General features: G+C 68.8%; 41 protein-coding genes (2 of these 41 running past the window's edge). 19 read left to right on the forward strand and 22 right to left on the reverse strand.

Annotation, left to right across the window (positions count from 1 at the left end):
• Window positions 1-352: the start of an amino acid adenylation domain-containing protein gene (locus tag ACLARN_RS16315; RefSeq protein ID WP_409492244.1), read on the reverse strand. 5,372 nt of this gene lie to the left of the window's left edge; only the first 352 of its 5,724 coding nucleotides appear in the window; it begins with the start codon at window positions 350-352; its stop codon lies off the left edge, out of view.
• A 154-nt stretch (window positions 353-506) separates the two neighbouring features.
• On the opposite strand from ACLARN_RS16315, the gene ACLARN_RS16320 reads away from it, so the two are divergent.
• The gene (locus ACLARN_RS16320) at window positions 507-2,003 is read left to right on the forward strand and encodes an aldehyde dehydrogenase family protein (protein WP_409492245.1); all 1,497 of its coding nucleotides are present in this window, start codon (window positions 507-509) and stop codon (window positions 2,001-2,003) included.
• A gap of 41 nt (window positions 2,004-2,044) precedes the next feature.
• On the opposite strand, the gene ACLARN_RS16325 is transcribed toward ACLARN_RS16320, so the two are convergent.
• Window positions 2,045-4,705 (reverse strand): condensation domain-containing protein, encoded by a 2,661-nt coding sequence (locus ACLARN_RS16325; RefSeq protein ID WP_409492246.1) that lies wholly within the window; start codon window positions 4,703-4,705, stop codon window positions 2,045-2,047.
• Window positions 4,706-4,842: 137 nt separating this feature from the next.
• Here ACLARN_RS16325 and glyA point away from each other — a divergent pair, with 137 nt between their 5' ends.
• On the forward strand, window positions 4,843-6,207 hold the full coding sequence (gene glyA / locus ACLARN_RS16330; protein ID WP_409492247.1) for a serine hydroxymethyltransferase: 1,365 nt from the start codon (window positions 4,843-4,845) through the stop codon (window positions 6,205-6,207).
• The gene (locus tag ACLARN_RS16335) at window positions 6,204-7,109 is read left to right on the forward strand and encodes a TauD/TfdA family dioxygenase (protein WP_409492248.1); all 906 of its coding nucleotides are present in this window, start codon (window positions 6,204-6,206) and stop codon (window positions 7,107-7,109) included. Before glyA ends, ACLARN_RS16335 begins: the two co-directional genes overlap by 4 nt.
• A gap of 240 nt (window positions 7,110-7,349) precedes the next feature.
• Here ACLARN_RS16335 and ACLARN_RS16340 read toward each other — a convergent pair whose 3' ends face one another.
• From ACLARN_RS16340 to ACLARN_RS16365, 6 genes are read right to left on the reverse strand one after another with little or no spacing between them, the layout of a single operon-like run.
• Entirely contained in the window at window positions 7,350-10,385 is a 3,036-nt protein-coding gene (locus ACLARN_RS16340) for an amino acid adenylation domain-containing protein (RefSeq protein ID WP_409492249.1), read from the reverse strand.
• 10 nt (window positions 10,386-10,395) lie between these two features.
• Window positions 10,396-11,478: an acyl-CoA dehydrogenase family protein gene (locus tag ACLARN_RS16345; RefSeq protein WP_409492250.1), complete on the reverse strand. Its 1,083-nt coding sequence runs from the start codon at window positions 11,476-11,478 to the stop codon at window positions 10,396-10,398.
• On the reverse strand, window positions 11,469-12,635 hold the full coding sequence (locus ACLARN_RS16350; protein WP_409492251.1) for an acyl-CoA dehydrogenase family protein: 1,167 nt from the start codon (window positions 12,633-12,635) through the stop codon (window positions 11,469-11,471). Before ACLARN_RS16350 ends, ACLARN_RS16345 begins: the two co-directional genes overlap by 10 nt.
• A complete protein-coding gene (locus ACLARN_RS16355; protein ID WP_409492252.1) occupies window positions 12,635-15,937 on the reverse strand; it encodes a non-ribosomal peptide synthetase in 3,303 nt (1,100 codons plus the stop codon). Before ACLARN_RS16355 ends, ACLARN_RS16350 begins: the two co-directional genes overlap by 1 nt.
• Window positions 15,934-16,965, reverse strand: coding sequence for a BtrH N-terminal domain-containing protein (locus tag ACLARN_RS16360; RefSeq protein ID WP_409492253.1), 1,032 nt, complete (start codon window positions 16,963-16,965; stop codon window positions 15,934-15,936). The genes ACLARN_RS16355 and ACLARN_RS16360 overlap by 4 nt, the downstream gene beginning before the upstream one ends.
• Complete coding sequence (locus ACLARN_RS16365) at window positions 16,962-17,477, reverse strand: hypothetical protein (RefSeq protein ID WP_409492254.1); 516 nt, start codon at window positions 17,475-17,477, stop codon at window positions 16,962-16,964. Before ACLARN_RS16365 ends, ACLARN_RS16360 begins: the two co-directional genes overlap by 4 nt.
• Window positions 17,478-17,657: 180 nt before the next feature.
• On the opposite strand from ACLARN_RS16365, the gene ACLARN_RS16370 reads away from it, so the two are divergent.
• The 3 genes from ACLARN_RS16370 to ACLARN_RS16380 all read left to right on the forward strand — a co-directional run bounded on the left by ACLARN_RS16370 (window position 17,658) and on the right by ACLARN_RS16380 (window position 21,448).
• Window positions 17,658-18,974, forward strand: coding sequence for an acyl-CoA thioester hydrolase/BAAT C-terminal domain-containing protein (locus ACLARN_RS16370; protein WP_409492255.1), 1,317 nt, complete (start codon window positions 17,658-17,660; stop codon window positions 18,972-18,974).
• Between the two features lie 180 nt (window positions 18,975-19,154).
• A complete protein-coding gene (locus ACLARN_RS16375; RefSeq protein WP_409492256.1) occupies window positions 19,155-20,459 on the forward strand; it encodes a PLP-dependent aminotransferase family protein in 1,305 nt (434 codons plus the stop codon).
• Between the two features lie 5 nt (window positions 20,460-20,464).
• Window positions 20,465-21,448: an aldo/keto reductase gene (locus tag ACLARN_RS16380; RefSeq protein ID WP_409492257.1), complete on the forward strand. Its 984-nt coding sequence runs from the start codon at window positions 20,465-20,467 to the stop codon at window positions 21,446-21,448.
• 117 nt (window positions 21,449-21,565) lie between these two features.
• Here ACLARN_RS16380 and ACLARN_RS16385 read toward each other — a convergent pair whose 3' ends face one another.
• The 6 genes from ACLARN_RS16385 to dpgA all read right to left on the reverse strand — a co-directional run bounded on the left by ACLARN_RS16385 (window position 21,566) and on the right by dpgA (window position 29,648).
• Window positions 21,566-22,831, reverse strand: a complete 1,266-nt coding sequence (locus ACLARN_RS16385) for an MFS transporter (protein WP_409492258.1) — start codon at window positions 22,829-22,831, stop codon at window positions 21,566-21,568.
• A gap of 22 nt (window positions 22,832-22,853) precedes the next feature.
• Complete coding sequence (locus tag ACLARN_RS16390) at window positions 22,854-24,593, reverse strand: condensation domain-containing protein (RefSeq protein WP_409492259.1); 1,740 nt, start codon at window positions 24,591-24,593, stop codon at window positions 22,854-22,856.
• Between the two features lie 119 nt (window positions 24,594-24,712).
• Window positions 24,713-26,002 carry a helix-turn-helix domain-containing protein gene (locus ACLARN_RS16395; RefSeq protein WP_409492260.1) on the reverse strand — a complete coding sequence of 430 codons (1,290 nt, stop codon included), beginning with the start codon at window positions 26,000-26,002 and terminating at the stop codon, window positions 24,713-24,715.
• Between the two features lie 564 nt (window positions 26,003-26,566).
• Window positions 26,567-27,883 carry a (3,5-dihydroxyphenyl)acetyl-CoA 1,2-dioxygenase DpgC gene (gene dpgC / locus ACLARN_RS16400; protein WP_409492261.1) on the reverse strand — a complete coding sequence of 439 codons (1,317 nt, stop codon included), beginning with the start codon at window positions 27,881-27,883 and terminating at the stop codon, window positions 26,567-26,569.
• A 4-nt stretch (window positions 27,884-27,887) separates the two neighbouring features.
• Window positions 27,888-28,574 (reverse strand): enoyl-CoA-hydratase DpgB, encoded by a 687-nt coding sequence (dpgB, locus tag ACLARN_RS16405; protein WP_409492262.1) that lies wholly within the window; start codon window positions 28,572-28,574, stop codon window positions 27,888-27,890.
• Between the two features lie 18 nt (window positions 28,575-28,592).
• Window positions 28,593-29,648, reverse strand: a complete 1,056-nt coding sequence (gene dpgA, locus ACLARN_RS16410; RefSeq protein WP_409492263.1) for a 3,5-dihydroxyphenylacetyl-CoA synthase DpgA — start codon at window positions 29,646-29,648, stop codon at window positions 28,593-28,595.
• 274 nt (window positions 29,649-29,922) lie between these two features.
• On the opposite strand from dpgA, the gene ACLARN_RS16415 reads away from it, so the two are divergent.
• The 4 genes from ACLARN_RS16415 to ACLARN_RS16430 are packed head-to-tail and all read left to right on the forward strand — an operon-like array spanning window position 29,923 to window position 36,658.
• Window positions 29,923-33,573 (forward strand): non-ribosomal peptide synthetase, encoded by a 3,651-nt coding sequence (locus ACLARN_RS16415; RefSeq protein WP_409492264.1) that lies wholly within the window; start codon window positions 29,923-29,925, stop codon window positions 33,571-33,573.
• A gap of 13 nt (window positions 33,574-33,586) precedes the next feature.
• Entirely contained in the window at window positions 33,587-35,035 is a 1,449-nt protein-coding gene (locus tag ACLARN_RS16420; RefSeq protein WP_409492265.1) for a condensation domain-containing protein, read from the forward strand.
• A gap of 58 nt (window positions 35,036-35,093) precedes the next feature.
• Complete coding sequence (locus ACLARN_RS16425) at window positions 35,094-35,930, forward strand: BTAD domain-containing putative transcriptional regulator (protein ID WP_409492266.1); 837 nt, start codon at window positions 35,094-35,096, stop codon at window positions 35,928-35,930.
• Window positions 35,927-36,658 (forward strand): sulfotransferase family protein, encoded by a 732-nt coding sequence (locus ACLARN_RS16430; protein ID WP_409492267.1) that lies wholly within the window; start codon window positions 35,927-35,929, stop codon window positions 36,656-36,658. The genes ACLARN_RS16425 and ACLARN_RS16430 overlap by 4 nt, the downstream gene beginning before the upstream one ends.
• Before the next feature lie 64 nt (window positions 36,659-36,722).
• Here ACLARN_RS16430 and ACLARN_RS16435 read toward each other — a convergent pair whose 3' ends face one another.
• Together ACLARN_RS16435 and ACLARN_RS16440 are read right to left on the reverse strand one after the other, a co-directional pair.
• A complete protein-coding gene (locus ACLARN_RS16435) occupies window positions 36,723-37,241 on the reverse strand; it encodes an N-acetyltransferase family protein (protein ID WP_409492268.1) in 519 nt (172 codons plus the stop codon).
• A 95-nt stretch (window positions 37,242-37,336) separates the two neighbouring features.
• Complete coding sequence (locus tag ACLARN_RS16440; RefSeq protein WP_409492269.1) at window positions 37,337-41,269, reverse strand: amino acid adenylation domain-containing protein; 3,933 nt, start codon at window positions 41,267-41,269, stop codon at window positions 37,337-37,339.
• Between the two features lie 92 nt (window positions 41,270-41,361).
• Between ACLARN_RS16440 and ACLARN_RS16445 the strand changes: the two genes are divergently transcribed.
• The gene (locus ACLARN_RS16445) at window positions 41,362-42,783 is read left to right on the forward strand and encodes a condensation domain-containing protein (RefSeq protein ID WP_409492270.1); all 1,422 of its coding nucleotides are present in this window, start codon (window positions 41,362-41,364) and stop codon (window positions 42,781-42,783) included.
• A 412-nt stretch (window positions 42,784-43,195) separates the two neighbouring features.
• Here the strand turns inward: ACLARN_RS16445 and ACLARN_RS16450 are convergent, their stop codons facing one another.
• Complete coding sequence (locus ACLARN_RS16450) at window positions 43,196-46,021, reverse strand: condensation domain-containing protein (protein WP_409492271.1); 2,826 nt, start codon at window positions 46,019-46,021, stop codon at window positions 43,196-43,198.
• Between the two features lie 29 nt (window positions 46,022-46,050).
• Between ACLARN_RS16450 and cysD the strand changes: the two genes are divergently transcribed.
• Together cysD and cysC are read left to right on the forward strand one after the other, a co-directional pair.
• A complete protein-coding gene (gene cysD / locus ACLARN_RS16455; RefSeq protein ID WP_409492272.1) occupies window positions 46,051-47,142 on the forward strand; it encodes a sulfate adenylyltransferase subunit CysD in 1,092 nt (363 codons plus the stop codon).
• Complete coding sequence (cysC, locus tag ACLARN_RS16460; RefSeq protein ID WP_409492273.1) at window positions 47,142-48,983, forward strand: adenylyl-sulfate kinase; 1,842 nt, start codon at window positions 47,142-47,144, stop codon at window positions 48,981-48,983. Before cysD ends, cysC begins: the two co-directional genes overlap by 1 nt.
• Before the next feature lie 27 nt (window positions 48,984-49,010).
• On the opposite strand, the gene dpgD is transcribed toward cysC, so the two are convergent.
• On the reverse strand, window positions 49,011-49,814 hold the full coding sequence (gene dpgD / locus ACLARN_RS16465) for an enoyl-CoA-hydratase DpgD (protein WP_409492274.1): 804 nt from the start codon (window positions 49,812-49,814) through the stop codon (window positions 49,011-49,013).
• A gap of 37 nt (window positions 49,815-49,851) precedes the next feature.
• Window positions 49,852-50,166, reverse strand: coding sequence for a hypothetical protein (locus tag ACLARN_RS16470; protein WP_409492275.1), 315 nt, complete (start codon window positions 50,164-50,166; stop codon window positions 49,852-49,854).
• Between the two features lie 91 nt (window positions 50,167-50,257).
• Here ACLARN_RS16470 and ACLARN_RS16475 point away from each other — a divergent pair, with 91 nt between their 5' ends.
• From ACLARN_RS16475 to ACLARN_RS16485, 3 genes are all read left to right on the forward strand, one after another.
• On the forward strand, window positions 50,258-51,775 hold the full coding sequence (locus ACLARN_RS16475) for a nucleobase:cation symporter-2 family protein (RefSeq protein WP_409492276.1): 1,518 nt from the start codon (window positions 50,258-50,260) through the stop codon (window positions 51,773-51,775).
• A gap of 346 nt (window positions 51,776-52,121) precedes the next feature.
• Complete coding sequence (locus ACLARN_RS16480; RefSeq protein WP_409492277.1) at window positions 52,122-52,946, forward strand: L,D-transpeptidase family protein; 825 nt, start codon at window positions 52,122-52,124, stop codon at window positions 52,944-52,946.
• Window positions 52,947-52,970: 24 nt separating this feature from the next.
• Window positions 52,971-53,660, forward strand: coding sequence for a choice-of-anchor P family protein (locus ACLARN_RS16485; RefSeq protein ID WP_409492278.1), 690 nt, complete (start codon window positions 52,971-52,973; stop codon window positions 53,658-53,660).
• 61 nt (window positions 53,661-53,721) lie between these two features.
• On the opposite strand, the gene ACLARN_RS16490 is transcribed toward ACLARN_RS16485, so the two are convergent.
• The gene (locus ACLARN_RS16490; RefSeq protein WP_409492279.1) at window positions 53,722-54,252 is read right to left on the reverse strand and encodes a response regulator transcription factor; all 531 of its coding nucleotides are present in this window, start codon (window positions 54,250-54,252) and stop codon (window positions 53,722-53,724) included.
• Between the two features lie 63 nt (window positions 54,253-54,315).
• The gene (locus ACLARN_RS16495) at window positions 54,316-55,107 is read right to left on the reverse strand and encodes a BPL-N domain-containing protein (RefSeq protein WP_409492280.1); all 792 of its coding nucleotides are present in this window, start codon (window positions 55,105-55,107) and stop codon (window positions 54,316-54,318) included.
• A gap of 22 nt (window positions 55,108-55,129) precedes the next feature.
• Here ACLARN_RS16495 and ACLARN_RS16500 point away from each other — a divergent pair, with 22 nt between their 5' ends.
• Genes ACLARN_RS16500 through ACLARN_RS16510 form a run of 3 tightly spaced genes read left to right on the forward strand, consistent with a single transcriptional unit; the run spans window position 55,130 to window position 57,032 of the window.
• Complete coding sequence (locus tag ACLARN_RS16500; protein ID WP_409492281.1) at window positions 55,130-55,279, forward strand: hypothetical protein; 150 nt, start codon at window positions 55,130-55,132, stop codon at window positions 55,277-55,279.
• Window positions 55,280-55,284: 5 nt separating this feature from the next.
• Entirely contained in the window at window positions 55,285-55,935 is a 651-nt protein-coding gene (locus ACLARN_RS16505) for a response regulator (RefSeq protein WP_409492405.1), read from the forward strand.
• Window positions 55,932-57,032, forward strand: coding sequence for a sensor histidine kinase (locus ACLARN_RS16510; protein ID WP_409492282.1), 1,101 nt, complete (start codon window positions 55,932-55,934; stop codon window positions 57,030-57,032). Before ACLARN_RS16505 ends, ACLARN_RS16510 begins: the two co-directional genes overlap by 4 nt.
• Window positions 57,033-57,630: 598 nt before the next feature.
• Here ACLARN_RS16510 and ACLARN_RS16515 read toward each other — a convergent pair.
• Window positions 57,631-57,671, reverse strand: partial view of a hypothetical protein gene (locus ACLARN_RS16515; protein WP_409492283.1) — the 3' portion only. 1,729 nt of this gene lie beyond the right edge of the window; the window shows 41 of its 1,770 coding nt (coding positions 1,730-1,770); its start codon lies beyond the right edge, outside the window — the gene reads right to left on this strand; it ends in the stop codon at window positions 57,631-57,633.

The raw sequence follows: 57,671 nt of genomic DNA on the forward strand, positions 1-57,671 counted from the left end.
GCCCGGCCAGCGCATCGGAAGTCCTGGCGATCAGGCCTGCCATCGATTCGTCCGGTCGCACGGTGAAAACACCGATCCTGGGTCCCGGCGTGGCGACGACCAGTTCGGTCGCCCCGGTGTACCGGTGCAGGAACGTGAGGAAGTACGCGGCCCACTCGGCTTCCTCGCCGGTTCCCGCCACCGGGCAGGTCACCGGACGCGGCGACCGGGTGGGAAGACGGAGCCGGTCCACTGGCAGGTCGAGCACCAGCGGCGCGTCGTTCACCCCGTCGGGCAGCCGTCCGCCGTCGACCTTCGGCCGGGTCCGCGGTGGAACCGGAACTCGCTGGGCGAGACGCTGTTCCTGATTCATGTGACACCCTTCCAACGCGCGGGCAAGACTCCCGGCGAGGTTAGAAACCCTTGGTTAGCAACCAGTTACGCGACAATCGGCAGGTAACCGCGCGCTAACCGCCGCCACCTATGTTCTCCCCCGGATACCCCAACGGCCCGGACAAGGAGCCGCCATGACCGCGTACGAACTGGGCACCGACCATCCGCTGCCCGCCCACTGTCACCGAACCCCGCCAGGTCACTGGATCGACGGTGCCTGGTCGACACCCAGGTCCGAGCGCGTCACCACGGTGCTCGATCCGGCGACCGAACGCGCGCTGACGACCGTCCCACTGGCGGGCGAGTCCGATGTGGACCTGGCGGTGGCCGCCGCGGCACGCGCGTTCCCCGCCTGGGCGGCCACTCCGTTGCGACGCCGCCTGGAATACGTGCGGGAGTTCGGCGAACGGCTGACGAGCCGGGTGGACGAACTCGCCGACGTGCTCACCGCCGAGACCGGCATGCCCAGGACCGTGGCCCGCAACGTACAGGTCGAGGTGGGACTGGGCGTACTGCACGCTTCCCTGGCGCAGGCGGAGTCCTACCCGTGGCAGGTCACCGTGGGGGATTCGTTGGTACGACAGGAACCCATCGGCGTGGTCGGCTGCATCACGCCGTGGAACGTGCCGGTCGTCATGACGATGCAGAAGCTCGTTCCCGCGCTGGCGGCCGGCTGCACCCTGGTGTTCAAACCGAGTGAGCTGGCTCCCCTCAACACGTACCTGCTTCTCGAGGTGCTCGCCGACTGCGATCTGCCTCCTGGCGTGGTGAACCTGGTGTGCGGTGACGGCCCGACCGCGGGCGCGGCGCTCGCCGCGCATCCCGGCGTCGCCGCGATCTCGCTGACCGGATCGGTCCGCGCGGGTGCCGCGGTGGCCGCGGCCGCGGCGCCGCGCATCGCCAGGGTCAGCCTGGAACTCGGCGGCAAGAACGCCTCGATCGTGTTGCCGGAAGCGGACTTCCACACCGCCGTGGTGTCCTCGGTCGACCAGGCGATGTTCAATTCCGGGCAGGCGTGCCTGGCGTGGAGCCGCCTCCTGGTCCCCCGGGACCGGTACGACGAGGCGATCTCCCTCGCCGTCGAGACCGCCGATGCCCTCGCGGTGGGCGACCCCTGGGCTCCGGGCACCCGGCTCGGCCCGGTGATCACGGCCGCCGCCCGCGACCGGATACTGGACTCGGTCGGGCGCGCCGCGGCGGCGGGTGCGTCGGTCCGCACCGGCGGCACGGCGGTGGACGGTCCCGGCTACTACGTGCGGCCCACCGTTCTCGCGGACGTCCACCCGGACATGCCCGCCGCCCGCACGGAGATCTTCGGCCCGGTGGTGTCCGTGATGGCCTACGACGACATCGACGACGCGGTACGGATCGCCGACAGCACGGACTACGGGTTGCACGGCGCGGTGTGGTCGGCCGACACCGAGCACGCCGTCGCGGTCGCGAGCAGGCTGCGGACCGGCCGGGTGGACATCAACGGCGCACCGTTCAACGTCCTCGCCCCGTTCGGTGGCTACAAGCAATCCGGCAACGGCCGGGAACTCGGCCGCTGGGGGTTCGACGCGGTCTGTGAGACCAAGGCGATCCAGTTCGCCCCGGCCGATGGCGGAGGCGTACGGATCGGCACCAGCTGATCCGTACGCCCGGCCCGGCGGTCAGAGCCCGTACCGCCGGGTCATGCCTTGGCCTGTTTGCCGCCGGCGTACACGATCCGGGCCAGGGCGCGAACCGTCGGCTGCTCGAAGAACTCGGCCAGGTTCACTTTGACGCCGTAGTGCTGCTTGATCGCGGCGACCACTTGGATCACCTGGCGGGACGTGCCGCCGGAGCCGAAGAAATCGTCGTCGACACCCAGCCGCGGCAGATCCGGCATGCCGGTCAGACGCAGTGCGATCTCCTCGGCGAGATCGTCGGCACCATTGTCCTCTTTAGACGGATCGAGTCGCGTGATTCCCTCGAGTACCAGGGATCCGTCTGCCGACCAGTGCCCACTCAGGTCCTCGTCGTCCGGGGAGGGCAACCGGACGCCATCGACCCAGATGTGGCCGACAGCTCCAGTGGGCACCAGGTTTCGCTGCGCGTCCCGAAGCACCACATGGCGGTTCGGGACTGGCGATAGAGCCCACGGCTTGCCGAGAAGCACCGGCATGCCGTCGAGGTCGATCCGGGTCACCAGTCCCGGCCGGTCGTCGATCGCGGCCGACGCCGGCACCATCACCGCTCGCAGGTCCGGCAGATCCCTCGGCGGTACGGAGTCCAGGAAGGCCACGGTGACTCGCCGCTCGCGCAGCACCAGCGGTGAGGGCTCGCACAGCACCACGGCCGCACCGTTCAGCAAGGCGGTCAGCATGTCCACAGTGGACTTGCCAGGCAGCACCCTGTCGGCGCTGTCCACCGTCAGGGTCGCCGCGAGGCTGTCCACCGCGAGCCCGATCTCGGCGTGGGATCGAACCGTTCCCGCGACCACCAGTGCCGGATCGTCCGGATCCACGGCTACGCGGGGTGTGCCGATGGCGTAGTCCGACAGCACGTGATCGTCCAGCTCCACCACGGTGTCGCCGGACGGAATGCCTTGCGCCGTCGGGGTTCGCAGGAGCAGGACGGCACCGTCGACGGCCCGCTCGTCACCGACCGGCGCCACGGCCGCGCCGCACCGAAGCACGCCGAGCATCGCCACGGCGAACCACTCGTCGCGTCCGGACGCGACGGCCACCACGTCCCCTCGCCCGATCCCCAGAGAACACACCAGGTTCGCCACCGCGATGGAACCGGTGTCGAGCCAGCCGAAATCCCGGGTCGCGGTCTCGCCAACCACGGCCGGACGACCGGCGTTCTCGCGTGCCACCGCGGCGAACCTCACATCCACAGTGGACCCATGCACTCCTGGTACGGGACCGGGAAGCCGTTCGATCTCGGCGTCGTCCATCAGCGGCAGCCCGGAGATCCGCAAGCCGGGGTCGCGGACCGCGGCCGCCAGGGCGCGTTGGAACCTCAGTACCAGGCGCTCGACCGTCTCTCGACGATAGAGGCCACTGTCGTACTCCACTTCGATGACGACCCGGTCGGCGTACTCGGTCACCATCATGCTCAAGTCGAACTTCGCCGCGCCGTCGTGGACAAGCGACACTTCCACGGTCAGGTCCCCGGCTCGGCCCGTCTGCTGACGACCGGCTCGCACCGCGGTGAACTCGATACCGAAGATCGGTGGCCGTACCCCGTCGTGCGGCGGTTGCACGATTTCCAGCACCTGCTCGAACGGCAGCTCGTGATGGTTGAAGGCGGCCGTGCTGCTCGCGCGGACCCGGTCGAGCAAATCGAGGAACACCGGGTCGCCGGTCGCGTCGGCACGCAGGACCAACATGTTCACGAAACACCCGATCACACCGTCGAGGTCCTGTCCTGGCCTGCTCACGCTGGCGGTACCGAGCACGACGTCCGTCACACCGGTCATCCGGTTCAGCACGGCGACGAAAGCGGCCAGTGTCACCATGAACGTGGTGGTATCGGTTCGTTCGACCAGAGCACGCATAGCGGCGGCGGTGTCGCCGTCGAGCTGGGCGGCCACGCTCGCGCCGGCGCCTGGCCGGACCTGACGTCGCGGCGTGTCGACCGGCAGCTCACACCACGCGGCGCCACGCAGGCCACTCCAGTACTCGGTCAGTTCGGCCAGCCGGTCACCGGTCAAACGCCGTTGTTGCCACACCGCGAAATCGGAGTATCGCACCGGCAGCGGCGGCGGTCCGGCTCCCGGCACACCGGTCGCTTCCCGGTATAGCTCGACGAGGTCACGCATCAGGATGTCGCTCGACACCGGATCCCACCGGGCATGGTGCACGACCCACATCAGGCAGTGCTCCCGCGGCGCGATCCGGATCAGCGTCACCCAGACACCCAGCGGATCACTCAGATCCAGGTCGGCCCCGGCCAGGTCACGGCAGACCCGGGCGAGTGTGCCCGGCCTGTCGCGGAGATCCAGTACGGGCAGCGGCAGGTCCGGATTCCCCGGTGGCTCCAGTGCCAGTTCGCCGTCGACCTCCACGAACGCCGTGCGCAACACGTCGTGACGCACCAGCAACGACTGCAACGCACGCCGGAGCGCATCGACGTCGAGTGGACCACGCAAGCTGAGCGCCAGTCCCACGTTGTTCCGCCTGGTGCCGTCGCCCAGCCGGTCCGCGAGCCACAATTGGCGCTGCTGGTGTGACGGGACCGGCGGGCCAAGGCCGTCCAGGCGGACGATACGTCCACTGTGTTCCGCTCTGCTCCGCAGATGCCGGAGCAGAGTGGCTCGCCGCTCGGCAGGCAACCGGTTGAGTCCCTCGGCAGATGTCGACATGTACTCCCCTACCCGTCCGGATTGTCTTCGACAGTAGGGAATCCCGGTTAGCGAACGGTTACACGCCCGGCGCGTAACCACGGTGTCACTGAGGCCCCTTAACGTCCGGTCTTCCAAGGCGAAGCCGGGAGGATCGAATGACAAGGGACCCGTTGCGCGAGTTGCTGAATCACGGAAGCGACGAATTGGCCGCCGACGACCCGGATCTGCACACGGCCTTGACCGGTGAGCTGCGGCGGCAGACCCGTACGCTGTCACTCGTCGCTTCGTCCAGTGTGGTGCACCCGTCCGTGCTGGCCAGCCAGGCTTCCGTGGCGGTGAACGTGACCGCGGAAGGGTATCCCGGGCGCCGCTATCACGCGGGTTGCGCCGGGGTCGACGAGATCGAACGGCTCGCCATCGACCGGGCCCGCAAGGCTTTCGGCGCGCGTTACGCCAACGTCCAGCCCCATTCGGCCACGACCGCGAACTACACCGTGCTGTCGTCGATCATGTCACCGGGAGAGACCCTGCTGGGGATGACCCTGGAGCAGGGTGGCCACCTCACACACGGCAGTCCCGCGGCACTCGCCGGGGACTACTTCAACGCCGTCGGCTATGGACTGGACGCGTTCGGCGCCATCGACTACGAAGAGGTCGCCCGGCTCGCCGCGAAGCATCGGCCCAAAGTGATCATCTGCGGCGCGACGGCATATCCCAGGAGGATCGACTTCCGCCGATTCCGGCGGATCGCCGACGAAGTGGGGGCCTACCTGCTCGCGGACATCTCGCATACGGCGGGCATGGTCGCCACCGGGCTGCATCCCAGCCCGATCGACCACGCGCATGTCACCACCACGTGCACCCACAAGCAACTGTACGGCCCTCGTGGTGGGCTGATCCTCTGTGGACAGTCCGCTGATCTGCCCGCGCCTTCCGGCAAGGGAACCCTGGCCACCTTCCTGCAACGCGCGGTTTTCCCGTTCTCACAGGGCGCGCCGATGCTCAACGCCATCGCGGCCAAGGCACGTGCCCTCGATCTGGTCACCCGGCCGGAGTTCGGCAGCCTCATCCGGCGGGTCGCGCACCTCGCCGAGGTACTCGCGCAGCGGCTGCTCGAACTGGGACACGACGTGGTGACCGGCGGCACAGACAACCACATCGTGCTCGTCGATCTCACCCGGCTGGGGATGAGCGGACTGGTCGCCGAACGCGCACTCGAGGAGTGCGACATCGTGGTGAACAAGAACCGGGTCCCCGGTGACACCACGCCCGCGCTGGTCACCAGCGGACTGCGGATCGGCACGAACAGTGCGGCCTGGCGCGGCATGGGACCCGACGAGGCGCGGCAGTGCGCGGAACTCATCGACCTGGTACTGCGCCACGTACGGCCGTCCGATATCCGGCAGTACACAATGGACCCACAGGTGCGGACGGAGGCATCCACCGCCGTGACCCGCCTGTGCGCGCGATTTCCCTTGCGGGCCTACCCGGTCGCCCAGCCGGAAGTGGCCGGGCTGTGACCTCCCCGCCCGGCGAAATTCCGCTGCACCGAACGACTTTCACCGGACTGGCCGACGCCCGTGCGGAGATCCAGCGCGTCCTCCACACGCGAGGCGCCATACTCCTGCGAGGCCTGCCGTTGCGCACCGTCGGCGACTTCGCCCGCATCCGAGACGTCCTGCTGCCCGGTCGACTGTCGCCCGCCGAGCCGTTCGCGCCGCGGACCGTGCTCGCTCCAGGCATCTACTCGTCGGCGGAGTGGCCCGACAGCCAGGAGCTGTGCCTGCATCCCGAGCAAAGCTACCGGCGCACGTTCCCGGAGACGCTCATGCTCGGATGCGTGACGCCGCCGTCTTCGGGAGGTGCCACGACGATCGGTGGCGCGCGGACGGTACTGCGTGCCCTCCCCGGCGGGCTGGTCGAGCGCTTCCGGACCGAGGGCTGGTTGCTCAAGCGGGTCTACCGTCCTCATATCGGGTTGTCCTGGCAGGAAGTGTTGCAGGCGGACACCCGGAGCGAAGCCGAACAGTACTGCCGGGCCAACGACATCACCATGGCCTGGCAACCCGACGGCACGCTGCACACGAGCCAGCGGAGAGCCGCGGTGTGGACGCATCCGCGCACCGGCGAGGAATGCTGGTTCAACCAGATCTCGTTCCTCAATCAGTGGAGCCTGCCGGAAGTCGAACGCGAGGTGCTGACCGAGGCCTTCGGGGAAGACGGGCTGCCCTTCGACACCTACTTCGGCGACGGTGGGGTCATCGGCAGGGACGTGATCGACACGATCAACAAGGCCTACGCGACGCACGCGGTGCCGGTGCGCTGGCGTGCCGAGGATGTCCTGCTGATGGACAACATGCTCACGGCTCGCGGTCGCGAACCCTATGCGCCGCCGCGGGAGATCCTTGTCGCGATGGGCTGAGACCGTCCGCGCGGTTGGCTGTCCCCAATGTCGCATTGGTGTCGCTGAGCGTCTCCAATGCGACATTGGGGACAGTCAACGATGTTGTGCCGGGTGGCGGGTAGTGAAGGACTCTTTCCCTACCTTCAGGGTAGGCAAGGAGGCCTTCACGGCCAGGTGAACGCGCGCACGTGACGTTGGGTGAGGGGTGTGTGGAAATGGGGACGTCGAGTCCCTATTTCCACACACCCCTCTCCCTTGTCAGGAACTGGTGGAGGGTTCCGCGGCGCGCATCAGACCGCGGTGGTGGGCGACATAGCGCGCGATGGCCTCCCCGCCGATCGGCGCCGGGGCCATCCCGTTCTGGGCGCGCAGCACCGCCGCCCGTGCCGTGGAGAAAACCCTGCTGCCGTCCTGGAACAGCGTCGTCAACTCGGCGAGCAGGGTGGTGTCGTCGACTTCGAGTCCGGCCGCGGGCACGGCGGCGAGCAGCCGGGTGTAGACCGGGTCGCCGGTCTGTGCAGCCTCCTCGACCATGGCCCAGAATTCACGGTAGGACACCGGGCTCAGGCCGAACTCCCGGCCGAAGCCGTCCAGCAGTTCGTCGAGGCGCATCGCCTGTGGTGGCAGGACGTGGAACACGCCGCTCGCGCCGGTCGCCACACCCGCGGTGATCATCTGCCCGACATAGTCGATCGGCGTGTAGTCCAGCACCACGGGGGTGGCCGGGGCGACACCGAGCCGCAGGCAGGCGCCGACCAGCATGTCGGGCAGGCTCGTCGGTGACGGCACACCGGTGCCCGAGTGTGGCATCACCTCGCCGAGGCGGTACACGGCCAGCGGCACACCCCGCTCCCCCGCCGCGACGACCAGTTGTTCGCCCACCCATTTCGAGAGGCTGTAGCCGTCCGGCGGTGGTTCGATGCCGGACACGGGCAGTTCGGGGATCGGCATCCTGCCCGCGCGGGCGGCCGGTCCGAAGACACTGAGGGTCGAGACGTAGTGCACCGGCTTCGTCCGCCTGCGTGCCGCGAGCCGCAGGATCTCCCGCGTCCCGTGCACGTTTGCCTTGCGGTGGAAGGCGTAGCCGAGCACCAGGTTGACCAGGGCGCCGCAGTGCACGACGGCGTCGACCGTCTCGGCGAGCATCTCGTAGGTCTGAGCGCCGATTCCCAGTCTCGGTTTGGCCAGGTCGCCGGGCACCACCCGCATCCGGTCCAGTGGGGTACTGGAGATCAGCCGGTATTCGGCCAGCGTCTCGCACAGGCGCCGGCGCCCGGAAGCCACATCCGGCGCACGGACGAGACAGTGCACGGTCGCCGAGGTGGTGGTCAGCAGATCGTGCAGCAGTTGAGCCCCGATGAACCCGGTCGCGCCGGTGAGCAGGATCTGGCCGGGCGGGCCGGGCAGAGGCGGCTCGACGGGCCGGATGTCGTCGGGCAGTTCGATGTCCGCGCCCGGCGACTCACCGGCGTCGAGCACTCGTCCGGCTAGCCGTTCGGCGAGCGCGGCGAGATCCGGCGCCCGGACCACGTCCTGGACGGATACTGCCTGCCCCAGCCTTTTCCGCACCGCCAGCACCATGCGCTGGGCACCGAGCGAGTCGCCGCCCAGTGCGAAGAAGTTGTCCGACCGGGTGATCGGGTCGATGCCGAGCACCTCTGTCCAGATCTCGGCGAGGGCACCTTCGGTCGCGCTGACCGTGTCGCCGGTCCGGCACGGCGGCTCACCCCGGTCGGACGCACGCCTCGCCAACTCGACACCGTCCAGCTTTCCGTTGGGCAGCAACGGCATCGTGTCCAGCACGGTGACGCGGGCCGGGACCATGTAGGCAGGCAGGGCGGCCCTGGCGTGCTCCAGCAACTCGGCCGGGCCCACCGGCCCTCGGGTGGTGACGAACGCGATCAGCCGCTTGTCCTCCGCCTGGGTGTGCACGACCACCTTCGCCTCGGACACGTCGGGATGAGCCCGCAGCACCGTGGCGATCTCGCCGAGCTCGACGCGCAGGCCCGCGATCTTGACCTGGTCGTCCTGCCTGCCGTGGAACATGATGCGGCCGTCCGCACGCAGGCTGGCCAGGTCACCGGTGCGGTAGAGCAAGCGGGTTTCCAGTCCAGGGAAGGGATTGTCGACGAACGCGGCCTCGGTCTTGGCCCGCTCGCCGAGGTACCCGCGGCCGAGGCACTCCCCGCCGATGTAGAGGTGACCGACCACGTCCTCGCGTACAGGACGCAGGTCACCGTCCACAATGGCCGCACAGGTGTTGTCGATCGGCAGTCCGATCGGCACGATCTCCGCGTCGGCGTCGCCGACCTCGTGGAAGATCATCCCGATGGCCGCCTCTGTCGGCCCGTAGGTGTTGGTGACGCGCACGTGCGGGACCATGTCCCGGAAGCGCCGTACCGCGGCCGCCTGCATCTCCTCCCCGCCGATCACCAGGTCGTGCAGGGACCGCAGGTGGCCTGCCATCGACGGCTCCGCGCCGAGCAGCTCGACCAGCACGTTGAACACCGACGGGACCAGGTCGGTGATCGTCACCCGGTGACGCTCGATCATCTCGATGATCGACGCGAGGTCGACAAGGCCGGTCGACACGGGCACGACCGTCCGGTGCCCGTTGGTCAACGGCCACAGCAGCTGCCACAGCGTGGGGTCGAAGACATGCGTGCTGGTCTGCAACACGACGTGGCCGGTCCGATCGGGGAAGCATTTGTTCATGTAGAGGAACCGGTTGCGCAGGCCGCGGTGCACGTTGAGGGCGCATTTCGGCTTGCCAGTGGACCCTGACGTATAGAAGCCGTAGGCCAAGTCGTCGAGGCCGGCGGGTGGACCGTCGTCGGCCGGGTCACGTTCGGGCAGCGTGGTGGCGTCGAAGCTGATGACACCGGGCAGCCCGGCGGATGGCGTCCCACCGGCGCAGAGCACCACCGGCGGCGCCATGGCCACGACCATGTCCTTGATCCGTGCCTCGGGCCAATCGACGTCCATCGGCACGAACGGCGCGCCGAGTTTCATCGCGGCGATCATGCCGATCGGCACTTCGAGGCCCTTGGTCATCAGCAACGGGACGAAGTCGCCGTGCTTGACGCCCGCCTCCCGCAGCTGCCCGGCGAGCGCGTTGGCCCGCCGGTCGACCTCGCGATAAGTCAGCGTCACGTCCCCGAACGTGATCGCCGGATCGTTGGGAACCCGGGCGGCCTGGTCTTCGATCATCCGCACGACTGTCCGCTCGTCGTCGAACTCGACCTTCTCGCCACGCACCAGCGCCAGCCGGGCGGTTTTCTCCGTGGACGACATCGTGCTCTCCTCAGTGTGTCGTCGCCGAGCGCCCGGAGGCGAGCCGGCGTGCCCCCGCCTCACACCACAACCGGGACGGAGACGCCCATCCGGTCGTGTGCCGCCGGGCCGCGAGGTAGTAGCGGTGCATCGCGGACAGGCGGGTCAGCCCGACCGCGCCGTGGATCTGCGTCGCCGCCCTGATCACCGTCATCCCGGTCTCCGCGCTGAACGCCAGCGCCTCGACAGCGGCCAGTGGATCGAGTGCGCCGTCGTCGGCCAGCCACGCCGCCCGCTCGATGGCCAGGTACACCGCGCGCAGGGCGATGGCCGAACGGGCAAGGGTGAACCCGACGGTCTGGAACTCGACCACCGGACGGCCGAACTGGCGGCGCGTGCTCGCGTGCGCGGCGGCCAGCGACTGCGCACCGGCCGCCAGGCCGAGCAGGTACGCGGCCTGCCTGAGCCGGGCCCTGCTCAGGATGCCGTCCGGATCCGACAGTGGATCGCCGGTGCCGAGTGAACCGGCGATCTCGTCGTCACTCACGACCATCCCGTCGAGGCGGACCCGGGACAAGCCGGGCGGGCCGTCGGCGATCACCGGGGAGAACGCTTCCGGCGTGAGCAGCACCAGCAGGACCGAATCGGTTGTGGCGACAGGGAAACAACACCCGGCGAAGGCGGGCGCACTGCCGTCGACCAGTACCTCGCCCGCCAGCTCGATCCCGCCGGCGACGGGCTTGCCGGTCGGCCTGTCCCGCCGGCCCGATCCGGGGAGCGCGTCCATCCCCGCGAGGACCACGGGGCCTTTGCCACCGACCAGCGAGGCGGCCATCCCGGTCCGGTCGCCGGACGAGCTCATCGCGTCCACGACCAGCGCGGTGCCGGTGTACAGGTCGGGCAGCGCCCGGCGGCCCAGCTCACTGCTCACCACCACGCCGCTGGTCAGCCCCAGCCCGTAGCCGCCGGCCGACGGAGGCGCCTCGAAGGCGGGCACCTCGTAGTCCACCAGCACCGGCCAGAGCCGTTCGGGGTCGTCGTCGGTGACGGGTGTGAGGCCGGCGGAGATCACCCGCCGGAGTTGTTCGACCAGGGGGTCGACGGTCAGGTCCATGGCCAGGCCTCCTGTGTGGAACCCGCGGCCGCGATCGAGCCGCTGACGATCTCGAGCATGATCTGCGAGGTGCCCGCGGCGAGCGTCACGCCCGCCGCCTCCCGGTAGCCCGCCTCGAGCACCGCGATGTCCTCCCGTGACAGCGACCGCAGGCCGTAGCCGAGCCCGTGGACTTCGGTGGCCCACACGGCCACCTGCTGCGCCGTCTCACTGGTGACGTACTTGGCCATCGCGGCCATCACCTCGTCGGTCACCTGCCGGTCCATCCGGCTGAGTACTGACGAGGTCATCAGCGAGGCCGTTTCGACGTGGACGCCGTACCTGCCGATGTCGGCGAGCAGCGCGCTGTCGGTCTCGTCCGGGTCGATGCCCGCCAGCGTGGTCTCGTACCAGCGGCGGGCCCGAAGCGAGTAGTCCAGCCCGGTGCGCTCCAGCGCGAGACATTGGAGCAGCAACGGCCAGCCGTCGCCCTCCGCCCCGACCATCGTCTCGGGCCCTACCCTGACCCGGTCCAGTTCCACCCGGTCGAACTGTTCGTCGGCCATGGTCGGCAGATTCGACCGGGTGACCCCGTCGGCCGTCAGGTCGATCAGGAACAGTGTGATGCCGTCGTATCTGCCCGCCTCGGCGCCGGTGCGGACCGCGCACAGCGCCAGATCCGACATGCCGCTCTTGAGCCCGTAGACCTTCACGCCGGACAGCAGGTAGTCGTCGCCGTCCCGCACCGCCGTGGTCTGGAGTGACGCCAGGTCGGATCCGACCTCGGGTTCGGTGTAGAGCACGGTCGCGAACCGCTCCCCCGCGGCCATCGCGGGCAGGTAACGCCGCTTCTGCTCGTCGGATCCGGCGGTGAGCAGGAACGCGCCCACGATCTGGACGCTCAGTACCTGCTGCATGTCCGGTACGCCCGCGGCGAAGAGGTCGGTGACTATCGTGGCCGCCCCGGTGTGCGAGGTGCCCAGCCCGCCGTACTCGACCGGCCAGTGCGGCGCGAGCAGCCGATGGCGCCCCAATTCCCGGTACAGGGCACGGACATCCGGCTCCGGCGCCGAGTCGGCCACTACCGCGTCGAGTGCCTCCTGGACCCGCGTGTCCAGTACCGCGTCCGCGACCAGGGTACGGAGCTTCCAGTCGTGTTCCGTCATGCCGAAGTCCATCAGCCTGCCTCCTCCGCACGCTCGAGCCGCATGATCCGGTCGACGTCCTCATCGGACATTCGCTCGACGAGGTCGAGCAGGCTCCGGTCGTCCAACTGGGCCGCGCGCAGCCGGTCGACCACCGCGGCGAGACCGAAAGCCGTGGCGTCACGGAAGAAGTCCGCCACGCTCACCTCCACGTCGAACGACCGCCGGATACCGAAGATCACCTGAGCCGCTTGCAGACTGCTGCCGCCGAGTTCGAAGAAGCTGGTGTGCGAATCGACCGTCGCCACGCCCAGTACCCGGCCGAACAGTTCGTCGGCGATGACCCGCTCGGTCTCCGGCCGGTCGACGGTCACCGCCGGCGCGGTGGCCACCTCGGGTGCGGGCAGCGCCGCGCGGTCCACCTTGCCGCTGGAGGTCAGCGGCAGCTCGGGAACGATCACCACCCGGCTGGGGACCACCGGCGGGGGCAGCATCGTGACCAGGTACGCACGCAGGTCCTGCGAGCCGGTATCGGCACCGGCGGCCAGACTGACGTAGGCGACGAGGTGCGGCTCGCCCCGCGAGTCGGTCCAGGAGTCGGCGAACGCCTGACGGACGTCGGCGTGGCCGGACAAGGACGCCTCGATCTCGGCTGGCTCGATGCGCATCCCGCGGATCTTGAGCTGCCGGTCGATCCGGCCGAGGAAGACCAGCGCGCCGTCCCGGCGGCGTTTCACGAGGTCTCCGGTGCGATACAGACGCCCGTCCGGTGCCGAACCGAACGGGTCGGCGACGAACTTCCGCTCGGTCAACCCGGGTTCGTTCAGGTATCCCCTCGCCAGGCCCAGCCCGCCGATCACCAGCTCGCCGGGAACACCGTACGGAACCGGCTCCAGGTTCTCGTCGAGCACGTGGGCGACGTGGTTGGCGATGGGGAGGCCGATCGGTGGCGAGGAGTCCACCGGGTCGGCACATTCGTGCACGATCATCGTGACGGTGCACTCGGTCGGGCCGTATCCGTTGAAGAACCGGCGTCCGCGATTCCACCGGTTGACGAGTTCCCGGGGAAACGCCTCGCCGCCGACGAAAGCGATCCGCAGCTTGTCCAACCGCTCGGGCTCCAGCATGGCCATCACCGACGGGGGCAGGTCGGTGACGGTGATCTCCTCCTGTTGGAGCAGCCGCTGCAAACGCTCGATGTCCAGGCGGTCGCTGTCCAGCGCGAGGCACAGCCGCCCGCCGGTCAGCAGTGCTCCGAACATCTCGAAGATCGACACGTCGAACGTGGTCGAGGCGTAGCCGAGCATCCGGTCGGCCGGGGTGAGCACGAACAGGTCCCGCATCGCCTCGACGAAGTTCACGACCGCCCGGTGCTCGATCAGCACGCCCTTCGGGGTACCGGTGCTGCCTGAGGTGTAGAGGACGTAGGCGAGGTCGCCGGGACCGGCGTCCGCGCCGTCGCCGGGCGTCGCGCCGTCGGGAGCCCGGTCGGCCGTGGTCAGCGTGTGCCAGTCGGCGTCCGACAACTCGCCGGTCAGCTCGGTCGTGGTCAGGACCACGACGGGGGCAGCGTCGCCGAGCAGTGTCCGCAGCCTGCCGGACGGATGCGACGGGTCCAGCGGCAGGAAGGCCGCGCCCGCTTTGAGCACGGCGAGGACGGCCACCAGGTAGTCGGCGCCCCGCGGCAGGCAGACCGCCACGATCCGTCCCGGCCGGGCCCCCGAGGCCCGCAGCACGTCGGCCAGCGCGTCGGCCTTCGTGTCCAGCTCCAGGTAGCTGAGCCGCTCGTCGCCCGCGACGACGGCGCACGCGTCCGGAGTACGCGCGGCCTGGTCGGCGAACCAGCCGTGGATCGTCGCGGGCGGCGAGGACCGGTAGATCCCGTCCCATCCCCCGACCAGTTCGTCGCGCGCCGCGGCGGACAGCAGTTCGGCGCGGGCGATCGGCGCCCCGGGATCGCCCGCCAGCGACGCCGTCAGCCGCAGGTAGTGGTCGAGCAGGTCGCCGACCGTGACGGCGTCGAACAGGTCGGTCCGGTAGGTGGCGGCCACATGGGGCTCCGGCCCCGCCTCGACCAGGTCGATCGCCACGTCGAACCGGACGATCGACGGGCCGGGCACCTCGACGCCGGTCCGCAACCCGGCGAGTTCGGGGGCGTCGATCGGGTCACGCACGGAGAACACGATCTGCACCAACTGCGACATCAGGACTTCGCCCGCGGTCTCCAGTGCCCGCACCACGTCGTGGAACGGCAACCCGGCATTGGCCTCGGCGCCCTCGACGACCAGGTGCACGCGGCGCACGACGTCACGGAAGGTGGGTGTCCCGGCGAGGTCGACCCGCAGGGCGAGCAGGTCGGCGAAGTTCCCGATCAGGGAGGCCGTCTGGGGGCGATCGCGCCCGGTGACCGGCGTTCCCACGATCTGCCCGCTCTGGCCGGTGTAGCGCCGCAGGAGCACGAACAGCGCGGAGAGGTAGACCGTGGACGGCGGCACGTCCAGCTCGGACGCCAGTTCGCGCACCCGTGTGAGGAGATCCTGACCGACCGGCAGCCGGGTACTCGACGCGGTGCCCGCGGGTTCGGTCGGCCGCACCCGGTCGGCGGGCAGATCGACCACCGGCGGGCTTTGCAGTTGCTGGCGCCAGTACTCGGTCAGCCGAGCGTGTTCGTTGCCTGCCATCGCGCCGTGCCGCCAGTGCGTGTAGTCGAGGTAGCCGACCGGCAACGCGGGCAGTTCCGGCGCTGTGCCAGTCGTTTCGGCTCGATACAGCTCAGCGAGATCGTTCAGCAGGACCTGGACCGAGTCGGTGTCGAAGACCAGACGGCACGCGGCGAAGACGAACAGGTGCCTGCCCGGTCCCAAGGCCACCAGACCAGCCCGCCACAGCGGCCCGTCCGCCAGGTCGAAGGGTTCCGCGGCGAAGGCGATGGCCGCGGCACGCGCGTCGCCGGACTCCACCTCGATCACCGGCAGCTCGGCCGCCGTTTCCCGCGTGATCCGCTGTACTGGCCCAGAACCGTTGTCCGGCAACGATATCCGCAAACTGTCGTGGCGCGCGACGAGCGCGACCAGTGCGCGCCGGAGCGCTTCGGTGTCGAGCTCACCGTCCCAGGTGATCAGGACCGTGGCATGGTCATCGCCGAGCGTGCCCAGCCGCTCGTCGAGCAGGCGCAAGGTGTTCTGCGGGTGGGCCAGCGGGGCGCTGTCCGCGCCGGAGCGGCGGATCGGCGCCGCGGGCGGCCGGTCGCCGTCGGCACACTGCAGCAGCGCGAGAAATCTGTCCCGCCGATCCTGCGGAAGCAGCTCAAGCCGGTCTCGCAGCAAACTCGTCATCCGATCTCACCACTTCCGTCGTCCAGCGTCGCGATGGCTTGTTCGATCGCCGCTATCGCCTCTTCGTGGGCTCGTCGCAACCGGGCGGTCCGGTACGCGAGATCGTCGGCACAAGCGGGAGGATCGGCCCGCCCGTAGGCCGCGCAGACCCGCACGGGTGTCCACGCGTGCGCGACATGCTCGGTACGCCGTCCGGCCTCCGCGAGCAACGGGTTGCGCCACCGGACACCGAGGTCCCGCAACAGTTCCCCGTGCAACGCCGCCTGTGCCTGCATTCCCCAGCCGAACGGGTAGACCTGCTCGACCGTGGTCCGGTCCCCGTCGCGGGCGGCGGTCACCAGCTCCGCGCCGAACTCGGCCAGTCCGCGCAGGCCCACCCGTTCCGGCCCGGCACTGGCGAACCGGGCCAGGTTCGCGGCCAGTGCCTCACGCAGCCGGGCCGGGGTCAGCGGCGGGAAAGGCGTGTCGAGGGTGACGTCGAGCCACCGCCCGTCGATGTGCACTCCGCTGAAGAAAGCCTCCTGTTCGCGGGGGTTCACCGACGTCCAGCTGCGCAGCAGATCGTCGATGGCGAGCCGTCCCTGGTAGGCGGGCGGCATGGCGTCGCTGACCACTACCTCGCCTGCCACCCGGTCGATGCCGGACACGATGATCAGGTGCGCCGAGTGCACGTCGTGGTAGGCGGGGCGGAACGGCAGGTGATAGTTGTCCACCGCGACGATGGGCAGCCTGTTCTCCGCCAGTACCGATTCCAGCGGCGCGAGCGGGTCGGCGGCCGGGGCGTTGCGCCAGGCCGATCCGGCCCGGTGATGGGGCAGCAGGGCGCCGACCAGGTCGCCGTCGCACGGCCAGTAGAACTCCTCCGGCCGCACATCCCCGGGCAGGTGCTTGAACTCCCAGCTCAGCCCGAGCGCGCCGAGCGGGTCCTCCCCTTCCCGGATGAGCAGCGAGGCCAACGTCGATTGCAAGCAGCTCACGTGGTCGCGATACCAGTGCTGGATCGCCAGGTCCTGTCGTAGCCCGGTCACCGGTCGTATCCCTTCCACACCACGAGCGTCGCGGCGAAAATATGTGCGGCGGGGTTGCGTGGCAGCCGCATGGCGGCGAGTGCGGACCGGCGCACAAGCGGAACACGCTGGCACCAGACCATCGCGGGAACGTTCGCCTGCACGTGGTACGGGTAGTGCATCGCGAACGTGGTGAAGGCCGACGTCTCGCCGAACACCGCGGGCGCCGCCCAGAAGTCCGACACGCGCAGCGGTTCGAAGTCGACCGAGCCATCCGCGTAGTGGAAGGCGATCTCGTCCTCGACCCGCCGCTCGGCCGCCGTGAGCAGATAGAGCCAGTCGTACCGGCCCGGCACCACGGTGATGTGCTGCCCCGCGCACCGGACGTTGTCAGGCCGGTCCGGGCCGGTGGCGGGGAAATCGAAGGGCACGCCGTCGACCCGGATGGTCCCGGCCGACGGGAGCTCCTCGGCGGGAAGCGAGTTCCCCCAGACGTTGAACGCTCCGCACCCGGTCGCCGAGGACGACGTCACCCCTACGTTGTCGCGGTGAAGGTCCAGATCAACCTGGCGAAATCGCGAATCATGGTCGTTACCCGCGGCCGCCGTCAGCCCGGCGACAAGGGGTCCGGAAGATACGTGGTCTACCATAGACACTCCACAACTTGACTGTTGTAAAGTCCTGTATATCACTGAAGTTATCGGGAGCAAAAGATGCCGGATGGGCTCACCCATCGCTCTCCCACGTCCGCGCGCCTGACGATCGAGCCGTCGCAGCCGCTCGTCGACACCCCGCTGGACATCCGGCTGACCGGCTGCGGCCCCGCCGAAGACGTGGTCGTGCACTGCCGGACGGTCGACCAGTACGGACAGCGGTGGCAAGCGACCGCCGGCTTCCGCACCGGCGAGGACGGCGGGTTGTCCCTCGCCGAAGCCACCCCGACGACGGGCCCCTACGACGAGCCGGATCCGATGGGCCTGGTGTGGTCGATGGAGGCCGTCGGCAAACCGGACAAGTCGCTGCGCGACCGCCGTCCGCTTCCGCCGTCGTCCTTGGAGGTGACGGCCGAGACCGGCGACGGGCGGCCGCTGGCCACGGCGACCGTCGACCGGCTGCGCCTGCCCCCTGACGTCCAGCGCATCCCGGTACGCAGCAACGGCCTGGTCGGAACGCTGTTCTGGCCGCAGGAAGGCGGACCGTACCCCGGCGTGCTGTTGATCGGCGGCGCCGAGGGTGGCCTGCACGAACTGGATGCCGCGCTGCTGGCGGCACGGGGGTACGCGGTACTCGCCCTCGCCTACTTCGGGATGCGCGGGGTGCCGGCGGGCCTGGTGAACATCCCGCTCGAATACTTCGCGACGGCCATCTCGTTCCTGCGGGACAGGCGCCGGGTCCGGGGTGACCGGATCGGCGTGGTCGGCGGCTCGCGGGGCGGGGAGGCGGCCCTGCTGCTCGCCGCCACCTATCCCGACATCACGGCCGCGGTCAGCCTGGTCGGCTGCGGAGTGATCACCCAGGGCATCAGCCCCAAGCAGCACCTGCTCGACATCCTGTCCGACCAGGTGCCCGCGTGGACCTATCGCGGCAAGCCGTTGCCGTTCCTGCCCAACCGGATCCCGGCGGAACTGACCGACCAGGTCGCGGCGAAGGAGCCTGTCGAACTCGGGCTGGCCTTCTCTCCGAGCCTGACCGACCTGGACGCTCTGGCCGCCGCCGCGATCCCGGTCGAACGGATCCGCGGGGCGGTGCTGGCGATCACCGCGGGCGACGACCTCATGTGGCCGTGCACGGAGTTGAGCGAACTCGCCCTCCACCGGCTGACCGCGGCCGGTCACAGCGCCGCCCACGTCCACTTCCCCGACGCCGGTCACCTGATCGCGGGGCCGCCGTACGGGCCGACGACCGAGATCGTGACCGCCGGCCCCGGCGTGAAATTCCGCACCGGGGGTTCGGCGAAGGCCAATGCCGCCGCCCGGGTGGGGGCCTGGCACGCGCTGATCGAGTTCTTCGACGAACATCTGCGGTCCTGAATGACTCATCACCGGCTGATAACCGACGATCCACGACCATCGGTAACGCGATTCCAGGCTGCGTGTTGACTGGTGTGAACCCTGGGGAAAACCGGATGACCGGGAATGGTCGTGCGACGAATTCCGTGCCGACGGCTCACCTACTCGCGCCCTCGGCCGGGGCTGAGGAGTGAGGCGACCATGACGACGACCACGCCGAGCCACGTGCCGCTGAAAACGACCGACCTGCACGGCTCGGTCGCCGATCCCGTGCTGTCCGCCATGAACTTCCTCAACGAGGTGATGGACCGGTATCCGGACGCCATCTCCATGGCGCCCGGCGCACCCCATGAGGACTTCTTCGCCGACATCGACATCGACCGGTACGTCGGCGCCTTCTCCCGTCATCTGGAGCGCCGGGGGCTCGACGCCAAGGCCATCCGGCGGGTGCTCTACCAGTACGGTCCCAGCCGGGGCCAGATCAACGACATCATCGCCGAGGCACTGCGCAACGACGAGGACATCGACGTCGCGCCGGAGTCGCTCGTGATCACGGTCGGCGCGCAAGAGGCCATCTTCCTCACCTTGCGGGTCCTGCACCGCCACCCGGCCGACGCGGTCGCGGTCGTCGATCCCTGCTACCCCGGGGTGCTCGGCGCCGCGCGGCTGCTCGATCTCCCCGTCGTTCCCGTCGACGGGAACGACGACGGGCCCGATCTCGGCCGGCTCCGGCAGGTCTGCGACGCGTATCGGGCCGACGGCGGCCGGGTGCGCACGCTCTACGTGGCGCCTGACTTCGCCAACCCCGGCGGCGCACGCATTCCGTTGCGCGCCAGGCGAAAGCTGCTCGATGAGGCGCACAAACTCGACCTGATGATCATCGAGGACAACGCGTACGGCTTCACCGCCGCCGCGGACGACAAGCTGCCGTCGCTGAAGTCGTTGGACGACCGCGGCCGGGTCCTGCACGTCGGCACCTTCGCCAAGATCTGCCTGCCGGGAGCCAGAGTCGGCTACGTCGTCGCCGACCAGCCCGTGCACGACACCACCACGCACCCGCTGGCCGACGACATCGCGGCGGCCAAGAGCATGGTGACCGTCAACACCTCGCCGGTCAGCCAGGCGCTCATCGCGGGCATGCTGCTGGAGCACGGCGGCTCCCTCGCGTCGGTGTCGTCGGCGAAAGCCTCGCGGTACCGCCGAAATCTCACGGTGCTGCTGGACACCATGGACAAGCACCTCGACCGGTCGAACGGGATCTCCTGGAACCGGCCCAGCGGCGGCTTCTTCGTCAGGATGCGGCTGCCGGTCCCGGTCGACGACGAGTTGCTCGAACGCTGCGCGCGCGACCACGGCGTGCTCTGGACCCCGATGCGCCACTTCCACCTCGGCGACGGCGGTGACGACCAGCTGCGCCTGTCGTGCAGTTACCTGAGCACGGCTCAGATCGAAGCGGGCGTGCTCCGCCTGGCCAGGTTCCTCCGAGAAATCACGAATGAGCGGTGATCACCATGCGCTATCGACGTTTCGGCCGACTGGGCCATCAGGTGAGCGAGGTCGGCTACGGCATGTGGGGTATCGCGGGCGGTGAGGGCGGGTGGACCGGCGCGGACGACGACACCGGGATGCGGGCCCTGCAACGAGCGGTCGATCTCGGCTGTACCTTCTTCGACACGGCGTGGATTTACGGGCGTGGCCACAGCGAGCACCTGCTCGGCGAACTGCTCAAGGCCAACCCTGACCGCGAACTCCATGTGGCGACGAAGATCCCCCCGAAGGACCGGGCTTGGCCGTCGACACGTGACTCCCGTCTGCAAGACGTCTTCCCAGCCGACCACATCGTCGAGTACACACACAAAAGCCTTGCCTGCCTTGGTGTCGAGCGCATCGACCTGCTGCAATTCCATGTCTGGGAGGACTCCTGGGCTCAGGACAAGAGCTGGCAGCGCGCGGTCGGCGAACTGAAGGACCAGGGATTGGTCGGCGGCATCGGGATCAGCGTGAACCGGTGGGAGCCGTGGAACGTGCTCGACACCATCGACACCGGACTGATCGACGCGGTCCAGATCATCTACAACATCTTCGACCAGGCCCCCGAGGACGAGTTGCTGCCACGGTGCGCGGAACTGGACATCGCGGTGATCGCCAGGGTCCCGTTCGACGAGGGGACACTCACCGGCACCCTGACCGCCGAGTCGACCTGGCCGCCCGAAGACTGGCGCAGCAGCTACTTCGTGCCGGAGAACCTGATCCCGGCGGTCGCCAGGGCCGACCGGCTGCGCGAGATCGTCCCCGACGGCATGACGATGCCGGAACTGGCACTGAGGTTCATCCTCGCCAACCCGCACATCGCCACCGTGATCCCCGGTATGCGCTCGGTCCGGCACGTCGAGGCCAACCTCGCGGCGTCCGAAGGGGCACCGCTGCCGCGGGAGTTGACGGACCGGCTGAAGACGCACCGGTGGGACCGGGAGCCGACGGCCTGGTCCCAGTAGCACTGGGGGCGGCGGGACCCAGAACACCACTCACCCAAGTACATGAAGGCCCCCTTCCTTGCGCCTAGCGCAAGGAAGGGGGCCTTCATGTACTTGGGTGGACCACCAACCGCGTACCTATGCCCTCGCGTGCACCTTGACGGGTGCCTGTCCCTCCAGATCCCGCACCGCACGCAACGGGCTGAGCAGGATGAACAGCACCGCGGCGAGCGCGGTGACACCGGCGACGATGAGCCCCGACCGTGAGCCGAGCGTGCTGCCGAGCACACCCGCGAACACTCCCCCGAACGTCGCCATCCCCCACACCACGGACAACGCGGCCCCGTTGACCCTGCCGAGCATCTCGACCGGCACCAAGGTCTGGACCAAGGTCATCACGTGGATCTGGTAGATCGAGAAGGCGAATCCCAGCAGGAACTGCGAAACGGACAACGCGGCCCACGCCAGGCCCACACCGGACAGCGGCACCAACAGGATGGCCACGCTCACCAGCACGATGGACAGCGCCAGCGAACCGCTCACCGCGACGACCGCGGCGACCTTCTTGGCCAGCAGCCCACCGGCGATCATGCCGACGCCCGCGGCGGCGAACGCCACCCCGACCTCGGCCTGGGTCAGTGCCGCTTCCTGGTACGCGTACAACAGGACCAGCGGTGTCGCCACGCCGGTGGAGATGTTGACCAGCGTTGTCGACAGCATCAGGTTGCGCAGCCTGCCGTCGCCGAGAAGCGTGCGGAACCCGTCGCGCATTCCACTGAGCACGCTTTCACGCTCGGCTTCGGCCGTCTTCTCGCGCTCCGGTTCCCGGTGTTTGATCAGCATCACGCTGACCAGCGAGATCAGGAAGGACAGCGCATCGACCAGCACCGCGACCGCGTTGCCGAGCGCCTGCATCAGGCCGCCACCCGCCGCCGCGCCACCGACGGTGGCCATGGAGCGGCTGATCTGCAACTTCTGGTTGCCCTCCATGATCGCGTCCTTGTCGACGATGGATGGCAGGTATGCCTGGTAGGCGACCTCGAAGAACACGGTCATGACCGCGGTCAGGCCCGCGACGACGAACAGCTGGGTCATGCTGAGCACGTCCAGCCAGTACGCCAGCGGCACGGTGGCCAGCACGACCAGCCTGCCGAGGTCGGTGAGGATCAGCACCGTCCGCCGCGAGACCCGGTCGATCCAGACACCGGCGACCGGGCCCAGCAGCAGGAAGGGCAACGACCCGAGCAAAGCGAGCACGCCGACCTCGAACGCCCCTCGGTGCAGGTCGACGATGGCGATGGTCGGCAGCGCGATCCGGGAGATCCGGTCGCCGAAGTTACTGACTGTCTGCCCGAACCACAGCTTGTTGAAGTCCGAATGTCCGCGTAGCCGACTCTCTGCCATGGCAGTCTCCGCTCGGTTGTGGTTAGTCCCGGTTGAGCTTCCGCTCGACTTCAGCACTATCTATTGTGGACAGACGAGCACGCAGCAGCCGCTCGATGTGCTCGGCCTGGCCCGCGACCGTGGGATGGGTGAACAGGTCGGCCACCGGCACCGTCAGTCCGAAGGCGACCTCCAGCTGGAAGGCCAGTTTGGCGACGGTCAGCGAATGACCGCCGAGGGCGAACAGATCGTCGTCCGCCGTGACCGGGTGATGCCCGAGTTCCCGCCACACCTCGGCGATCTGCTCCTCGATCGCGCCGCTCGGCGGCCGGGTGCTCCGGCCGGTGGGACGTGCCTGGTCCGGCACCACGCTCGTGGTCGCGGTGATCCCGGCGATCGTGGGCAACTCACCCAGTGGCAGATCCGGCCGGTCGATCGCCGCCGCCAAACATGCCTCGAACGCGGCGGCCATACTGGAAACCGTTGCACGGTCGATGATCTGGTCGTCGTACGCCCAATGGACGGTCATCGCCGCACCGTCGCGCACGACCTTGACCTCCAGGTCGTTCTGCGACACCGCGAGGCCGAGATCGACCTCGGCCACCGCGAGCCCCGGCAGGGTCAGTGCCGAGGATTCCGCCTGCTCATAGGCGAAAACGACCTGGAGGAACGCCATCGGCCTGGCCAGCCTGCGTGCCAGCAAGGCATAGGGAAGCTCCTGGTGGTCGTATGCCTCGAGGACGGAGTCCCGTTCCCCGGCGAGCAGTCCGCGCACGGTGAGCCCGTCGTCGACGGAATGGCGCAGCACCAGCATGTTGAGCAGAAACCCGATCAGGGCCTGCGTTTCCGGACGGGTGCGGCCGTTCATCGGAGTACCGACGAGCACGTCCCGCTCACCGGTGGCGCGCCACAGGACCACCCGCAGGATCGCGAGCAGCAGCATGAACGGCGTGACGCGTTCGGCCTTGGCGAGCGCCAGCATCCCGGCGGACCGCTCCGCGGTCAAGGGAGTGACCAGGAACTCGCCCCGGGTGGTCCGCAACGGCGGCCGGGGCCGGGTTCCCGGCAGGGACAGCGGACGCGGCGGATCGGCCAGTTTGGCGTCCCAATAGGACACCAGAGCCTCCGTCCGCGCATCGGTGAGACAGTTTCGCTGCCATACGGCGAAGTCCGGGTACTGCACGGACAGTTCGGGCAGCGCGGCCGGAGTCCCGGTCACCTCGGCGACGTACAACTCGCCCAGCTCGGCGAGGAACACGGCGTCCGACGCGGCGTCGACGAGGAGATGGTGCCGGGCCACGAGCAGGAACGCGTCCTCGGCCGCCCTGCGGTACACCCTGGTGCGCAGGATCGGGCCCGTGCGTACGTCGAATCCCCTGGCCAACTCCTGACGCGCGTACTCGGCACACGCCTCGTCGTCGCGTCCGGCCACGTCGACGACCTCGAAGTCGACGAACGGGGGTGGATGGATCTCCTGCCTCGGTTCGCCGCCGACCATCGCGATGGTCGTGCGCAACGCTTCATGCCTGCCGATGAGGGCAGTGACCGCACGCCGCAACGCCTCCGTGTCGAGCGCGCCCGTGACGCGCAGGAACACTGGGGAGGACCCGACGACGGCCGGGCCGAGCAACTGTTCGAGCAGCCATATCTGTTCCTGGGCGTAGGACAGGGGCGCCAGTGCCTCGTCCGAAGGCCGCGGCCGGAGAGCCGGTGTTCCGGCCTCCGCCCGGTCCGCCCGCATCCGGTCGACAAGGAGCCTGCGCTCGGCCGACAGACGACCCATCTGCACCATCGTTCCTCAGCCCCTGACAAGTCCGGCGCGGATCCGTGGCGGTCATCCACGGATCTTCACTATAGTTATTGCGCCGGTTACTCTTGTCAAGGCACGATGGTATCCGAGGATCAGGCAGGAGACTGGTCCGCCGATTGCCGCAGTTGATCGATCCGGCGCCAGGCCTCGGCGGCGTGCCGGAAGCTGCCGAGCTGCTCACTGCGCAGCGCCGTCGCCCGCAGCAGCTCGACGGCCTCGTCGGCCCGGCCGAGCTGGGCGAGGGCGTCGCTGCGGCCGATGAGTGCCGCGACGAGGTCGAGCCCGGTCAGCGCGTTCTCCCCCTCGGTGACCGCGCCGAACAGCTCCGCGGCCGCCTCCGGGTTCCCCGACGCCAGCTCGTAGCGGGCGCGTTCCCTGGTCGCGGCCGTCTCCTCGAACGCCGTTCCGGTCAGCCGGGCCGTCAACTCGGTGACCTCGAGCCACTCCCGCGCCTGGCCCACGTCGCCCGCGTCGAGCAGGATCGACACCGTCGACCGGCTGAACCGCAACCAGTCGCTGGTGGACATCGCGGCATAGGACAGCGTCGAGCGGGCTCGCCCCAGGTGGTCGCGGGCGTGGTCGGCCTCGCCCATCTTGGCGTAGGCCATCCCCGCCGCCCAATGCGCGCGGCCGAGCACACCGGCGGTGGCGTCGGGACCCAGCGCGTCCGCGGTGGCGAGCATGTCGGCGAGCGCCGGCCGTGCCGTTTCGAACTCGCCCAGCTCACAGAGAACGGAGACGAGCACACCGAGCAGGCGGACGTGGTCGGTCCCACCGCGGACGTCGGCGGACTTTTCGAGCAAGGTCAGCGCGTCATAGCCCGCCACCCTGGCGTCCCAGAGCCTGCCCAGCTCGCGCAGGGTGGCCACCCGGTCGATGGCCAGTGACACCTGGATCGCGGCCGCGGCCCGCGCCTCCGGCAGCGCGGTCAGCTCGTCGAGCAGTTCGAGCCGCTCCGCCTGCATGCCCAGGGCGGCGAACACGCCGGACAGCTCGATCCCCAGTTCGAGATACTGTTCGCGATCACCTGCGGTGCGCAGCGCGGCACGGCGCTCTTCCAGCAGTTTCCTCGCCCGCGCGAAATCGCCCATCGCCACCAGCCTGCGTGCCTCGAACCGGTCGACGATCCGGCTGGGCCCCGGCTGCGCGGCGGCCGGGACGAGCCGATCCCATGACTCGTCGCCGAGCAGGTCGCCCGGCGTCGTGCCGAGCGCGCTGGCGAGGTGGACGACGACGTCGAGCGTCGGCATCCGCTCGCCGTTCTCCAGCAGCGACACATAGCTGGCGGCGACGACACCGCTCGCGATGTCCTTCTGCGAAAGCCCGCCGGCCGTCCGCCGTGCGCGCAGTCGCTTCCCGAACTCGGGCTGGTCGACCTTCATCGGATCCACACTCACTCTCAACGCGACGACTACACTTTAGTCACCATAGTGATGGTAACAGCAGAAAGATGCCGCGCTCAAAACGCCACAAACCATTTACTGTTGTGGACTGTGCTGCTAGTCTAGCCACTTGTCGCGGCACCCATGGTCGACTGTCGGAACATCAGTTCGTCCATTATGGACAGTTGCGGATGGCAGTGACTCCCCGCGTGCCGTGGTGCTGTTGGGTCGGGTTGTCGTGAGTGATCCGGGTCGTTCCAGCAACCCAAATCACTCACGACCCGCCCAGCAGAAGCGTGACTCAGGTGTAGAGCGCGGCCGCCATCCCAGAGGTGTCGCGAAAGCCACTTTCGCGACGTCTGATGTCCCGAAAGTGGCTTTCGCGACACGGCCACCAGGCAGTCGCGAGGAGACCTTCATGGACCGAACCTGCGATCAAAACGCACCCGGAATCCGGTCGGTACCCAAGACACCCATGGCCCTAGCAACCCAATCACTCAGCGCTTCCTTGCCCGCGCCGGAAGTACATGAAGTCCCCTTCACCTCACGGGAGACCTCGCGGCACTACCGCGCAGGCTTCGCCGCGAACCGCCCGGTCTTGGCCAGCACGTCCTCGTCGTAGATCCGCAAGGCCTGCGTGAGCGCGAACTCCGCGACATACTCACGGAACCGCTCGGCGGGTTCGGCCGCGAGCTGGAGCATGCGGCGATTCGCCACCGCCGCGGGAGTGTTCAGCCTTCGCGCACCCGCCTCGATCGCGGCGTCCATGTGCTGGGAATCCACGACTTCGTCGCAGAACAACCCGCCATCGGGTTCAGCGGCCCGGATCGTACGACCGCCGAGAACGAGCTGGCGGGGCAACCGCCCCCAGCCGGACCGCGCCAGCCGCAGGTTGGCCAGGCCGGGGACGATCCCCTCGTTCGCCGCGGGCAGGCTGAAGTAGGCCCCTTGTTCGGCGATGACGTGGTCGCACACGAGCAGCAGCTGTGCGCCACCACCGATGGCGAACGCGTCGACCGCGGCGATCCAGGGCTTCGCCAGTGCCGAACCTCGCCAGTCGTCCACAGCCAGTCCACGGGCGATCTTGTTGATCGGGCCGAGTTCGCGGCGGAGCAGGAAGTCCACAAAGGAGATTCGTCCGGCGTTGAGGTGTTTGAGGTTGATACCGGCGCTGAACACCCGCTTGCCCGCGTGGCGCGGATGCGACACCGGGCCACCACGCAGGACTCCGACACCGACCTCGTCGTCGAGCAGCACGAGGTCCACCGCTGTCTCCAGGTCCGCAGTGAACTCGTCGTCCTCGGCGTTGAGGGTCCGGTGGTTGCGAAACGTCACGTGCGCGGCGGCGTCCCGGCGCTCGATCTCGACCGTGCCCAGATCGAGCCTGCCGAGGCGCTGAAAGTCCGCCAGCAGCGCCCGCGCCCGCGGTGTGGGTTCGCGCATCACGTCGACGAGATGCTGCCCAGGGCCCGGCGCCGCAAGCACGGCTTGGAAGAAGATCGCCTGATCGATCTCCCTGCCTTCCTTACCCGCCTGGTCGCATCGGGCCTCGGCGGCCATCTGCCCTGGGGACGGCACGAGCCCGGGGCAGGCTTCGGCCACCGCGAACACCAGCTCCGACAGCCGCAGACCGGACGTCCGATGGCCGGTCACGGTGTCGTACACGGCTGTGGCGTGTGCCCGCAGGAACCGGGCACGTGCGGCACGGCAGGAATGGTGGACCCGGTCCGCTCGATCCTGATCCTGGCTTCCGCGCACGGATCTGGCCGGAAGACCGGCGAGCAGTCGTTCACCCGTGGCGACATGGTCCATGAGCGCCGCCAAGTCGGCGGCGAAGTCACCGGCGACGGCGGGCTCGTTCGAACCGGTCCACGGACGCACCGCGTCACCCCTTGCGCGCGTGTCGCAATGCGCGGTCACAGGCAGCCAGGTGAGCCCCGAGAGCGTCCTCGAAGCTCATCGTCGCGGCGTCGAGCAGCAGCCGTCTACGCACCTCGACGTCCACGCCCGCCTGGTCGCCGAACGCCGCCGATCTGGCCTTGACCGCCTCGGCCGCCGCGTCGCGATCATCCACGAGTTCGTCGACGAGGCCGACGTCGAACGCCCGCTGCGCGCTGAACGACTGCTCGAACAACACCAGAGCCCGGGACCGGGCGACCCCGAGCTGGTTGGCCAGCCGGTAGAACGACATCCCCGGCCACGAGCCGCCGGGGCCGACCGGCACCGTCAGGCGCAGATCGCGCACCCCGATCCGGTAGTCACAGGCGAGCAGCAGATCCAGTGCCGGGCCACCACAGTCGCCTGCCGCCACCGCGATCGACGCCGCACCCAGTCTCTCGAACCGCCGGACCGCCTGCTCCCACTTGCCGACCAGGTGAACGTTCACGTCGCCGGGCCATGGCATGCCGGTGCCGGGCTGTCCGGTGGCGCCGACACGGAGCACCGCGACCTGACCGGTACCGACGTCCTCGACGTCGGCGCAGAACCGGTTCATCGTCGCCACCAGTTCCGGCGACAACGACACGTCACTGTTCACTTCGAGCACGAGCCCGGTATCGGTCCCGAGTGTCACTCTCCACCGCCTCCGTACTCAATAGCGCACCAGGGCCGCTTCGATCGTCGATCCGGGGCCCATTGTCAAAAACACCCCGTGGTCCCCTTCGGCGACCACACCCTCGTCACACAGCCGTTCGTAGGAGAACAGGAAAGAACCGCTCGAAAGGTTGCCGAAATCCTCGAGGACGCCCGCGGTGTGCCGCACGTCGTGCCGGCTCAGCCCGAGGTTCACCATCATCGAGTCGACGACCTTCCTGCCGCCGGAATGGATGGTCCAGTGCCGGACGTCGCCGCGCCGCAGGCCGGTGCCGTCGAGCAGCCTGCCGACGATTCCTTCGGCGTTCGCGCCCACCACATAGGGAATATCCCGATCGAGGAAGAAACTGAGCTTGCCGTGCTCGTCGTCCCAGTCGAACCGCATCGCGTCGATGGCGTCGGGAATGAGGCAGCTGGCGAACTTCAGGATGGTGGGGCCGCGACCGGGGCCTTCCGGCTCGGCGACGAGGGCGACCGCCGCCGCCCCATCCCCGAACAGGCTGTTCACCACGGCGGTGCGCATGGTCCCGTCCATCACGTAGGCCGCCGAGCACGCCTCGATGCACACCATGACGGCCACCTGGCCCGGATGGGCGCGAGCCCATGAGGCGACAGCGCCCAGACCGTTCAGCCCGGCATTGCAGCCCATTCCCACGATGTCGATCCGGCCGCAGCCGTGCCAGAGACCGAGTTCACGGATCAGCAACGCGCTGAATCCTGGCGTGAGGAATCCGGTCGACGACACACAACACAGGTACTGCACCGCGTCCAGTGAGAGTTCGGCGTCTTTCAGGCAAGCCTGAAGCGCTCGAACACCCATGTCGATACCGGTTTTCCGGTGTTTCGCGAGCAGTTCGCCCTGGCTTTCCACTTGATTGGTGCCGTCCGGGTCCGTACCGGGCAGGGTCAGATACCGCCGTTTGATCGCGCTGTTGCGGAACACGGACCGGATCCGTTCGTCCTCGATCCGGTACAGGTCCAGCACTTCGTCCTGGGTGTAGGAGAACGCCGGAACGGCCGTGCCGACCCCGCGTATCCGCGGAGCCGTCCGCACCGCTGCGCCGTGACCGTCCACAACCACCTCTTGGTTCGTTGACGACTGGCTGTCACGAGCAAACGTAGGTTCGTCACAGTGATGAAGGGGTTACTCAACGCGTCGTTGAGCAGTGGATCATCGGCGATGACGATGTGCCCGGGATGGCGAACCACAACACTTTCCCTGTGGAATCACTGACATCTGACGCCCCTTCCCCCTTCGATACCGACTGGCCCTGGTAGTCGCCGAGCACCACAACGCCCTCGCCGACGCCGACCGGAAGGTGACCGCATTGATCAGCTCCCGAACTTCGCATGCCGCCGCCGTGCTGCCTGCGCAGCTGGAGACCTGGTTCGCCGAACAACTGGCCGGCACCACCGCGGCCTTCCACCCCCACAAGGCTTTCCGGTTGCGCGGTCGCATCGACACCGACCAGCTGACCGCCGCGATGACCCACGTCATGCGAAGACATGAGGCGCTGCGGCTGACGTTCGAGGACGTGGACGGAGTCCCGCTGCCGCGTCGGTGCGACCCGGCCGCTGATATCGCCGTGACGGACACCGGCGACCTCACCGACGAGCAACGGATGGCGCTGGCCCGCGCCGAGGTCGCCGATCCGTTCGACCTGCGGGGCGGTCCGCTGGTGCGGATCCGGTTGTACCGAACCGGTCCCGAGGACCATCTCATGGTCCTTGTCGCGCATTCGATGGTCTGTGACCTCGAATCCATCGACCTCGTGCTGGCCGAACTGCGTGCCGCCTACCTGTCTGTCCACAGTGGATTTGTCTGCCTGCCCTCGTCACCGCACCCGTCCTGGTCCACGACGGTAGCCGCGATCCAGGACTGGCTCGGGACCAGTGCGGCACTGGACTCGTTGTCGTACTGGCTGGCCCGGCTGGCCGGGGTGTCCGACCAGGTGACCTGGCCACGGACCCGGACCGGTGGCCAGGCGTTCACCCTTCGCGGCCCGCTCAGCACCGGCCTCGCCGCGGGAGTGGCCGAGCTGGCCGCACGGCACGGTACGACGTCGGAAACCGTGCTGCTCACCGCGCTGCGGGTACTGCTCAGCCGGTACACCGGCCAGCCGGACCTGCTCATCGCCACCCCGGCGACGACGCGCACCGACCGGACCGCCGGTGTCGTCGGTCAGCTGGGCAACCTCGTGGTGATGCGCACCGACCTCGAGGGAAACCCGAGCCTGAGCGAAGCGCTCGTGGCCGAGCATTCGACCGAGCGGGCCGGGCTGGCCGAGAACTTCCCGTTCGCACTGTTGGCCACCGCGCTGAAACCGAACACCAGCCCCGCCTTGGGCTCCATGGTCCAGGTCTGTTTCCGCGGTGAGCCCACGGCGTCGCCTTGCCCGGAGTGGGCGGGCCTGCACCTGGAGCACGTCGCGCTGGACCTGCCCACGACGATGTGCGATCTGTCGTTGACCGCGCGCACGCACGACGACGGCACGGTCCGGGAACTGGTCTGGGCGAGCGCCAACGGCGAGCTCGACGAGCGGACCGTGCATGACATCGCCGATCGGTTCGCGGCCCTGCTGCGGGACGCGGTCGAGAACCCGGACAAGCGAATCGCGGAACTGCGCGTGCTCTCGGCCGTCGACGAGAAGGCGATCGAACGGTTCGGCAGGCTGTCCCCGCTTTCCGCGCCCGAGCAGGGGAAGTGGAGCCTGGTCGAGTTGGTGCACCACTGGGTCCGGCGAAGCCCGGACGCGGTGGCGGTCCGCCACGGCACCGACGCATTGACCTACCGCGGGCTCGGCACGTTGAGCGGGCACATCGCGAGACGGATCACCGCATTGCGGCTGCCGCTGGAAACCCGTGTCGCCGTGTTGCTCAACCGCGGTATCGAGTTGCCCGCCGTGTTCCTCGCGGTGGTGCAGGCGGGCTGCGCGGTCGTACCGCTGGATCCCACGCATCCTCCCGACCGGCTGGCCTCTGTGCTGCGTGACTCTCACGCCGAAGTACTGATCACCGACGGAGTCGTGGACGGGCTGGTCATCGACGACGACCTCCAGGTGCTGCCGCTGGCCGCGCTGCGCACCGAAGTCGCCGGATCCGCGGGGCCCATGGCCTGGCCCGAGGTGTTGCTCGACAGTGCGGCGTACCAGCTGTACACGTCCGGCTCGACCGGGACACCCAAAGGCATCGCGGTGACGCACCGCGGACTGGCGAACTGTCTGCGGGCCACGCGCGAGCTGCTCGATTTCCGGCCTGGCCGGAGTCTGCTCGCGGTCACCACGATCTCCTTCGACATCGCCATGCTCGAACTGTTCCTCCCGCTGGTCTCCGGCGGGCAGACGGTGATCGCGGACTCGTCGGCCGTCCGGAACGGCGACGCGCTCAAGAACCTGATCGAGGACGTCCGGCCAGACTTCATGCAGGCGACGCCGATGACCTGGCAGATGCTCTTCCTGTGCGGCTGGGCGGGCGACCCGGACCTGGTCGCGCACGTGGGCGGCGACCTGGTCACGCCGGAGCTCGCCGCGCGGCTGACGGCCTGCACCAAGGCCATGTGGCACACCTACGGGCCGACCGAGGCGTCGATGTACATGGCCTGCGAGCCCGTCCCACCGGGGCCACAGCCACCGGTACTGCCGATCGGCAGGCCGATCGGCAGCGCGGGGGTGCTCATCGTCGACCCGTCACTGCGGCCGGTCCCGCCGGGAACCGTCGGCGAACTCTGCGTTCGCGGGGTGTGCCTGGCCCGCGGCTACCCCAGCATGCCCGGGTTCACTGCGACACGGTTCGTCCCGGACCCGCTCCGGCACGGCGAACGGATATACCGCACCGGTGATCTCGCCCTGCTGCGCCCGGACGGACGCATCGAATTGCGCGGGCGCAACGACCGTCAGATCAAGATCAGGGGACACCGGGCGGAGCCGGGCGAGGTGGAAACGCTTCTCGGCAGGCACCCCGGCGTGGCCATGGCCGCCGCGGTCGTCTTCGGGACCGGCTCGGACAGCTACCGGATCGTCGCTTACCTCCAGCCCGCCGACGAGGCGGACGAGTCCGTGGTCGACGACGTCAGGGAGTACGCGAGCCGCCTGCTGCCCGCTTTCCTGGTGCCGTCGTCCTATGTGGTGGTGAAGTCGATGCCCCGCAACCCGAACGGGAAGATCGACCGCGCCGTGCTCGCCCGGTCCGCCGCATGGCCTCCCGCGGCCGACCGCCGTCCTCGCCCGCGGGGCAAGGAGGAGGACTGGGTGGTCAACACCTGGTCGGCCGTGCTCGGCTCCGCCGAGGTGTCGGCGGAGAGCTTCTTCCGGCAGGGCGGTGACCTGGTGCGCGCGGCCAAAGTGGTGGTGCGGGCCCGGCAGGAGCTCGGCATCGACCTCGCGCTGAAGACGGTCGTGCGCTCGCCGTTCATCCCGGCGCTGGCCCAGCACATCCGTTGTGCCGAACTGCGTGGCCGGGCCTCCGGCGTCCAGGCCGGTGGTACCTGGCTGACCGAGTCCGCCGGCGACCTGGCGCCCCTGCTTCTCCTGGCCGGGCCGGATGACCGTCAGGACTACTCCGGCCTCGCGGCGGCGCTCGAGCCCGGCCGCGGGATGTGCCGTATCGATGTACTCGACGAGCACGGTCCGGTCACCCGGGACCAGCTGTCCGCGCTGCTCACCGCGGCCGGATCCGACTCGATCGCGCTCTGCGGGACCGACGGCGGCGGCCGGGCCGCCCTGCGCACCGCTCGCGCGCTGCACCAGGAAACCGGGTTGCTGCCGCCGGTGCTGCTTCTCGGCGGCGCACCACCGGACAGCGAAGCGGTCACCGGTTACCGAGGCTCGGTGTATTGGGTCGCCGATGTCCGTTCGGTCCGGACGGCCGGACGCGACCTCGGCCGCAGGCCGTCGGTGGTCGCCCTTCCCGGCGGCCCCACGGAGCTCTTGAGCGACGCGAACTGTGCCCGCGTCGCGGGAGTCCTCGCCGGCACGACCTGACGGAGGCGATGCCATGACCGACGACGTGTTGACCCGTTTCCTCACGCTCTCCCCCGCCGATCGCAGGAAGCTGCTGTCCGGCGACTCCGGTCAGGACGACTCGCGAGCAGGCCGGATCCCCGCGATCGACCGCGGAAAACTGCCTGCCCGCTTGCCCGCCTCACCCGGGCAGCAGGCGCAGTGGACGTTGTGGCGGATCGCTCCGGACAGCGTCACCTATCACGTGCCCGCCTGCTATGAGATCTCCGGCCCGTTGCAGCCGTCACTACTGACACAGGCCGTCAATGCCGTTGTGGCGCGGCACGAAGTCATGCGAACCACGTACGCGCAGGAAGGCACCAAGGTGGTGCAGGTGATCCACCGGCACCTGCCCGCGGACATCCGGATCGGCACGGCGGGCTCTCGCGACGAGGCCGTGGGACTCGCCGCCGCGGCCGCCCGCGAACCGTTCGACCTGGGCAAGGGTCCACTCGTCCGGGTCCGGCTGTGGCGGTTCGCGCCGCAGCGGCATCTGCTGCTGATCTTGTTGCACCACATCACCGTCGACGAGCGTTCGTCGCGGATCCTGGAACGCGAGCTGGCCGCCTACTACGGCGCCGCGGTGACCGAGCGGCCCGCGATCCTGCCGACGTTGCCGGTGCAGTACGCCGACTATGCCGTCTGGCAGCGATCCCTCGACTCCTCCGCCGATCTGGTTTACTGGAGTCAACAGCTGGCCGGGGCCACGGGTGTGCGGTTGCCACCGGACCGCCCCTGGCCCGCGGTGAGCACGCTGCCCGGCACCACCGTGCAGTTGCCCCTGCCCGGCGTACGGGAGGCGCTGGCCCACCTGTCGGCCCGGCTCGGCGGCACTCCCTTCACCGCGCTGGCCGCTGCGTTCGCCGTGTTCCTCGCCGGGGAGACCGGGCGGGACGACGTCTCGTTCGGCTGTCCCGTGGCTTCCAGGACCGACCGTGAAGTAGCCGATCTGATCGGCTACTTCATGAACTCGGTGGTGCTGCGGGTCCGTACCCCGCCGTCCGCGACGTTCGCCCAGCTGGCGGCCGAGACCCGGGAGGTGGTCGGCGGAGCGCTGCGCCATCAGGCCGCGCCCTTCCACGAAGTGGTCACCGCGGTCGGCGCCAAACCGGACGGGTTCCACAATCCCCTGTTCGGCACCATGCTCGTGTTCCTGTCCGGCGAGCAGACCGGCCACCACGCGGCGCTCGCGCCCGACCTGCCGATGCGGCCGGTGATCCTGCCGATGCCCAACGCGCACCAGTACGTCACCTTCACCGTCGTCGAGGAGCCGGAGGCCGCGACGCTGGTCGTCCACTACCCGAGCGATGCCTACACGACCGAAACCGTCGAGCGCTGGGCCGACCGGCTCGACAACGTCATCACCAGGATCGCGGCCGATTCCTCCGTGCTCGTCGCCGACTTGGCCCGGTCGCCGGAAACCCTTGAGCAGGCACCTCGATAACCATAGTATTGTTTACTGTAGTTATATCGCTCGACCAAGGTGTGCAGGGAAGGTCGCCATGCAGCAGGACGATGCACCACCAGACCAGGGCCGAGTCACCACGGTGCGGACCCTGGGGCAGTTCAGCGTCGCCATCAACGGCATCAGGATCGAGCGCTGGCGCGCGGGCCGGGCCCGCCAGCTGTTCCAGTGCCTGCTGACCGAGGCGGGAAAGCCGGTCTCCAAAGCCACCCTGATCGACGCGGTCTGGGGCGACTCGTCGGCACGCTCCCCCGACGTGTCGCTCAAGGTGGCCGTCTACAACCTGCGCAACCTCATCAACGACGCGCACCGCCTCGGCCACGGCACCGGCAGGCCCACGCTGTCGATCGACCTGCACCGCACCGGCTACTCGTTGACCACCAACGGGGCCATCGTCGACGTCACCGATTTCGAGCGGGCACTCGACGACGGCGCCCGTGCCGCGAAAGCGGGCCTCGACCAGCAGGCGAGCAGGCACTACCGCACCGCCGTCGACCTCTACACCGGCTCGTATCTCCCGGAGTGCCAGGACGTCTGGGCGATGATCCGCCGGGAACAACTGAAGGACCGCCTGCTCGGCGCGATCCAGGAGCTGACACTGCAAGCGCAGCGGGACGGCGACCGGACCGTCATACCCGAGCTGCACCAGCGAATGCTCCAGATCGACCCGTGTAGGGAAGAGAGCTACCGCGAGCTGATGCGCTGGCACGCCAGGGCGAACCAGCCCTCGCGGGTCATGCACTGGTATTCCACCTGTACCAACCAGTTGCGCACCCAGCTCGGCATCGAACCCGATCGCAGCACCAGGCAGCTGTACTACGACGCCGTTCGCGGCGACCTCGCCGCCAGGACCGGCGGAGCGGCCGACCGATGAGCGACGGCAACGGACGGCTCGTCGCCTTGTGGAGCGCGCCGCGGTCGAGGTCGACGGCGTTTCTGCGGATGATCGTCGAGCGCGGCGACTTCGAGGTACTGCACGAGCCCTTCTCCGGCCTGGCCGACTTCGGCCAGGCCACGGTGGCGGACACGACGGTGCGCACCGAACGGGACCTCATCGCCGCCATCCGGTCGTGCGCCGACCGTGGACCGGTGTTCTTCAAGGACACGACGGACTTCCACTACCCCGGGCTCCTGGCCGACCGCGAGTTCCTGAGCACGGCGACCCACACCTTTCTGATCAGGGACCCGGCCGAGGTGATCGCGTCGCATTACGCGCTGAACCCGGACGTGCGGCTGGAGGACATCGGATTCGGGAGGCTGAGCGAGATCTACGACGCCGTCCTCGACCAGACGGGCACGCCGCCGGTGCTGATCACCGCGGAGGATCTCGTGCGGCGGCCCGCGAACACCGTGCGGGCGTACTGCGCCGCTGTCGGCATCCCGTTCGTCCCGTCGGCACTGGAATGGCGGTCCGGCCTGATGGACGAGTGGCGCAGCGCCCAGCGCTGGCACGAATCCACCGGCCGTACCCACGGTTTCACCAGAACCGATTCATCCTATGTGGACACAGTGGCCGACAACCCGGTGCTCGCCGGGTTCCTGGACCACCACCGCCCGTTCTACGACAAACTCCGGCGACAAGCACTCGCTGTACCCGATTAGGCTGAAGGACGCTTTCCCCGCATGGCATGCGACGAAAGCGTCCTTCACCGAATCTAGAGAGCCCTCAGCCGCCGAGCTCGCGGCGCATGATGAGCCGGCTGCCGGTCTTGGGCTCGCGGTACATCGAGAATCCGGCCTTGGTGAACAAGTCGATGGTGCCGGAGGCGAGCAACGCTTTCTTGCTGGGGTTGGCACTGGCGACGGGATAGCCCTCGACGACGGTCGCGCCCTGCGCGCGAGCGTGCTTCACGGCCGCGTCGAGCAGACCGCCCGCCACCCCGGCGCCCCGGCACTCCGGTTTGACGTACACGCACACCACCGACCACACGCCCGCGTCGTCCGGATCTTCCGGTTCCAGCCCCTTGGTACGGAACACGCGCTTGTACGTGGTGCGTGGCGCGACCGAACACCAGCCGACGGGCTTGCCGTCCTGGTACATCAGCAGGCCCGCCTGGTCGCCGGAGCGCACCACACCCTCGAGCACGGCCCGGTTGTCCGCCGGGGTCTTGCCGTTGGCCTCCTGGTTGGTCAGCCGCCAGAAAGTGCACCAGCAGCCCGCGCTGCCGCCCCGGGGACCGAACACCTCCGTCACATCGTCCCAGCACTCGGAGTCAACGGACCGGGTCCGCATCGCCATCGTCACTCTTCTCTCTCGTACCTTCGAAACCTCGCGGGCCATCAGCCCGCGACGGACTGCTCGCCTGCCGACAACCGGTTCAACGCCGCCGTGACCTGGTCGGCCGAGTACTCCTCGAGTTCGTCGTCGAACAACCGGTCCACCAGAGCCGCCTGACTCGCGACAGTGTGGTGGACGAAGAACTCGGCCGCCGGGATGACGAGCCCGAACAACTCTTCCACCCGGACGGCGAGCGCCGTCACGACCAGGGAGCTGCCGCCGAGGTCGAACATGCTGACCTCGGCCGGCGGCCGGTGGATGCCCAGCAGATCCCCCCAGATGTCGCTGATCTTCTGCTCTGTCACGGTGAGTTCACGCTCATCCGGTCCGGCGGAGTGGGTGTCGGCGGGCACGGTCCTGGCGAGCGCCTGCCGGTCGACCTTGCCGCTGGGGGTGAGGGGGAATCGGTCCACGAACGCGAACCGGGCCGGGATCATGTACTCGGGCAGGGTCCGGGTCAGCCGGTCGCGCAGTTCGCCCACCGTCATCCGGGCACCGTTCGCCGGGACGCAATAGGCGACCAGCCGGGCTTCATGCCCTGCCGACTCCGGCCCGTCCTGCAGGACGACCGCGGCGTCGGCGATCTCCGCCACCCCACAGATCTGTGCTTCCACCTCACCGGTCTCCACCCGGTGGCCGCGGATCTTGACCTGGTCGTCGGCCCTGCCGATGATGTCCATCCGCCCGTCCGGCCGTTTGCGGCCGATGTCGCCGGTCAGATACACCCGCCCGCCGAAGGCGTCGAGTTCGGGGAACCGTTCAGCGGTCAGCCCCCGCCTGCCGAGGTAGCCCCGGGCGAGGCTGCTTCCGGACACGCAGATCTGGCCGGGGACGCCCACCGGCAACGGCCTGAGCCGGGCGTCGAGCACGTCGATCACCGACCCGGTCCTGGCGAGGCCGATGCTCGGGGTCGCGGGCCACGTGGCCGGGTCCGGGTCGAGCAGTTCGGCGCTGGCCGGATGGGCCTCGGTGGGCCCGTACTGGTTTTCCAGCCTCGCCCCGGTCCGGGTGAAGAACTCGCGGACGGCCGGGGTGACCCGGAGTTGCTCGCCCGCCGTGACGACCTCTCGCAGTCGAGTGGGAAAGCGGCCGATCCGCACGGCCGTCTCGGCGAGCATCCTCAGTGCGACGAAGGGAAGGAACAACCGGTGGATGCCCTGCGTGTCGAGGTACTCGACCAGCTGCCGGGGATCGCGCCGCGTCTCCTCGTCGATCAGCACGACCGTGCCACCGGTCGCCCAGGTGGAGAAGACCTCCTGGAAGGAGACGTCGAAGCTGGCCGGGGAGAACTGCAGGGTGTTCCAGCCGGGTCCGGCCTCCGACCGACGTGATTGCCAGTCGAGCATCGTGGCCACCGAGCCATGTGGCATCGCGACGCCTTTCGGGCGTCCTGTCGAGCCGGACGTGTAGATGACGTACGCGAGGTCTTCCGCGCTCACCGCCGGTGATCCGGCGCGTTCGGCGGTCCGCTGAACCGTCTCGTCCAGGCCGATCACGAGGCAGTGGGACGGGACGGTCAGCTCACCGGCGCGATCGGCATCCTGGATCAGCACGTCCGCCCCGCTGTCGCTGAGCATGAAGTTCACCCGGTCGACGGGATACGTCACATCGAGTGGGAGGTAACCCGCGCCTTGGCGCAGCACGGCGAGCATCGCCACCAGCTGGTTCGGGGACCGCCGACAATGCAGCGCCACCAGCCGTGCTCCCGCCAACCGCTCCCCCAGCGCGTCCGCCGCCTGCCGCAACTCGTCGTAGGTCAACTGGCCGCCCGGCCACCGCATGGCCACGTCATCCGGCCGCTGCTGGGCGGTGTTCGCGAAAAGCTCCGGCGCGAAGCCACCGTCGGCACTCACCTCGGCGGGGTCGGGCGCGGTCTCGCCGATGTCCAGATCACCGACGCATACGTCCGGCCGGGCGATCGCGTCAGTCAGCAGGGCACCGAGGGTCACGGCGATCCGGGCGGCCGTGTCCGGCTCGTAGAGTTCGGTGACGTACTCGAGCCTGCCCTGGTAGCCGCCTCCGTCTGCCGTCAGGGTGACAGCCAGATCCGTCCCCTGCCAGCCGGTCGTGGTCTCGACGATTTCGGTGTCGGCGTCCCCCAGCCGCGGCGCGGTCGTCTGCTCGTCCTCGATCCGCACCAGCACCCGGAACGACGGCGACCGGCCGAAGTCTGCTTCGGTCGTCGAGCCGATGGCGTGCTCCAGATCGGTGACCTGATGCGCGGCGGCACGCCGGGTGAGCGTGGCGAACGACGCCTCCGGGTCGATCCGCTGCGCGAGAACGACCGTCTGCGTCAGATTCCCCACGACGAGGTGCGCGTCGGCGCCGAGCCGACCGGAGACGACCGCGCCCACCGCGACCTCGCTGGCCTCCCCCGCCTGTGGGCCGACCCTGGCCAGCAGGACGCGGACGGCGGTGGCGAGCACGGCGAGCGGCGTGGTGGAGAACGCCGTGGCGTGCCGTCGAAGCGCCGTCGTCACCTCCGCCGGGACCTCGAAGCGGTGCACGGCGCCGGATCGAGACACCGGATCGCTGGTCCGGTCGTACGGCCAGGTGCCCGCGACCGGGAGGTGGGCCAGCCGCTCTTCCCAGTACTGCGAGTGGGTCGTCGGGGGAAGGGGTGCCGGGGCAGGCGCGGGCCGCACGTCGCCGTCGGTGTAGGCACGCTGGAGATCGGCACACAGAATCCGGGCCGAGTGCGCGTCCAGGACAGCCGGGTGCGCGGCGATCGCGAGCAGCCACTCGCTCCGGCCGGTATCGAACATCGCACAACGCGCCAGTGGACCGTCGTTCTCGTCGATGGGCTGCCGCAGGAACGCCGACACCGCGGCCGGCTCGTCGCCGGGGGCGGACTGGATCACCTCGGGCCGAATACCGGTGGCACGCAACACCGGGTGGCGGCCGATCGCGGCGGCCGCCGCCTCGCCCAGCTTCTCGACGTCAAGCGACCCGCTGACCCGCAGGACCACCGTGGAGTTGGCCGTGGCGACAGCGTCCGGTCGCTCTTCGACGGGACGGACAGGCGCGGCAACGTCCTCTTCGGACAGAGTCGCCTCGTGCATGATCCGTGCGACGTCGTTCACGAACGGCGGGCGCAGGACTCCATAGTGGTCAGTGTGGACTTCGGTCACCGTGAGCCCGCCGGCGACCCGGTGGCGCCACGAGTCCTCCGGGTCCGGGCCGTCCCAGACCGTGGCGCGGATCAAGCTGACGGCGTGGTCGTACGGGCCCGGCTGGTAGTCGTCCAACGCCAAGGCCGCGTTGCGGTACGTGCGGTAGCGGTTCTCCAGATCGTCCGGGGCCAGTCCGAGGGCGAACCCACGGGCCGCCATCTGGGCCTCGGCCACCGTCAGCGCCACGATCGCCGAGTGCTGCCAGATCGCCGCGTCGAAGTCGAACTCCGACGGGTCTCGTCCGGCCGACCTGATCAGGTCGTGCACGAAGAACTCCACGAACTGGGCATCGGTCCGGGTCTGGCCGTCGTGGATCGGTGGTTTGGTGGCGGAGTCGATCAGCACGACCGGCGGCGGCTGGACGGTCCGTGCCAGCTGGAGGGCCATCTCGTAGGCCAGCACGCCGCCCATCGACCAGCCCGCCAGCACGCCGGGCCGCATCCCGGAGGCGGTGAGCAAGCCGAGGTAGTGGCTCGCGAGTTCCGGCACGGTCGGTGATCCGGCGCCGGTGAGCAGCCGATCGGCGGCCACCGCCACGCAAGGCGCGCCGCTGGGCAGTTGTTTGACCAGGTCCACGTAGCAGAGGACCTGGCCGCCGACCGGGTGAAGGAGCACGACCGGGTCGCCGGTCCCCGGCCGCAACCGCACGATCGGGCTGTTCTCCCCCTGGCGCTCCCGGTCGGTCAGCAGCAACGACAGCAGCCGCTGTTTGCGGTCGGACAGTGCGGTCACCCTGGACTGGTCGAAGGGTTCATTCGGCATCGGTGACCACTCCCCACAAGAGTTACACTAGTAACCGGCAGCTGTTACCGTAGTGGAGTGGCAGCACTGACTCAAGTGACCAGGAGCGTGGGATGAGCGAACTGCACCAGCGCCTGACACACCTTCCGCCGTCGGAGCGCGGGAAACTGCTCGCCCTGCTGCGCGAGGACCGGGACGGCGCACGGCAGACCCCGCTACGCGCCCGCGGCTCCGGGATCGAAGCCCCACTGTCGTCCGCACAGCGCACCCTGTGGTTCCTCGACCGGCTCACCTCCGGCACAAACGCCTACAACCTGGTGCACTACTACCGGATCACGGGCGATCTGAACGTCGAGGCACTACGCGAGGCCTTGCGGGCACTGGTCCGCCGCCAGCAGATCCTGAGGACCTGCCTGCGGGAGAACGCGGACGGGCCGATCCAGATCGTGGTGCCCGAGGTGCCGGTGGAACTCGCCGTCGTCGACCACACCGGCGGTCTCGACGACTGCCTCGATCGCGCGCGGCGCGAGGTGGCGACCGACCGGATCCCCCTGGATCGCGCGCCGTTGTGGCGGACCGGACTCTATCGCTGCGGAGCCGACGAGCACCTGTTCGTCTTCGCGATCCATCACGCCGTCTTCGACGGGGCCTCGGAACGGATCTTCTGCGCCGAATTGGCCGAGCTGTACCGAGCACAGCTGACCAAGACCCGCCCGATGCTGCCGGAGCTGACCGTGCAGTACTCCGACTTCGCCCACTGGCAGCAGGAACGCCTCGCCGAGGACGAGATCCGCAGGCTCACCGACCTGTGGCGCGAAGAACTCGACGGTGTGCCCGAACTCCGGCTGCCACACGACCGGCCACGGCCCGCGGAGTTCAGCTATCGCGGCCAGTCCATGACAGGCCCCTTGCCCGCCGATGTGCCCGACGCCGTCGACAAGCTGGCGAAGTCGTTGTCCACCACGACGTTCGTCGTGTATCTGGCCGCGTTCTGGGTGTTGCTGCACCAGTACACCGGTCAGCGCGACCTCGTCGTCGGCACGTCGGTCTCCGGCCGCGGCCGGGCCCAGCTGGCCGGCTTGCTCGGCTTCTTCATCAACATCGTCCCCTTGCGCGGCCACCTGGCCGACGACGCCGGATTCCGGGACACCGTCCAGCAGGCCGAGACGAAGCTGCGGACGGCCGTCGCCAACTCCGACCTGCCATTCGAGCGCGTCGTGCACGCCGTCGCACCGGAACGCCGCATGGACAGTTCGCCCCTGTTCCAGGTGACTTTCGCGACCGCGCCGGGCATCGTCGCCCCCGAACTGGCCGGCACGAAGGTCGAGCAGCTGTTCCTCGACCACGGCAGCGCCCAGTTCGACATGGCCTGGGCCGTCGTCCAAAGTGGACAGCCGGTGACCGTCGTCCAGTTCAACGACGACATCTTCGTCCCGGCGACGATCACCGCGATGATCGAGCACTACGGGCGCCTTGTCGGCTGGCTGGTCGAGCACCCGGACAGTCCGCTGCACGAGGCCCCGGCGCCGGGCTGAGTGTCAGGGCGCGGGCCGGGTCTCTCACTGTGTGGATTTTGGTGCGCTGGATGACCCGAAATCCACACGGCCCCGCGCGAGGAGTCCCGGTGACCATCGGATCAGGAGGGGTGTGTGGAAATAGGGACATTGAGTGTCCCTATTTCCACACACCCCCTCACCCGACGCCACCTTTGCCTGTCTTTGAAGGCCTTGCTGCGGATGTCCCGACCGCCCCACGTCCCGGAACCGAACGCCCGCGGTTCGAGTACATGAAGGCCCCCTTCCGTGCGCCAGGCGCAAGGAAGGGGGCCTTCATGTACTCGGCGAGGGGGCATCCAGTGCGGACTCGGCGGCGGGAGTGGCTTCGTCACCAGGACACCGGTCCCGGGCCTTGAAGCTAGCGAAGAAGGCCTACACGGCAGCCTCACGCTCACGAACCCAACCGCTGCCGCACCTCGTCATCCGAGAGCAGCAGCACCTGCTCGACCGAGGCCGCCAGTTCCTCGGCCTCGTCCGGTCCGCTCAGCCGCTTGACGATCTCGTCGGCCAGCGCGGCCGGGGTCGACGCGGTGAACAGCGCGCTGAGCGGCAGTTCGACGGCGAGGATCTCCTTGATCTTCGCCAGGAGCCTGACCGCGAACAACGACTGGCCGCCGAGGTGGAAGAAATCGTCGTCGACCGCGACCGGCCTGCCGTCGAACAGCTCGGACCACATGGACACCAGTAAGCGGGTCAACGCGGTGTCCGGGGTGGCCGGGGCCGCCGGCGACGTGGATCCGGCCATCGCACGCAGACACTCCCCGTCCACGGTGCCGTCGGCCGCCAGCGGCACCTCGTCGATCGCGACGACAGCGGTCGGCAGGGCGTACTGGGGCAGCCGGTCCACGAGGAAGGCGCGCAGTTCGCTCAGCTCGATCGAGCCTGCCGCCGCAACGTAAGCTGTGCGGAAGTCGCGCTCGTCCGGGCGCACCACGACGTCTCGAACCAGCGGATGGCCCGCGACAGCGGCCTCCACCAAGCGCGACGCCACTCTGGCACCGTCGACCAGCGGCACCTCGGCCACTGCGCCGAGATACGCCACCGAACCGTCGCCCACCGCGCGCACGAGGTGGCCGGTGCGCGCCATGAAACCGCCTGCGGCGAAGGGATTCGGCATCAGCTGGGCGTCGGCGGTCAGGTGCGCCGCGGTCAGATAGAGCTCACCGCAGACACCAGGCGGCACCGGCCGAAGCCGGCTGTCGAGGACGTAGGCTCGAACGCCCGGCGCCGGCCGGAGGCGGGGAGTGTCGTCGGCGGCGGTTGCCACTGCCGCGAGGGGGACGGCACTCGACGAGAGCACCCGGACGGTCCGGTCGCCCAGCGGGCCGAGGGGTGGCGTCGCGCAGCCCGTGATGAGCAGCCGCAGCCCGGCCAGCTCGCGGGCCATGGTCGGCGGCACCCGCATGGGCAGCCACGCCGCCGTGGCACCGCTCCTGGCGATGAACTCCGGCAGATCAGGGAGGCGCGGTTCGCCGGGTGCCGGACAGCACGTCGCCCCGGCCGCCAGCGCGGCGAACAAATCCGGGTGAGCCGAGCCGGCGAGCACTAACCGCTCTCCCCTGCGCAGGCCAAGATCGACGGCGCTGAGGGCAGTAAGACTCTCCGGAGTCAGCACCACGCCCGACGTGAGCTCCACGGTCGCGCCGAGGTCGGTCGCGGCCAAGGTCGTCACCACTACGTCGTCCACCGCGGAGACGACGGCGCCCGAGCCGATGCCGGACGCCGCCAATCGGTCACGCCGAACCTCCACAGCGGTCATCAGTTCGGCGTAGGTCATGGCGCCGTCCCCGTCCTCCAGGGCAACCAGACCGGGGTCCACTGAGGCGTGCTGCCGGAGCACATCGACGGGCCGCGGCGTGGAAACGGCGTCAGGAGGTGCGGCGAGCAAGGCGAACTCGTTGTCGGACAACATCTCCAGCCTGTCGACGGCGAGGTCCGGGTGGCTCGCCACCTGCTGCCAGAGCCGGGTCAGGTGGTCGGCGAACTGGGTCATTCGTGTCTCGTCGAACAACGCGGTGTCATACCGCAGGGTGACTTCGATCCGGTCGTCATGGCTCAGACCGGCGCACGAGAGGTCGAGTGTGGAGTATTCGGGAGGCAGGGACTCCCCGGCTTCCAGTGTGAGGTACGCCGAGTCGACTCCGGCCACTTCCCTCGATGCGAGGCCGCAGCCGATCTGGAAGAACGGGTGGTGGGACGGGTTCCGTTCCTCGACGAGCCGTTCGAACGGCATCCCTTGATGCCGGGACGCATCAAGGATCACGTCGCGGACCCGGTCGAGCAGGTCACCGAAGGTCGGCTCGCCGGACAGGTCCGTTCGCAGGGCGACAACGTTCGCGCACGAGCCGACCACGTTGGTCAGCCTCGTGGTCTGCCGGTTGGCCATGGACGTGCCGACGACGACGTCCGCCCTGTCGCTGTAGCGGGCCAGCGCCACTTGGAGGATGGCGACGTAGGCCATGAAGAGAGTGCTGTGCCGCGCCGACGCCACCTGCCGCACCGCGGCGACAGTCTCCCGCGGGATGACGAAACGCAAGACGCCACCGACGGACCGTTGCGTGGGTGGCCGCGGCGTGCCGCCGAAGAGTTCCAGCAGGGCGGGAGCCCCTGCGAACCGGCCGCGCCAGAAGTCGAGCACGGGTTCACCCTGACTCCCCTCGAGATGCGCCTGCTGCCAGTCGGCGAACTCGCCATACTGTGGCGCGTCCGGCAACTCGGCGTCCCTGCCGTCGACAAGGGCGTCATAACACTGGAAAAGCTCGCGCAGGAAGATCTCGGCCGAGATCTCATCGAATACGAGTCGGTGAACGAAAAGGAGGACGACATGCCGGTCGTCCGCGACCCGGATCAGCCGCATTCGCATCAACGGCGGCTTGGACAGATCGAATCCGGCGCGGCGCTCCCGGGCGATGATGTCGGACAGCATCGCCTCACGCTGAACTTCCGGAAGATGCCGAGCGTCGTCATTCCCCACGTCGACGGTGACGTGTGGCGTCACCCACCGCACCGGGCGCCCTTCCCGTGTTCCGAAACCCGCCCGCAATGCCTCGTGCCTATCGAGCAGAATAGTGACGGCGGCGGTGAAGGCCTTCGAATCGAGTGAGCCACGTATCAGCCAGCGCCACGCGACCGTGTGGACCGGACTCGCCCGTTGCCCCTGGTCCGCGGACCACAGGCCGAGCTGGGTCACCGACAGCTGAAATTCCGCGTCGTTCACTTCGCGCACCCCGCTCGGCCGACGACATTATGCACAACGCACCGTACCGGCCGGTGGCGCGTGTGGTCATCGCCGTTTCACGCAGGCGGCGATCAACGAAACGTCGATGCCGACTCCTTCGCCAGGCTGATAAGATCGGATTCCATCGCGATTATGGCAAATTCTCCTGCAATTGTTCGTCGGCGGCTGAGGAACATTCAATGGCTGGGTACGCGTCGCGGTCTGTGTATGAACTGACACATCAGCAAGCGCTCGAGGCCGAGGCGGTGCACGTCTTCCGGGAGGTGGCGGCGACGTCGGCCGATCCGGCGTTGCTGTTTTCCGGCGGCAAGGACTCGGTTGTCATGCTTCACTTGGCGGCCAAGGCATTCTGGCCCGCGCCGATGCCCTTTCCCTTGGTGCACATCGACACCGGGCACAACTTCGACGAGGTGATCGCGTTCCGCGACGACGTCGTCGGTCGGCTCGGCCTGCGCCTGGTCGTCGGCCATGTCCAGGACGACATCGACGCGGGCAGGGTCGTCGAGGATCCGCAGGCTGGGCGCAACCGGTTGCAGACCACCACTTTGCTCCGCACGATCACCGAGCACGGATTCGACGCGGCGTTCGGCGGCGCCAGACGTGACGAGGAGAAGGCCCGCGCCAAGGAACGGGTCTTCAGCCCGCGGGACGAGTTCGGCCAATGGGATCCGCGCAACCAACGCCCCGAACTGTGGCGGCTGTACAACGGGCGGCACCGTAAAGGCGAGCACGTCAGAGTGTTCCCGCTGTCCAACTGGACCGAGCTGGACATCTGGACCTACATCGAAGCGGCGGGGATCGAGCTCCCGCCGCTCTACTACGCGCACCGGCGCGAGGTCGTCAGCCGTGACGGCATGCTACTGGCCAACACCAGATTCCTGCCGCCGTCACCCCACGAGGAACCGTTCACCGCCACCGTCCGTTTCCGCACCGTCGGGGACGCCACCTGCACGGGATGCGTGGAGTCCACCGCCGCGACGGCCGCCGAGGTCGTCGCCGAAGTCGCCGCGACCCGGGTCAGCGAGCGGGGTGCCACCCGCGCCGACGACCGGATCTCCGACGCGGGCATGGAAGACCGGAAGAAGGAGGGCTACTTCTGATGTCCGGCGACCTGGTGCGGCTGGCCACGGCGGGCAGCGTCGACGACGGCAAGTCGACGTTGATCGGACGGCTGCTCTACGACGCCAAGGCGATCTTCGAGGACCAGTTCGCCGCGGTCGCGCACACGTCCGCCCAGCGCGGGCATTCCTACACCGACCTCGCGCTGCTCACCGACGGCCTGCGCGCCGAGCGCGAGCAGGGCATCACGATAGACGTGGCCTACCGCTATTTGGCCACCCCACGCCGGAAGTTCATCATCGCCGACACCCCTGGGCACACTCAGTTCACCCGCAACATGGTGACCGGGGCTTCCACGGCGGACGTCGCGCTGATCCTCGTCGACGCCACCAAAGGCGTACTCGAGCAGTCACGCAGGCACGCGTTCCTCGCCAGTCTGCTCGGTGTACCGCACATGGTCGTGTGCGTGAACAAGATGGACCTGGTCGGCTATGCGCAGGAGCGCTTCGAGGAGTGTTGTGCGGAGTTCCGGGCTTTCGCGGCGAAACTGAACATCCACGACCTCACCTTCGTGCCGATTTCGGCGCTGCACGGCCACAACGTGGTCAACCGTGCCGCGGAGATGTCCTGGTACGGGGGCAGGACGCTGTTGCGGCAGCTGGAAGAGGTGCACGTCGCCTCTGACCGCAACCTCATCGACGCGCGCTTCCCGGTACAGTTCGTCATCCGCGCACACGGTTCCGAGGGCCGCAACGGTTTCCGGGGCTACAGCGGGACCATCGCGGGCGGCGTGTTCAAACCCGGTGACGAGGTCACCGTACTGCCATCCGGGTTCAGCACGACCGTGCGGGCGATCCGGGGTCCGGGCGGTTCCGAGATCGCCGAGGCTTTCGCCGGGCAGGCGGTCGTGATCGAGCTGGCCGACGAGATCGACATCGTGCGTGGCGACCTGCTCTGCCGCCCGCACAACCGTCCGTACGTCGCGTCCGAAGTGGACGCCATGGTCTGCTGGATGACCGAGTACGCCAAGCTGAAACCGGGCGACCACTACACCTTGCACCACACCACTCGCTCGGTCCAAGCCACGGTGCGGGAACTCGACTACCGGCTCGACGTGAACACGCTGCACCGCGACGAGGCGGCCACTTCGCTGGCACTGAACGAGATCGGCCGGGTCCGGCTGCGCACCCGGCAGCCGCTGCTGTTCGATCCCTACCGGCGCAATCGCGACACCGGCGGCTTCGTGTTGATCGACGACGTCACGAACAACACGGTCGCCGCCGGGATGATCACCGGCCCCGCGGTCACCACGCCGAATGTCTTGTGGCACAAGCCTTCCGTCACCCGCGAGCAACGCGCGACGGAAGGGATGACCGTCTGGCTGACCGGGCTCTCGGCGTCCGGCAAGTCCACCGTCGGCGCGGAGTTGGAGCGGCGACTCGTCGCGTCCGGGCGTCCGGCGTACCTGCTCGACGGCGACAATCTGCGGCACGGTGTCAACGCCGGTCTCGGCTTCTCCGCGCAGGACCGCGCGGAGAACGTGCGCCGCACGGGCGAGGTGGCCAGACTGTTCGCCGACGCCGGTGTGATCGCCATCGTGTCCCTGATCAGCCCGTACCGCGAGGACCGCGACCGGGCCCGCCGCAGCCACGCTCAAGCGGGCCTGCGGTTCGTCGAGGTCTTCGTCGACACGCCGATCGAGGTCTGCGAAGACCGCGACCCGAAGGGGCTCTACGCCAAGGCGCGGGCGGGCGAGATCAGCGGATTCACCGGCATCGACGCCCCCTATGAGCCGCCTACCGACCCGGATGTGGTGTTGCGACCCGACGACGGCGACGCCGCGGACCAGGCGAACATACTGCTCGACCGGCTGGGCGGCTGATCGGATGCGCCGCCTCGCGCCCGGAGTTCAACGCCCGCGCCACACCGGATCTCGCTTCTGCACGAACGAGAGCGGGCCTTCTTTGGCGTCCTCGCTGAGCATCCGCCGTTCCTCCCACGGGTAGCGCGTCGCGAAGGCCTGCGGCAGCGGGATATCCGTCGACGCCAGCGCGGCCTGCTTGATCGCGCGCACCGCCAGTGGGGCGCAGCGCAGCAGGTCGTCGACCCACCCCTGGACGCAGGAGTCCACCTCATCGGCGCTTACGACGTCGTTGATCAGACCGAACCGCAACGCGCGAGCCGCACTGAGCCTGCGGCCGGTCATCAGGTGGCCGAGCGCGATGCGCGGCGGGAGCTGGCGGCTGAGGCGGAAGACGCCGCCCGCACCCGGGATCAGCCCCAGTCTTGCCTCCGGCAAACCGAATTCGGCGTGGTCGACGGCGACGACGATGTCGCACGCCAGCGCCAGTTCGAATCCGCCGCCCAGCGCGTAGCCGTTGACCCTGGCCACGATCGGCTTGGCCAAGTCGAACCGCTCGGTCAGTCGCGGCCAACCGGGCAGGCCACGGCTGCCGAACGTCGCCGGCGTCGCACTGCCGTTCTCGGTTCGCTCGACGAGCTCTTTCAGGTCCTGTCCCACGGAAAACGCCCTGTCGCCCGCACCGGTGAGCACCGCGACCCACAAATCGTCGTCGTGCTCGAAATCGTCCCAAATCGCTGCCAGTTCCTCGTGCATACGCCGGTCCATCGCGTTGAGGACAGCGGGACGATCGAGCGTCACCCTGGCGACGTGACCGTCCTTTTCGTACAGCACCCGCGACTTGCCCACCATCCGTGGATGTTCGCAGTCCGGACGCTGCGCCGGACACCTACCGACGTCGGTTCTCACCAGTGGAATTGTTGAGAGATAAGGCAAAGGTGTCGTGGTGAGTCGCGAGGGCACGTGCGGCTGATGTCCCCAATGTCGCATTGGTGTCGCTGAGCGTCTCCAATGAGGCATTGGGGACAGTGACCACGGTGAACGCGCGATGCAGCTGGAGTTCTCCGAGTCCCGAGACCTCTTCGACGAAGTCATCAAGCTGAACCAGGTGATGCGGGAGGTCGCGGACAGGCAGCTCGACCGGCAAGGTACGAGCGAGCGGTTCCGGGAACGGCTCGCCGCGGACGCCGAACCGCAGGTCCATAATTTCAGTCTTGCAAGTTCTGCTATGTGGAAGCTAACCTCCGCAGACTGAAATTTCCCGGAAACGCTCGCTTCTACCGAGAGGCGGATCCATGGTGAAGAGGACACGGGCCGACGAGGCTGGCAGGCCCGAGGACGAACGGCTCGGGATCGGCAAGAGTTTCACCTACGGCATCCAGCACGTTCTGACGATGTACGGCGGGATCATCGCGCCGCCCTTGATCATCGGCGGTGTCGCGGGCGTCCCACCCGCCGAAATCGGGCTGCTCGTCGCGTCGTGCCTGTTCATCGGCGGGCTGGCGACCATCCTGCAGTCGTACGGCGTGCCCTTCTTCGGTTCCCGGCTACCACTGGTCCAGGGCACTTCCTTCGCCGGCGTGGCGACGATGACGGCGATCGTGGCCGATGGCGGACTACCCGCGGTGTTCGGCGCGGTGATCGTTTCCACGCTGCTCGGCCTGCTCATCACGCCGGTGTTCTCGCGACTGGTGAAGTACTTCCCGCCGGTCGTGACGGGGACGGTGATCACGGTGATCGGGCTCAGCCTGATGCCGGTCGCGGCGCAGTGGGCGATGGGCAACAACACCAAGGCGGCGGACTTCGGCTCGGTGTCCAACATCGGGCTGGCCGCGCTGACCCTGACGATCGTGCTGGTGCTCAGCAAGGTCGCCGTCCCGGCGATCTCCCGGCTCTCGATCCTCCTGTCGATCGCGGCGGGCACCGTTCTGGCCGCCTTGCTCGGCAAGGCTGATTTCTCCGACGTCGGGGACGGCCCGATCTTCGCGGTACCGACACCGTTCGCGTTCGGGGCGCCGACCTTCGACGTCGCCGCGATCGTGTCGATGTTCATCGTCGTGCTGGTGACCCTCACCGAGACCACGGCCGACATCCTCGCGGTCGGGGAGATCGTCGGAACGCGGGTCGGCAAACGCCGGATCGGCGACGGCCTGCGTGCCGACATGGCGTCCTCGGCGATCGCACCGGTCTTCAACGGGTTCACCCAGAGCGCGTTCGCCCAGAACGTCGGCCTGGTGGCGATCACCGGGGTCAGGAGCAGGTTCGTGGTGACCGCCGGCGGGGTGATCCTGCTGGTCCTCGGCATGCTCCCGGTACTCGGCAGGGTGGTCGCCGCGATCCCGTACCCGGTACTGGGCGGCGCCGGTCTCGTGCTGTTCGGCACGGTCGCGGCGTCCGGCATCAAGACACTGTCCAAAGTGGACTACGACGGGAACATGAACCTGGTCATCGTCGCGGCTTCCGTCGGTTTGGGCATGGTCCCGATCGCGGCGCCGGACTTCTACCACCACTTCCCGGCGTGGGTCGGCACGATCTTCCACTCCGGGATCAGCGCCGCCGCGCTCATGGCCGTCGTGCTGAACCTGGTGTTCAACCATCTGAAGCCCGGCAAAGCGGGCACCGACCCGTCGGTGTTCGCGACGGCGACCCGGGTGATCGACTACTCCGATCTCAAAGCCTTTTCCCAGCTGAAGAACGGCGACCGGATCGTCGACGGCAAGATCGTGGACGCCAACGGCGAACCGGTCCCGGTGCGGGACGCGGACGGCCACCCTGTGCACTACCGGATCGGCGCCGAACCCGAGGGGCACTGACGCCGCATCGCCACGCCGCAGCCCTGCGCCCGTCCAACCACCCTCACCACGAGTGGAGAGGACACTCCGAGTGGTCATCGCGCCCGCCACTATTGCCGCGAGTCCTCCGAATGGCCGCAGGAAAAATACGTAGCGTGTTTTCCTCCCGAAATAGCGAAAACGCATTTCCACCTCGATCGAGTGAACTCAACCGATCCGATCGACCTGGGAAAACGCGACAAAACCGCAGGCAGATTCGGTCCGATCACCTACCGTGCGCATTGATTAACGCATCGCTTTCCTGTTAGAGATGATCGTTCCCGATTCGTATCCCGTTGCGGATGACTCTGCGCAAGGACAGGCCCCGATGACCAAACTGCAGACCTCCTGCGGTGGCGCACGCCCTCATCCGGTTCGCGCGCTTCTCGTACTGGTGCTGGCAATGCTTCCGCTGTCCGGCTGCGGTACCACCGGGGACGAGGGTGGCGGCGCCGCTGCCCCCGTGGCGCCGCCACCCTCGTCGCCCGAGCTGCTCGCCTCGCTGCCCGAGGCGAACACCTTCGGCCAGCTGAACTCCGCGCCCGCGGACCCGTCCCCCACGCTCCCCGTCGGCGGGGAAGTACTGCATCCCAAGGCGGATGCGATGGTCTACCGCGCACCCGGCGCGGAGCCGATCGCCCGGCTGCCCGAAACCCAGATCGGCTCACCGACCTGGGTCCCGGTGATCGCCCGGCAGGGCGACTGGGCACAGGTGCTGCTGCCCGCCCGGCCCAACGGCGCGACCGGCTGGCTGCACGCCACCCCGGAAACCGTGGAGTCGGCGCACAACGACTTCCAGGTCAACGTGGACCTCGCCGGATTCCGCCTGGAAATCCTGGAAATGGGCAAGCCGGCCGGCTCGTGGACCATCGGCACCGGCAAACCCGAGCACCCCACGCCCACCGGCCGCGCGTTCATTCTCGCCTCGATCAAGGAGAGCGTGAACACCTACAGCCCGATCGTGCTGCCACTGAGCAGCCATTCCGATTCGCACGAGACCTTCGGCGGCGGGCCCGGCACGGTCGGCCTTCACACCTGGCCGGACGACAGTTTCGTCGGCAAAGCCACCAGCGACGGCTGCATCCGGGTCACCCGCGAGGCGCTGGACCGCCTCGTGGAGCTGCCGCTCGGCACCGTCGTGAACATCACCTGAAACCCGATCATGGAGGTAATTTCCTTGTCCCCACGCACAACTAGCGTTCTCGCCTGCACGGCCGCGGCCTGCCTGGTTTTCACCGCCGCCCCCGCCGTGGCCGCCCCGGCCGAGTCCGCCTACGCCATCGCCGCGTCCGGTCTGGTCACGATTCCCCGTACGCCTTCGGTTTCCGGCGCGGGCAAGGAGTCGCTCGCCTCGGTGGCGCTGCCGACGTCCGGCCCGTCTCTGGTCAGCGCGAAGGCGCTGAACGCCGACGTGAAACCGGGACACGCCAAGTCCAGCGTCGCCGGTCTCTCGCTGGACCTCGCCACCTTGCCCGCCGCGGCCACTCTGCCCGGGCTGAGCGCCGACGTGATCAAAGCCGAATGCCAAGACGGCAAGGGTTCGGTGTCGATCGTGAACCTGAAGGTCGGCGGCAAAGCGATCAAGCTCGACCAGGTCCCGCCCAACACCACCGTCCCGCTGGCCCCGTTGCTCGAACTGGTGGTGAACAAGCAGACCAAGAACGCCGGCGGCACGCTCACCGTGACCGCGGTGTCGGCCAAGCTGCTCGGCCGGACACAGACTCTGGACATCGCGTCGGCGACCTGCGCCAAATCCCCCGGCGCCACCCCGGAACCGCCGACCAAACCCAGCGGTGACAAGCCTCAGCCCGGCGGCAAGGCCCCCAAGCCCACCCCGGTCCCCGCACACCTGGACGTCACCGGCTGACCACGCCTCACACAACGCGAGTGTGGCTTCCGGCTCGGAAGCCACACTCGATGGGGCGCCCTCAGATCGCTCCCGTCCGCACGGCGTATGCCACCGCGTGCGCCCGGTTCCGCAACCGCAACCTGCCGGTCATGGCGTAGATGATGTTCTTGACCGTCCGTTCCGAATAGGACAGTTCGGCCGCGATCTGGTTCGTGTCGAGGCCGTCTGCCATCAACCGCAGTACGTCGATCTCACGCGCGGAAAGGTTCGTCGCGGCCGGCCGCTCGATCAGCGGGCCGAGCGAACCCAACGGCGGATTCGCCCTGCCCGCCGCGGCGGACCGGACGCTGTCGGGCAGCTGTTCGCCGGTCGCCGCCGTACGCGGCAGCACGGCGACCACCCGGCATTCCGCGGCGACCGCCAGCTCGCTCTCCTGGATCTGGTTGACCATAAGCACAATCGGCTTGCCAAGCTCGGCCGCGCTCTGCCGCAGCGTCACGATCGCGTTGTCCGAAAGCCGGTCGAACGCGGCGACGACGACATCCGCCTCATCGCGCCTCCGGCCGCCGACGATCTTCATGTCCACATAGGACTCTAGATAGCTGACCATCCCGGCTGTCGTGATGGGATCCGACGCACAGACACTCACCCGCACTTGTTCCACGGTTCCGGTTCACCGCCGTCTGATCGTCGTGTCGATCAATTCGTAGGCCAGGTCGAAGCGGACACCGTCGGGATTGGTCAATCCCGCGTCCTCGTACCAGGATTCGTCAGCCTCGGGATGAGGACCGCTGACCCCGACCCGGCCCTTTCCGTACGGGGCGACGACGACCGCGGCCGCTCCGTTGCCGTAGGTCGCCAGGACGGTCGCTTCGGCGCCGTCGTCCAGCGCGAAAGCCGGACCGTCCTGGAAGTACATGTGCCGAGGCTGGCCCCGCCAGGTCACCGCCAGCACGGTGTCGCGATCGTCGGGCACGGTGGAGCCGGGGGAACCGGCGTACCCGTAGGTGTCACCGGGCAGCAGGCCGAAACCCGGGTCACGTCCGGCCAGATAGCCGCCGAAGCACAGGCCAAGGTAACTGCCGCCCGCCCGCACCCAGTCGCGCATCACCTGCGCGGAACCACGCAGGTCCCGCCAGGTTCGCTCCAGATCGGCCCCGCCGCCGGGCTGGACGTAGAGCTGCGCCTCGGCCAGTGTGGCGGCCGTAAGCGGAACCCCGGTGCCGGGGCCGACGTACTTGACTTCAAACGGTTGCGGTGCCTTGCGCAGCAACGCGGCCACTGTCGGCGCGCAATCCGTGCAGCCCTGCGGGCCGTTGTACACCAACGCCAACCGCCGAGGGCCGCCTTCGTCCCCCAGCGCCTGCGAGCCACAGCCGACCGCCAGCAAAGCGGCGAGGGGAAGCGTGCCGAGAAGCACTCGGCGCCTGCTCACGATGCTCGGTTCGGAGTCGTGTTCGTCCACGAGGTTCCTTTCGTCGCACTCCATGCTCGGCGCACGCGGTGACCGTCCGGCACCGGCGACCCGGCCCGAACAACCCGCCGACCGGCTGGTGCTGTCCACCCGGTCGGCCGGCGCGGGCCTTCCGGCCTCGGGTGGTGCCCGCCCGCCGGTTGCGGCGAGACTGGGCGCATGATTCGAGTGGTCGTCGTCGACGACGAGGCGCTGGTGCGCTCGGGGTTCCGCCTCATCCTGGAGGCCGCGGGCGACATCGAGGTCGTGGCGACCGTGACCGGTGCCGAGGCGGTCAAGGAGATCGGCCTGCACGGCCCGGACGTCGTGCTGCTCGACATCCGCATGCCCGACGTCGACGGGCTCGCCATCCTGCGGCAGCTGCGAGGCCTGCGGAAAGCGCCGAGCGTGGCGATGCTCACGACCTTCGACTCCGACGAATACATCGCGACCGCGTTGCGTTCGGGCGCCGCCGGGTTCTTGCTCAAGGACACCGCCCCCGACCTGCTCGCCCATTTCGTCCGGACGCTGGCCGCCGGTGGTGTGGTGCTCTCCCCCAAGGTCACGCGCACCGTCGTCGACGGCTATCTCGAATCGGGAGCTGGCTCGTCGGCCGCCACGCAGGTCGGCCAGCTGTCCGAACGGGAACGCGCGGTGCTCGTGCTCATCGCGGACGGGTTGTCCAATGCGGACATCGCGGGCCGGATCCACCTGAGCGTCGGCACGGTCAAGGACCACGTGTCCGCCATCCTCACGAAACTCCGCGTCGCCACCCGCGTCCAGGCCGCCCTCGTGGCACAGCAGGCGGGTTTGCTGGGCAACGGCGAAGGCCGGTCGTGAGCCGGGCGCGCCGGTTTCTCGTCGACGCCGGGTGGATCGCCGTCGCCGCGATCGACGCGGGACTGGACCGATCCGAGCCGCTGATGCTCGCCGCCGCGCTGGTGGCTCTCGGCGTCCTGCCGTTCCACCGCCGGTGGCCGGTGCTCGTATTCGCCATCACGCTGCCCGCCCTCGCGATCTCGGGCTCGGTCATCGCGACGCTCATCGCGCTCTACGCCGTGGCACAACAGCGCTCGAACCGGTACCTGCTCATCGGATGCGGCCTGTCCGCCGCTGCCTGTTACGTGTTCCCCGGCCTCGATCTCCAGTTCGACGAAACCGACCTGATGCTCACCGTCATCTACGCGATCATCACCCCGGCCGCGCCGATCTTCCTCGGCAGGCTGGTGCACACGCAGCGCGAACTCACCCTGCGTCTGGCGGAAATCCGGCAGGCCCGTGAACACGAACGGGTGTTGGACGCCCAGGCGACCCTCGCCAAGGAACGCACCCAGCTGGCCCGCGAAATGCACGACGTCGTGTCGCATCAGGTCAGCCTGATCGCCGTGCAAGCGGGCGCGCTCAGCGTTTCGACCGCGGACCCGGCCGCGAAATCCGCCGCCGAAAACGTGCGCAGGCTGTCGGTCGACACCCTCGACGAGCTACGCCACATGGTGAACCTGCTGCGCGCTTCCGGCAGCTCCACCACCGAATTGATGCCCCAGCCCACGCTGTCCGACCTCGACCGTCTGATCGCCGGGAGCGGCATCGAGACGCGGCGGACCGGAATCGCGCCGGAGGGCATCGACACGGCTGTCCAGCGCACGATCTACCGGACCATCCAGGAAGCTCTGACCAATGTGCGCAAACACGCGCCCGGGAGCACAGCGACCGTGGACATCGCGCACGACGGCGCCGAACTCACGGTGACGGTCAGCAACACCCCGGCGACCCGGCCGACGCTGGCCTTGCCCAGCGCCCGCCACGGACTGCTCGGCCTGCGGGAACGCGCGGCACTGCTGGGAGGCACCGTGGTCACCGACGCCGCCCCCGACGGCGGCTTCCGCCTGCGGTTGCGGTTGCCCATCACCGGTCAGGGAAGCCGGGCGGGCCGATAGGTTCTCGCCGTGAAGGCCGAGGGCGAGCACGAGACGCGCAGGTTCCGCGGCCAGATACCTGAAGACGGTGAAATAGCAGGACACGCGTGATCGGGCGGCGATCACTCGTGCTTGAGCAGCGATCACGCGTGCTTGAGCAGCGATCTCGCGTGATTGGGCGGAGATCTCTCGTGACCTAGTCGGATTCGGCCGGCGGGGCGGGGACGGAACAGCCGGTCAGATCTGCCCCATCCCCTGGCGGTCGCGCAGGCCGATCCTGCGGAGCAAGGTCATCGTGGCAAGCACCAGCAGGCATCGGACGATCGTGGCGTCGACAAACAACCCGAGGCAACGGTGACCCTGGGTGAGGGGTGTGTGGAAATAGGGACGTTGAGTGTCCCTATTTCCACACACCCCTCCGGATCCGGCGGTCACCAGGGCTGTCGCGCGGGACTGTGTGGATCGCGGTCCGGCATCGGGACCGCACTCGAACACGACACCTTTGCCGCACCCCCTCAATATCCCGAATCGCTACTCACGACAGTGAGGATGTTCGTGGTGTGCCGACGTAAAGCAGGTCCCCATCTGGATGTCGACGATGGGCGAAGGATCCGCCCGGTCAGGGAACAGGGGTCTGGCCAGGACGGAGGATGTCCCCGC

The organism is Amycolatopsis sp. cmx-11-12 (assembly GCF_046269425.1).
Taxonomy (GTDB): domain Bacteria; phylum Actinomycetota; class Actinomycetes; order Mycobacteriales; family Pseudonocardiaceae; genus Amycolatopsis.

Bases quoted from the DNA above. Each gene is read 5' to 3' on its own strand.
- ACLARN_RS16320 (WP_409492245.1), top strand. From the start codon at position 507: ATGACCGCGTACGAACTGGGCACCGACCATCCGCTGCCCGCCCACTGT.
- ACLARN_RS16325 (WP_409492246.1), bottom strand. From the start codon at position 4,705: ATGTCGACATCTGCCGAGGGACTCAACCGGTTGCCTGCCGAGCGGCGA.
- glyA (WP_409492247.1), top strand. From the start codon at position 4,843: ATGACAAGGGACCCGTTGCGCGAGTTGCTGAATCACGGAAGCGACGAA.
- ACLARN_RS16340 (WP_409492249.1), bottom strand. From the start codon at position 10,385: ATGTCGTCCACGGAGAAAACCGCCCGGCTGGCGCTGGTGCGTGGCGAG.
- ACLARN_RS16345 (WP_409492250.1), bottom strand. From the start codon at position 11,478: ATGGACCTGACCGTCGACCCCCTGGTCGAACAACTCCGGCGGGTGATC.
- ACLARN_RS16350 (WP_409492251.1), bottom strand. From the start codon at position 12,635: ATGGACTTCGGCATGACGGAACACGACTGGAAGCTCCGTACCCTGGTC.
- ACLARN_RS16355 (WP_409492252.1), bottom strand. From the start codon at position 15,937: ATGACGAGTTTGCTGCGAGACCGGCTTGAGCTGCTTCCGCAGGATCGG.
- ACLARN_RS16370 (WP_409492255.1), top strand. From the start codon at position 17,658: ATGCCGGATGGGCTCACCCATCGCTCTCCCACGTCCGCGCGCCTGACG.
- ACLARN_RS16375 (WP_409492256.1), top strand. From the start codon at position 19,155: ATGACGACGACCACGCCGAGCCACGTGCCGCTGAAAACGACCGACCTG.
- ACLARN_RS16380 (WP_409492257.1), top strand. From the start codon at position 20,465: ATGCGCTATCGACGTTTCGGCCGACTGGGCCATCAGGTGAGCGAGGTC.
- ACLARN_RS16385 (WP_409492258.1), bottom strand. From the start codon at position 22,831: ATGGCAGAGAGTCGGCTACGCGGACATTCGGACTTCAACAAGCTGTGG.
- ACLARN_RS16390 (WP_409492259.1), bottom strand. From the start codon at position 24,593: ATGGGTCGTCTGTCGGCCGAGCGCAGGCTCCTTGTCGACCGGATGCGG.
- ACLARN_RS16395 (WP_409492260.1), bottom strand. From the start codon at position 26,002: ATGAAGGTCGACCAGCCCGAGTTCGGGAAGCGACTGCGCGCACGGCGG.
- ACLARN_RS16420 (WP_409492265.1), top strand. From the start codon at position 33,587: ATGACCGACGACGTGTTGACCCGTTTCCTCACGCTCTCCCCCGCCGAT.
- ACLARN_RS16425 (WP_409492266.1), top strand. From the start codon at position 35,094: ATGCAGCAGGACGATGCACCACCAGACCAGGGCCGAGTCACCACGGTG.
- ACLARN_RS16430 (WP_409492267.1), top strand. From the start codon at position 35,927: ATGAGCGACGGCAACGGACGGCTCGTCGCCTTGTGGAGCGCGCCGCGG.
- ACLARN_RS16440 (WP_409492269.1), bottom strand. From the start codon at position 41,269: ATGCCGAATGAACCCTTCGACCAGTCCAGGGTGACCGCACTGTCCGAC.
- ACLARN_RS16445 (WP_409492270.1), top strand. From the start codon at position 41,362: ATGAGCGAACTGCACCAGCGCCTGACACACCTTCCGCCGTCGGAGCGC.
- cysD (WP_409492272.1), top strand. From the start codon at position 46,051: ATGCACAACGCACCGTACCGGCCGGTGGCGCGTGTGGTCATCGCCGTT.
- cysC (WP_409492273.1), top strand. From the start codon at position 47,142: ATGTCCGGCGACCTGGTGCGGCTGGCCACGGCGGGCAGCGTCGACGAC.
- dpgD (WP_409492274.1), bottom strand. From the start codon at position 49,814: ATGGTGGGCAAGTCGCGGGTGCTGTACGAAAAGGACGGTCACGTCGCC.
- ACLARN_RS16470 (WP_409492275.1), bottom strand. From the start codon at position 50,166: ATGGACCTGCGGTTCGGCGTCCGCGGCGAGCCGTTCCCGGAACCGCTC.
- ACLARN_RS16475 (WP_409492276.1), top strand. From the start codon at position 50,258: ATGGTGAAGAGGACACGGGCCGACGAGGCTGGCAGGCCCGAGGACGAA.
- ACLARN_RS16480 (WP_409492277.1), top strand. From the start codon at position 52,122: ATGACCAAACTGCAGACCTCCTGCGGTGGCGCACGCCCTCATCCGGTT.
- ACLARN_RS16490 (WP_409492279.1), bottom strand. From the start codon at position 54,252: ATGGTCAGCTATCTAGAGTCCTATGTGGACATGAAGATCGTCGGCGGC.
- ACLARN_RS16500 (WP_409492281.1), top strand. From the start codon at position 55,130: ATGCTCGGCGCACGCGGTGACCGTCCGGCACCGGCGACCCGGCCCGAA.